The sequence below is a fragment of the Microtetraspora fusca genome (assembly GCF_001570365.1).
GTDB lineage: Bacteria > Actinomycetota > Actinomycetes > Streptosporangiales > Streptosporangiaceae > Microtetraspora > Microtetraspora fusca.
The window spans coordinates 399,276-455,492 of record NZ_BBYK01000039.1; the positions used below are offsets into that span (position 1 = coordinate 399,276).

The following is a 56,217-nucleotide window of genomic DNA, read 5'->3' on the forward strand; positions in this document are numbered from 1 at the left end:
CCCTCCCCACCTTCCCCGGACGGCAGCGATCGCCCGCAGCGCCCGTTTTCCACATTCCAACCGCGGTCGTCGGCCGGGGCGGCGCGAAAAAGAGGCCCGCTCGGATGAGCGGGCCTCTTCTCGTGCGTTACGCGATGCCGGACGGCGTCAGTTGCCGGACGGCGTCAGTTGCCGAACGGGTTGTCGCCGTCGGGCAGGTCGATGCCGCCGTCGTCACCGCCGCCGTTGTCCACCGGCGGCTCGGTGACCTGGTCGCTCGGTGTGTTGTTCGGCTGCGGTTGCTGCTGGTTGGGACCAGTGGAGACCGTCAGCGTGATCGTCGTGCCGGACTGGAGCTTGGCCCCGGCGCCCGGAGTCTGGTCGATCACGTTTCCTGCGGGAACGATGTCGCTCGCCCGCTTGGAGACGTTGACGGGGAAGCCCGCGCCTTCCAGCGTCGCTTTGGCGTCCTTGAGAGTGAGGCCGATCACGCTGGGGACCTCGATGGCCTCCTTCGGCAGGTAGAGCCGCACCGAGCTGTTCTTGGCGACCTCCTTGCCCGCCTTGGGACTGGTCTCGAAGACCTTGCCCTGCGGCTGGCTGGACGGCTTGTCCACCCTGCTGGCCTTGAGACCCAACGCGTCCAGCTCGGCCTTGGCCTCCTCGTACGTCTTGCCGACGAGGTCGGGGACCTCGACCAGCTCGGGCCCCTTGGAGACGGTGACGGTGACCGCCGAGTTCGGGGCGACCTCCGTGCCGCCGATCGGGTCGGTGCTGATCACCACGCCCTTCTCGACCTCGTCGCTGAACTCCTCCTTGAACGTGGGCTTGAGACCCTGGTCCCCCAGGGCCTTCTCGGCCGCCTGCTTGGTCTGGCCCACCACGGTCGCGACCTTGAGGGTTTCATCAGCGCCGGAGTTGGAGCTCAGGAACTTGTACCCGATGCCGACGAACGCGCCGATCACCAGCAGCGGGACCAGGATCCACGCGGCGGTCTTCAGCGCGGTGTTCCCGCTCTTGCTGCGCCTGCGGCCGTCGTACCGGCCGCCGTCGCGCTCCTCGGGCCCGTAGTCGTACTGCGGGATCGCCCGGGTGCCCTGTGCCGCGTTCATCTGGCCGCCCGCGCTGGTCATGGTGCGGGTGCGGTCGGCCGGGCCGTACGAGCCGTGGTTGGTGGCCATCGCCATCGTCTGCGGATCGACCGGCATGCCGGACATCACGCGCTGGATGTCCGCGCGCATCTCGGTCGCGCTCTGGTAGCGGTTGGCCGGGTCCTTGGCCATGGCCTTGAGGACGATCGCGTCGGCCCACTGGGGGATCTCGGGGTCGATCCCGGAGGGCGGGATCGGGTCCTCACGCACGTGCTGGTACGCGATCGCGACCGGCGAGTCGCCGGTGAAGGGCGGCTGCCCGGTCAGCAGCTCGTACAGCACGCAGCCGGTGGAGTAGATGTCGCTGCGGGCGTCCACACGCTCGCCGCGGGCCTGCTCCGGCGAAAGGTACTGCGCGGTGCCGATCACCTGGGCGGTCTGTGTCATGGTGGCCGCGGAGTCGGCCATCGCTCGGGCGATGCCGAAGTCCATGACCTTGACCTCGCCGCTGAGCGTCAACATGATGTTCGCCGGCTTGATGTCCCGGTGGACGATGCCACCGCGGTGGCTGTAGTCCAGCGCCCGCAGGATGCCGTCGATCAGCTCCATCGCCCGCTCGGGAAGCAGCCGCCGGTCCGCGCGCAGCAGGTCGCGCAGCGTCCGTCCGTCCACGAACTCCATCACGATGTACGGCACGGGCGTGCTGTCCATCATGTCCTCGCCCGTGTCGTACACGGCGATGATCGACGGGTGGTTCAGCGAGGCCGCCGACTGAGCCTCCCGGCGGAACCTCGCCTGGAAGGTGGGGTCCCTGGCAAGGTCCGAGCGGAGCGTCTTGATCGCGACAACACGGTCCAGCCGGAGATCCCGGGCGCGATACACCTCGGCCATGCCGCCACGCCCGACGACACCGTCGAGTTCATAGCGACCACCGAGAAGCCGAGGCTGAGTCATTTCCTGCACTGTCCCTTGCCGTTCATCTTGGGGTGCCGCCGGTGTCCATCATCGACCCCTTTTCGCATCACGTCTCCGTATTAGACGAGTTAGCGGGAGTTGGGGAGGGTGTGGAAGGTTGAATCTCACTTGGCGTCGGGGTGGGTGTGGGGGTGGGTGTCGGGGTTCTCTGCGGGGTGTGCGTCGGGGATGGCGTCGGCCTCCGAGTGGGCGAAGCCGACGTGCTAACGGTAGCCGACGCCGAAGGGGTCGGCCGGGTTGACGTCGGCCGCGGACGGGGTGGCGGCGCCGTCGGGACGACTGACCTGGGCGGACGCGGAGCGGGGCGTTGGACCGTCGGAGTCGGGTCGGTGACCAAGGTCGCGCCGCCCTCCGGCGGACGCGGTGTCTGCATGCCGCGTACCACGAGGGCGCCGAGGCCGACGGCCGCCGCGCACCCCGCCGTGGCGAAGACCACAGTCGTGACCCGGTTGCGACGGCGCCTCGCGGTGGCACGCCGCGGCGCCTGCGGCTCGGTGGCCGGGTGGGCCGGCCGTTCCGGACCGGCCGACCTGGCGGGTGGAGCCGGCCGAGAGGCCGGAGACGCGCTCATCGGCGGGGTCGCGGGGCCGCCACCGGAGGAGGCGCCGGAAGCCCTGCCCACCGCGAACCAGGCGGGGTCGGTCAGCGTCCCCAGCATGACGGTGTGCGCGCCGGTCAGCGACTCGCGTATCGCGACGGCCCGCTCGGCCAGTTCGCGCGTCCCGGCCGGGCGAGCCTGCGGGTCCTTCGCCAGCATGGCGAGGACCAGCTCGCGCACGGGCGCGGGCACCGAGGCGGGCAGCGGCGGCGGCGCGTCGTACAGGTGGTGCAGGGCGATCGCGACCTGGGTCTCGCCGTCGAAGGGCGGATGCCCGGCCAGGCACTCGTACGCGACGACGCCGAGGGAGTAGACGTCGGTGGCCGGGGTCAGCCGCTCGCCGGACGCCTGCTCAGGGCTGACGTACTGGGCGGTGCCGAGCACGACGCCGCTCTGGGTCACCGGGGCGGCTTCCAGAGCCCGTGCGATGCCGAAGTCGGTCACCTTGACGGTCCCGGCCTCGGTGACGAGCAGGTTGCCCGGTTTGATGTCGCGGTGGATGATCCCCGCCCGGTGCGCGGACTGCAGCGCCTTGGCCACCTGCCCGACCACGTCGAGCGTGATCTCCGGGCTGAGCGTGCCGTGGCGGCTCAGGATGCCGGACAGCGGCTCGCCCGACACCAGCTCCATGATGAGATAGGCGACCCCGTCGCTCTCGCCGTAGTCGAAGACCTGGGCGACCCCCGGGTCGGTCAGACCCGCGGTGATGCGCGCCTCGTTCCGGAACCGCTCACGGAAGGCCGGATCGGCGGCCATGTGCTGCCGCAGCAGCTTCACCGCCACCTCGCGGCCGAGAAGCTGGTCCGTGGCCTGCCACACCTCGCCCATGCCGCCCGCGGCGATGCGGGACGTCAGGCGATAACGGCCGCCTAGAACGGGGTTGCCCGATGTCACTGACCGAGCACCGCCTGCATGACGTCGTGCGCGATCGGGGCCGCGATGGCGCCACCGGTCGCGTCGTTGCCCGCGCTGCCGGACTCGACGAAGACCGCGACCGCGACCTTCGGGTCCTCGGCGGGGGCGAACGAGATGAACCACGCGTGCGACGGCTTGCCAGGGGCGGTCTCCGCGGTTCCGGTCTTGCCGGCGACCGTGGTGTTCGGCAGGGCGGCGGCCCGGCCGGTGCCGTTCCGCACCACATTGATCATCATCGTGGTGAGCTGGGCCGCGACCTCGGGGGTCACCGCCTCGCTCATCTCTTCGGGGCTGGTGGTGTCGATCTCGCCGCCGTCCGGGCCGGTGATCTTGTTGACCAGGTACGGCTTCATGACCGTGCCCCGGTTCGCGATGCCGGCCGCGACCATCGCCATCTGCAGCGGGGTCATCTGGTTGTCGCGCTGCCCGATGGCGGTCATGGCGAGGGCGGCCTTGCCATCGTCCTTACCGATGTCGCTCTTCGTGACGCTCAGTGGGATGCTCAGCGGGGTGCCGACGCCGAACTTCTCGGCCTGCTCCTTTAGCTTGTCGTACCCCATCTCCATCGCGACGTCGGCGAACGGCGTGTTGCAGGAGATCGTGTACGCGGCCAGCAGCGTCGCCCGGCCGCCGCAGGACTCGCCGTGGTAGTTCGGCAGCGAGATGTTCGTGCCGGGCAGCGGCAGCGCGTCCGGCGCGTTCACCATCGTGTTCACGTCACGCGACCGGTCGTCCATCAGGAACGCCGCCGACGTGACCGTCTTGAACGTCGAGCCCGGCGCGTACGTGAGGCCGATCGCCCGGTTGAGCAGCGGCTTGTTCGTCTTGTCCGCGTCGAGCTTGTTGTACGCCTTGTTGACCGAGTCCTTGTTGGCCACCGCCAGCGGGTTCGGGTCGTACGAGGGCACGGACACCATCGTCAGCACCGCGCCCGTCTTGGGGTCGAGGGCGACGACCGCGCCGCGCTTCCCGGTGTTCGCCAGGTCCTTGTACGCGACCTTCTGCGCCTTGGCGTTCAGCGTGAGGTCGACGTTGGCGCCCTTGTGCGGCTTGCCGCTGATCAGGTCGATGGCGCGGCGCACCACCAGGTCGGGGTGGCTGCCGTCGAGGTAGCGGCCCTCGGCCCCCTCGATGCCCGAGGAACTCTCCGGCGCGAAGTAGCCGACGACGTGCGCGAACGCCTTGCCCTCGGGATACTTCCGATCGAACCGGAACTTGGTGTCGCCGGTGTCCACGCTCTTGGCCAGGACGACCTTGCCGTTGTCCGAGGTGATCCACCCGCGGTCCACGGAGTACCGCGCGTAGAAGGAGCGCACGTTCCGGGAGTCCGTCCGCAGGTCCTCCGCCTTGACCGCGCCAAGGTAGGTCACGTTGGCCATGAGCAGGCCGAACATCAGAAAGCAGGCGACCGCGACGCGCTTGAGTGGGCTGTTCATCGCTGCATCACCTGAGTGAGTCCTTCGTCCTGGATCGCCTGCGGCGGGGGCTTGCGCGCCGCGTCTGACATGCGTACCAGCAGGGCGATAAGCATCCAGTTAGCGAGCAGGGCCGAACCGCCCGCCGACATGAAGGGGGTGACCAGGCCGGTCAGCGGGATCAGCCGGGTCACGCCGCCGACGATGATGAACACCTGCCAGGCCAGGATGAAGGACAGACCGCCCGCGAGAAGCTTGGAGAACGGGTCGCGGGCCGCGAGCGACGTGCGCAGGCCCCGCTCGACGATCAGCGCGTAGACCATGAGGAGCGCCATCAGGCCGGTGAGGCCCAGTTCCTCGCCCGTGGCGGTGAAGATGAAGTCGGAGAACGACAGCGGGATCGGATTCGGGTGTCCCTGGCCGAGCCCGGTGCCGAGGATGCCGCCGGAGCCGATCGCGAACAGCCCCTGCATGAGCTGGAAACTGGAGCCCTCGAAGAGGGCGGGGTCGTCCGCGTGCAGCCAGATGTTGAACCGGAGCTCGACGTGGCTGAAGATCTGCCCGGCCAGCACCGCGCCGCCGACGAACAGCAGGGCGCCGATGAGCACCCACGAGGTGCGCTGGGTCGCGATGTAGAGCATCGCGATGAAGGCGCCGAACAGCAGCAGCGAGCTGCCGAGGTCCTTCTGCATGACGAGGACGCCCAGGCTGACGGCCCACGTGATGAGGACGGGGCCGAGGTCGCGGGCGCGCGGCAGGTCGATGAAGAGCAGGCGGCGCCCGGCGAGGGCGAGCACGTCCCGCTTGGCGACGAGGTAGCCGGCGAAGAAGACGACCAGCGTGATCTTGGCGAACTCGGACGGCTGGATGGAGAAGGGGCCGATGCCCACCCAGATGCGGGCGCCGTTGATCTCCTTGCCGACGAACGGCAGCAGCGGGAGCAGCAGCAACGCGAGGCCGGCGAAGCCCGCCGTGTATGTGAGGCGCTGCAAGGCGCGATGGTCCTTCAACACGATCAATGTCGCGGAGAACATCACGACGCCGAGCGCCGTCCACATGAGCTGGGTGGTGGCCGAGGCTCCGGGCTGGCCGGCCTGCTCGATCCGGTAGATCATCACCAGACCGATGCCGTTGACCAGGGTCACCAGCGGGAGAAGCAGAGGGTCGGCCCACGGCGCCCACTTGGCGAGCACGAGATAGGCCGCGAGCATGAGCGCGCCCAGGCCGAGGCCGTAGGTCAGCATGCCGGCGGGGATCTGGCCGTCGATGCCGAGACCCACACCGGCGTACGCGCACATGACGACGACCACGGCGAAGGCGAGCATGGCGAGCTGCGCCCCGCGCCGCTTCGCGGTCATGGGGACGGGGGTGGCTTCCGCTGAACTCACTTACCGGATCCCGGGGACGGTGACGAGGACACGGTCGCCTGCGGCGGGGTCTCGCCGCTGAAATTCTTTATGGTCTTTATCCCGGCCGCGAGATCGTCGACCGGGATGCCGCTGCGTATCTGGTCCTGCTGGGCCGCGCTGAGCGAGGAGACCGGTACGTCGTCGGTGTAGGCGACCTTCTTGAAGGAAACAGGGCCCAGTTCCGCGTCGACGCCGCGGAAGACCACGAGCTGGTCTCCGTCGGCGCCGACGTAGTACTGGTCCTGAGTCCACTCATAGCCGAAATAGCCGCCGAGCCCGAGCACGGCGGCGACAACCACGAATGAGGTGACCCGAAAGGGCCAGACCCGACGTTTCTTGGCCCGGCGGCCGGAGGCCTGAGCCTCCGGCGCGGGGTTGTCGTCGAGGTCCTCGTCCACGATGACCGGTTGGGGCGCGGTCGCCGTGGAGGCCCGGCCGGGCGGGGTGTCCGGAGGGCCGCCCGATCGCAGCCGCCCGGAGCCCGCCGCCCCGACCACGGCCGCCGCGTACATCGGCGGCTGGACGTCGTCCACCTCGATCACGTCGGCGACCACGCAGGTGATGTTGTCCGGCCCGCCGCCCCTGTTGGCCAGGTCGATGAGCTGCCGGACGACGTCCTCGGGGTCGTCCACCGTGCTGAGGGTGTGGTGCAGGGTCTCGGCGCTGACCACCGCGGACAGGCCGTCCGAGCACAGCAGGTACCGGTCGCCCACCTGGGCCTCCCGGTCCTGCAGGTCGGGATCGACCTCTCCGCTGCCGTCGAGCGCGCGCAGCAGGATCGAGCGTTGCGGGTGGTTGGCGGCCTCTTCCAGCGTGATGCGGCCGTCGTCCACCAGCGACTGCACGAGCGTGTGGTCGTGGGTGATCTGATACAGCTCCTCGTTGCGCAGCATGTACGCACGGGAGTCACCGACATGGATCAGGGCGAACCTCGCGCCGCTCCAAAGCATCGCGGTCAGCGTGGTGCCCATGCCCTTGAGGCTCGGGTCCCGGGCGACCATCGCGTGCAGCTGACGGTTCGCCTCCCGGACCGCCGCGTCGATGTCGCTGAGCAGGTCACCCCCGAAGGCGTCCCTTGCGTGGTCGAGGGACGACATTGCGGCGATGGCGACCGAGCTGGCCACCTCGCCGTGTGCGTGCCCGCCCATGCCGTCGGCGACGGCCAGCAGGCGACCGCTCGCGTACGCCGAGTCCTCGTTTCCTTCGCGGAGGAGGCCGACGTCCGAGCGGGCGGCGTAGCGGAGTGCGATTGTCATTTGCGCAATTCGATGACGGTCTTGCCGATGCGGATCGGAACTCCGAGGGGCACCGGCGTCGGGCGGGTCACTTTGGAGCGGTCAAGGTACGTGCCGTTGGTCGAACCGAGGTCTTCCACGATCCACTGGCCGTCCTGTGGGAAGAGCCGGGCGTGCCGGCTCGAAGCGTAGTCGTCGCTCAGCACCAGCGTGGCGTCAGTCGCCCTGCCGATGGTGATCGGTGTCTCCGTGAGGTCGATGACGGTCCCTTGAAGGGGGCCACCCGTGACGACCATCTGACGTGGTTCCCCCCTCTTGGGTTTGGACACTGGTTTCGGGGCCTTGGCTGGTTTCCGTGCCGGCGCGGGAGCCGTACGCGGACCGAACAAGTCTGTCCGGATCACGCCGACCGCGGCAATCACAAAGAACCACAGCAGCGCCAGGAAGGCGAGCCGGATCAGCAGCAGCGTGAGCTCGGACATGGACCGTCTGTCTACCTCTAATCTCGCCGGAACACCAGGGTCGTGCGCCCCAATGTCACCCTCGTCCCGTCCTGCATCTCGATCCTGCGGATCGGCTGGCCGTTGACGAAGGTGCCGTTCGTGGACCCCAGATCGACAAGTACGACCTGCTGCCCTTCAACACGTAGTTCGGCATGATGCCGTGATACGCCCGGATCGACCAGTCGAAGATCACAATCGGTGCCGCGGCCGAGCAGCGTCACCGGAGTGGTCAGCTCGTACGAACGCTGGCCCTGCGGGTCGTCCTGGGTGGAAACGAGCAGCCGGGGGCGGCCGCCGAACATCCCCGAGCGCGCGGGAGGCGTGTCGCTGACCGGCTGACGGATCTCGTCCTGCTCCACCGTCGCGCCGCGGATGACGCCCGACCGGATCCTGAACAGCCCGACCGCGAGGTCGTCGGCGGTCTCGAAACGCACCCGGACAGGTCCTACGAATGAGTACCCCTGTTCCTTGGCGTACTCCCTGGCGAGGTTTGCCAGCTCGTGGCCGATGCTGTCGGCGTACACCTCCAGCCGCTCGCTGTCGGTCGTGGACAGCTCCACCACGAAGTCGTTCGGTACGAGCGTGCGACCCTGAGCGACGATCGCGGCCCGCTCGTCCATCTCTCGCTGGACGGCGCTGGCGACCTCGACCGGCTGAAGGTCAGACTTGAACGCCCGTGCAAAGGCCCCCTCAACCAAGCCTTCGAGCCTGCGCTCGAAGCGCTGAAGGACTCCCACCGGGTACCTCCCTTCCTCCATCGTCTAGAGGGATCGTATCCGGGTTCGGTAGTAGCGGCGGATACGTGCTAACCTTTCCAGGCACCCAGCGATGGGGCACCCGCTAGGGCAAGTGGCGGAATGGCAGACGCGCACGGTTCAGGTCCGTGTGTCCGAAAGGACGTGGGGGTTCAACTCCCCCCTTGCCCACCAACGACAGACCTTGGTCGGTCGGAAGCCGAGCTTCCCGCCCCAGGGTCTTTTCGTTTTTTCCGGGTTCCTGCGGTCCTCCGTGGCATGGTCGAGCCTCCTTTCGAATTCGCCGAGCCTGCCGGATGCGCATGATCGAATTCTCCGGAGTGCCGCTTTCGATCTGCTTGCAGGCGGATGATCAGCGTTCTTTGCTATCTGTCTCACCATGCGGTCGAAGATGTCTTGTTGATTGAGATAGTCCTTATGCTGCCGACATGGGGACTCCGAATCGCTGGACCATGCTGGGCCTCGGCGTGGCCGCCCAGGCGGCGGGCTGCGTGTTCATGTACGGCCTGCCGTTCCTTCTGCCGGCCTTCCAGGAGGAGAAGGGGCTGACGCTGGCCGAGGCGGGGCTGCTCGTGGGCGCTCCGAGTGCGGGCATGCTGTTCACGCTGATCGCCTGGGGCTGGGTCGCCGACCGGTACGGCGAGCGGCTCGCGATGACCGCCGGTCTCGGCCTGGCGGGCGGATTCCTCGTCGCCGCCGCGTTCGCCGCCCATCCCGGCGTGCTGGCGGCGCTGCTGGCGCTCGCCGGCGCGTCAGGGGCGTCGGCGAACGCGTCCAGCGGGCGGGTGGTCCTCGGCTGGTTCCCCAAGGAGCGGCGCGGCTTCGCCATGGGTTTGCGGCAGGCGGCGCAGCCGCTCGGCGTCGCGGTGGCCGGGCTCGTCACCCCCGCGGTGGCGCACGTCACCGCCGCGCTTCTCGTCATGGCCGCGATCTGCCTGGTCACGGCGGTCGCCGTCGGCCTGATGGTGGTGGACCCGCCCCGGCCGCCCGCGGCGCAGGGGACGCGCACCTCGTCGCCGTACACGGCGGCGGCCCTGTGGCGGGTACACGGCGCGAGCATGCTGCTCGTCGTCCCGCAGTTCGTGACGGCGGGGTTCGCCGTCACCTACCTGGTGTCCGAGCGGCACTGGGATCTTGGCACCGCGGCGAGGGTGGTGGCGCTGGCCCAGTTCGCCGGCGCGGCCGGGCGCCTCCTGTGCGGCCGCTGGTCGGATCTGGTCGGCAGCCGGGTGGGCCCGATGCGGCGGCTGGCTCTGGTCAACGGGGCGGCGATGATCCTCCTGGCGGGGGCCGTACAGGCCGGAAACGGCCTCAGTGCCGCTCTTCTGCTGGCCGCCCTGGTGATTTCGATGAGCGGCAACGGACTGGCCTTCACGGCCGTCTCAGAGCTCGCGGGGGCGTTCTGGGCCGGCCGCGCACTGGGCGCGCAGAACACCGCGCAGAACCTCGTCGCGGCCGCGACCCCGGGGGTGATGGGACTGTTCATCTCCGGTTCCGGGTTCGCGGCCGCCTTCGCCGTGGCGGGGGCGCTCGCCGTCGCCGCCGCCGCGGCGACGCCGTCAGGAGGTTAGGAGCTGGCCGATGAGGGCGGGCAGGCTGACCACCCCGACGATCATGCCGCTCTCGTCGGTCACCAGGCCGATCTGGGCATGGGCCTCCTGAAGAACGGCCACCGCGTCCGAGATGCTGGTGCTCGCGGTGAGCCGGGGAACGGGCGTGGCCAGCTCCTCGGGACGCCGTCCCGGCTGCATGAGCGTGTCGCGCACGTGCAGCACGCCCACGACGGACTCCGGCGAGACGACCAGCATCCGCAGGTCGCCGGTGGCCGCCACGGTGTCCCGTACGACCTGGTCGTCGGCGCCGGCGGGGACGGTGGCGGCGTGCTCGATCGGCACCATGAGCCGCTCCACCGGCTGCAGGTGGACGCGCAGCGCTCGGGTGAGCAGGTTGTGCTCGTCCCGGTCGAGCATGCCCATCCGGCCCGACTCGGCGACGAGCAGGGCGAGCTGGTGCGGCGTGCGGGTCGTCGCGAGCTCGTCCTTCGGGTGGACCTTGAACAGGCGGAGCAGCCCGTTGGTCATGCCGTTCAGCGCCGAGAGGACCGGGCGTACCAGCCACGCGAAGCCGCGGAACGGCAGTGCCAGGCCCATCGCCGCCTTCTCCGGGTGGGTGAGCGCCCAGGACTTGGGTGCCATCTCCCCCACGACCATGTGCAGGAAGGTCACCAGCGTGAGGGCGATCACGTACGCGACGGGCGTGCGCGCGGTCTCGGGCAGCAGGACGAGGACCGGTTCGAGCAGGTGCTCGATGGCAGGCTCGGCCACCATGCCGAGCCCGAGCGAGCACAGCGTGATGCCGAGCTGCGCACCGGCCAGCATGATCGAGAGTTCGCGCGCGCCGCGTACGGCCATGCGTGCGGTGACCTTGGTGAACCGGCCGCCGGAGGCGGCGAGTTCCTCAAGCCGGTGCCGCTTGGCCGACACGACCGCGAACTCGGCGGCGACGAAGAAGCCGTTGGCCGCGAGCAGGACGACGCCGAGGAGAATGGCCGCTATCTCGTTCACGCGGACCGATCCCCCTGAAGCAGGGCCGAGAACAGGCCGGGAGCGTAGTCCCTGTGGTGGCGACGGGTGGCGTGCTCCCTCTCAGGCTCCTCCTCCGCCTCGGGGAGAGCCTCGTCCTGGAGCGAGAGCCGCACCCAGCCGGGGACCCGGCGCTGCAGCGACAGGACGGTGATGGCGGCGAGCTTCTCGTCCGCCTCCGCGAAGGGGTCGGCGTCCTGCTCGACCGGGACGGTGACCTCGTCGCCCGGCTCGGTCATCCGGCCGAGGGACGCGAGGACCAGGCCGGCCACGGTCTCGTAGTCCTCGCTCTCGGGGAGCCGGACGCCCGTGGCGCGTTCGACCTCGTCGAGCCTGAGTGTGGCGGGCACATTCCAGGAGCCGTCCGTGTTGGGGATCACGCCGAGGGGTTCGGGGTCGTTCTCGTCCACCAGCTCGCCGACGAGTTCCTCGGCGAGGTCCTCGACGGTGACGATCCCGGCCAGGCCGCCGTACTCGTCGATGACGCACGCGAACCTGTCGTCCGCGGCGGCGCGCAGCCGCTGGAGCACCGCGGGCAGCGGCAGCGTCGCGGGCACGAGCACCGGCGCACGCATGATCGCGGTCACCGGGTCGTCGTCGGACACGCCGGCCTTGAGCAGCTCGGGGAGGCCGGTGACGCCCACGACGTCGTCGCCGTCGGCGCCGAGCACCGGGTAGCGCGAGTGGCCGTGGTCGCGTACGGCGTCGAGCAGGTCGCGGACGCGGCGGTCGGCGCGGAGCGAGATGACGCGCGGCCGCGGGACCATCACGTCCTCGGCCGTGCGGTCGCCGAAGGAGAGCGCCCGTTCGAGCAGCTCGGCCAGGCGGGGCGGCAGCTCGCCCGCGGCGGCGGACTCGGCCACGATGCGGGACAGCTCCTCGGGGGTGGCGCCGTGCTCCAGCTCCTCGACGGGCTCGATGCCGACGAGCCGTACGAGCCGGGCCGCGGCCGAGTCGAACAGGTGGATCACGGGGCCGGCGACCTTCAGATAGATCAGCGTGGGCCGGGCCAGGAACTTCGCGACGGTTTCCGGCCGGGCGATGCCAAGGTTCTTCGGCGCGAGCTCGCCGAGGATCATCTGGACGATCGTGGCGACGGTGATGCCCGCCGCCACGGACAGGCCGGGCACGACGGCGGCCGGGACACCCGCGTTCTGCAGGGGGTCGCGGATGACGTCGGAGATGGCCGGCTGGGCGATGAAGCCCACCAGAAGGGTGGTGACGGTGATCCCGAGCTGGGCGCCGGAGAGCATGAACGAGAGACGACCGGTCACCTCAAGAGCGCGCTGGGCGGCCGCGTCGTCTTTCTCCTCGCGGAGGACCGTCCGGTCCGCGGCGACGAACGCGAACTCCTGCGCGACGAAGAATCCGGTCAGAAGAGTGAGGACCAATACGGCCAGGAGGCCGAGGGCGATGCTCATCGGGCGCCTGCCCGGGGGCGGTAAGATCCCGTGCCTGAGCACGGGCAGGTACTCCACGAGTCCGAAGCGGACACGACCGTCCTTTCGTGTAGGGGTCTACCACCGTAACGGCTGAATGTGCCGGAGTGTTTCCCCCAATGCCTTTATTGAGCTCTTAGGGCTCTTCTGGGTACGTTCCAGGGGAAACCTTGGTGTCGTGCCCGCGCTCTCTTGGGTTTACGGCGTGGATTCCGGCAGTAACGCTGAGCGGCAGGGGGAGAAGACGTGGGCCAGGACGACGACCCGACAAGGGCCATCCGCACGCCCGGCGCCGCCCGGCCGCCCGTCCCCGGCATCCCGCCCGGCGGCCGTCCGGCGCAGCCCGTGGGAGGAGCGGGGACGCCGCCCGGCCAGGAGCGGGCGTCGTCGTCCGCCTCGCGCGGCCGCGTGTACGGCAAGCCGCGATCGGGAACGAGCCCGGTCCGCCCGCTGCACGGCGCCGGGGGCGACGGTGGCGGCGCGGGCGACCGCACGGTCGAGGGCCGCCCCAGGAAGCCCAGGCGGATCGGCCGGACCATCGTCATGGTCGTCGCGGGCCTGCTGGTGGTGCTCATCGTCGCCGCCGTAGCCGTGTATTTCATGATCAATTCCAAGCTGCGGCCGGTGGAGTCGCTGTCCGACTACTCGGGACGGCCCGCGGCCACGCCCGGCCAGGACTGGCTCCTCGTCGGCTCGGACAGCCGCGAGGGCCTGACCCGGGCGCAGCGCAAGAAGCTGGCCACCGGCAAGGCGGTCGGCAAGCGCACCGACACGATGATGCTGCTGCACATCCCCGAGGGGGACGGGCGGCCCACCCTGGTCAGCCTCCCCCGCGACTCGTACGTGCCGATCGAGGGGCACGGCAGCGACAAGCTCAACGCCGCGTACGCCTTCGGAGGGCCGGAGCTGCTCACCAAGACGGTCGAGCGGGTCACCGGCATCAGGATCGACCACTACATGGAGATCGGTTTCGGCGGGTTCGTCGGCGTCGTCGACGCGATCGGTGGCGTCAACATCTGCGTGAAGCAGAACATCGAGGACTCCAAGGCCGGCATCAACCTGAAGAAGGGCTGCCAGGACATGGACGGGGGCACCGCCCTGGGCTATGTCCGGACCCGGAAGACCGGCGCGATCCCGGACTTCGAGCGGACCCAGCGGCAGCGCCAGTTCTTCGCGGCCGTGGTGCAGAAGGCGGCGGCCCCCGGCACCCTCCTCAACCCGTTCAAGTCGGTGCCGCTGGGCCTGAGCGCCGCCGAGTCGGTGTCCGTCGACCCCGGGTCCGGCCTGTTCGACCTGCTGTCGGTCGGCCTCGCGATGAAGGACGGCCCGATCGCCACCGGCGTCCCGACCAGCGGGTTCCCCACGATCAACGGCGCCTCGGTCGTCAAGTGGGACACCGCGAAGGCCAACCGTCTCTTCGAGGCGCTGGCCCAGGACAAGCCCGCGCCGAAGGACACGATCACCAAGTAACCGCGGGCCCCGCGAGGGGCCCGAGACCGGCGTGAAGTCGCTGGGCGACGCGGGCGGTCAGCTGGTGGCGACCACGGTCGCGGCGACGGCTCCCGCGGTGACGGCGGCGTAAATGGACGCGATCGTCTTCCGCACCGCCGCGCCCGCCCACTCGCCCTCGGCGATCTCCTTGATCCGCTGCCGCGAGGCGTCGGGGAACGCCTTGCGGTCGAGCTTGGCCGCATGCAGCACGGCGATGAGGACCCCGGTGCGCTCGTCCGGAGTGGCGCCGTCGAGGACGCTCTGGACCCGGTGCCGGACCTCACGCTCCGGAGTGGGGTCGAGCTCGGGGTAGCGGGTCGAGGGGAAGATCCCGAGGATCTTCGTCTGCTCCTCGGACAGGACGCCACGCTCGGCGAGGCGGGACAGCAGGCGGCCCCGAAGCTTGCGGGAGTCGAGCTTGCCCACCCACCACTCGGGCCTGCGCTGCCTGGGCTCCCCGGCGATGCGGGCCAGGGCCGCGTCCAGCTCGGCGTCGCCCAGCGGACTGGCGTCCTTCGCCACGACGTCCTTGCCGTCGAGGTCGATGCGGTTGTTCACCGCCAGTTCGGCCAGTACGGCGCCGCCGATCGCCGCGTCCAGCTCGATCGAGCCGATCTGCGGCTTGCCGGTGTCCTCGCGGTAGGCGAGGAGCAGGATTTCCTCGGCGATCGTCATCATCACGTCTCGACCCTACGGGCCGGCCTGGCCGGACGCGCGGCCGGATATTCCGGACAGTGGGCCGGGCCCGGCGGCGGCCGGCCTCGCCGCGAATATGGGTAAGAATGACCACTTATGGGGATCTCTCAGGAACTGCACGTCATCGGTCGCCCGCTGCTGGAGGCCCAGCTCGCGCATCCCACCGTGCGCGGCATCGCCCGCGGCGACCTGCCCGAAGAGGTCTTCCGCTCGTGGCTGGAGCAGGACTACCTGTACCTCGTCGACTACGTCCGGGTTTTCTCCCGGCTGGCGTGGCAGGCCCCTGACGCCCACCTCGGCACGCTGGTCGATCTCGCGTACTCGACCTGGCACGAGGAGCTGGACCTGCACCGGTCGCTCTCCGCCGAGTTCGGCGCGGACCTGGGCGGCGCCCAGAAGGGGCCCGCCTGCGTCGCGTACACGGCGTTCCTGCTGGAGTCGGCCGCCGACTACGGCAACGGCCTGGCCGCGCTCTATCCGTGCATGTGGGGGTACTCGTCCCTGGGGCGGATCCTGGCGGAGAACCCGCCGGCCGAGCCGCGCTACAAGGCGTGGGTGGACACCTACGCCGACCCCGCCTTCGCCGCGCTCTCCGACCGCATCGCCCAGATGATCGACGACGTGCGTCCGGACCGCGCCGAGGAGTTCTTCCTTGAGGGGATGCGGCACGAGCTGGCCTTCTGGGACGTGCCGTAGCGTCTGTCCACAGCCTGTGGACGAATGGCGGGTGACGCCTGGGGGTGACCGGTAATGTGAGGTCATGCCGGAGCTTCCCGAGGTGGAGGCGCTCGCCGAGTTCCTCCGCGAGCGCGCCGTGGGCCGCGTGATCGCCGCTGTGGACGTGGTCGCCTTCCAGGCGTTGAAGACCGTCGACCCGCCGGTCACCGCGCTGGGCGGGCTGACCGTGACCGGGGTCGCCCGGCACGGCAAGTTCCTCGACCTCGACTGCGACGGCACGCATCTCGTCACGCACCTCGCCCGCGGCGGATGGCTGCGCTGGAGGGACGACCTCTCGGGCGCGAAGCCGGTCCGCCCAGGCAAGGGCCCGCTCGCGGTCCGGGTGCGGCTCGCCCCCGACGGCGACGGCGAGGCCCCCGGGTTCGAGCTCACCGAGGCGGGTACGCAGAAGCGGCTCGCGGTCTACGTGGTGCGCGATCCCGCCGACGTCCCCGGGATCGCGAGCCTGGGGCCCGACCCGCTGGCCGCCGACTTCACGCCCGAGGCGCTCGGGGCGATCGTGGATGGCAGCCGCACCCAGATCAAGGGGTTGCTCCGCGACCAGAAGGTGATCGCGGGCATCGGCAACGCGTACTCCGACGAGGTGCTGCACGTGGCCCGGATGTCGCCGTTCAAGATCGCGGGAACGCTGACGGAGGCGCAGGTGGCCGAGCTGCACGAGGCGATCGTGACCACGCTGCGCGACGCCGTCGAGAGGGCCAGGGGACTGGCCGCGAAAGACCTCAAGGCCGAGAAGAAGTCGGGTCTGCGCGTGCACGGGCGCACCGGCGAGAAGTGCGAGGTGTGCGGGGACACGATCAGAGAGGTGTCGTTCGCCGACTCCTCCCTGCAGTACTGCCCGACCTGTCAGACCGGCGGCAAGCCCCTCGCCGACCGCCGCCTGTCCAAACTGCTGAAGTAGCGACGCGGGGCCGCCGGGCGCGGAGAAGCCGGGGAGCGGGTCAGGGTTCTCCCTGATTTGTCACAGCGCCGTTCCGGGTGAAGATGGAGGCGTCCCGCAACCGCCGCGCGGGCGCGGGACACCAAGCGGGACAGACCATGGGGACGCGCCATGGGCGCACCGCGCGTGGCGCACCGACTGGGGACGGAATGGCGAGCACGAGTGTCATCGACGACTACGTGACCGGGCTGGGCCGTTCCCTGCGCGGCCCCCTGCGGGCCAAGCGTGACCTGCTCGCCGAGGCGCGCGACGGCCTGGTCGACGCCACCGAGGCGCTGGAGGCCGACGGCCTTCCCCGGCCGGACGCCGAGCGGCTGGCGGTCGAGGAGTTCGGCCCGATCGCCCAGATCGCTCCCGCGTACCAGGAGGAACTCGCGGTCGGGCAGGGACGCCGGACGGCGCTGCTGCTGTTCCTCGGCGTCCCCTTCATCGCGCTCGTGTGGAGCGTGATCTGGCGGGTCTTCCCGGTGGATCCCGTAACGGAGATGGCCCGGTGGCCGGGCTGGTTCCATCCGGTGTCCCGGATCGTTGACTACTCCCAGCTCGCCGTCGGCCTGCTCGCCGCGGCGGCGCTCCTCGTCTTCGGGCCGGCACGGCGTCGGCTCGCCCGGCCCTGGCTGGTGACCCGCGCGCTGGGCGTCCTCGTCTGGGTGGAGGTGCCCCTGGTGGGCGCGCTGTCGCTCATGCTGTCCATGTCGGCCTCGCTCGACGGCTTCTCGTCGTATCCGCCCGGCGTCGCGGCGACGCTGCTCAGTTGGACGTTCATGCTGTGGCAGCTCTACAGCGCGACCCGCTGCCTGATCTTCACGCCGCGCTCGACCGCCTGATCGCGGCCCGGCCGGTCATCGGGGGCGCGGCTCCAGGACGCTGCCGATCGCGGCGGTGAACTCGCGCCAGGCCGACCGCTCGCCGGCGAGAGCCGTACGGCCTGTGTCGGTGAGCCGGTACGTGCGGCGCTTGCGCCCGCCGACGGTCGCCCACTCGCCGGCGAGGTAGCCGGCGCGTTCCAGCCTCCGCAGCGCGGGATAGACGGTACCGGTCGGGACGGCGAGCGCTCCACCGCTGCGTTCCTGAAGCGCCTCGATGATCGCGTAGCCGTGCAGGGGCTCGTGTTCGAGCACGGAGAGCAGCAGGGCGTCCATGTGCCCATGGAGCGCGTTGGTGTTCACGGCCTCACCCTATTCCCTGATTCCCTGTGTCGTTCTTGTCATCCTACATGTAGTCTCTCTATATGTAGAGAGGCATAACCAAAGGGGTGAGAACATGGATGTGCTTGATCTGGCACGGGCGCAGTTCGCGGTGACGGGGGTCCTGCACTTCCTGTTCGTCGTGCTCACTCTGGGACTGGCCCCCCTTGTCGCGATCATGCAGACGCGCCACGTCATCACCGGAAAGCCGGTCTTGGAGCGGATGGCCCGCTTCTGGGGCCAGATCTACGTGATCAACTACGCGCTGGGCGTCTTCACCGGCCTCGTGATGGAGTTCCAGTTCGGGCTGAGCTGGAGCGGGCTCTCCCGGTACGCCGGAGACGTCTTCGGCGCGCCGCTCGCGGTCGAGACGATGGGCGCCTTCTTCCTGGAGTCCACCTTCCTCGGCCTGTGGATCTTCGGCTGGGGGCGGCTGCCCCGGTGGCTCCACCTGGCCTGCATCTGGCTGGTCACCCTGACGGCGTACGCGTCCGCGTACTGGGTCCTGGTCGCGAACTCGTTCCTGCAGAACCCGGCGGGGGCCGAGGTACGCGGCGACCACCTCGTGCTGACCGACTTCGGCGCGCTGCTCACCAACCCCACGCTGGTGTTCGCGCTTCCCCACGTGCTCGGCGCCGGGCTGTTCACCGGCAGCTCCGTCATCATCGGGGCCAGCGCGTACCAGCTCTTCCGCCGCACCCGCGAGTGGGAGTTCTTCGTCCGCTCGCTGCGGGTCGGCGTGGTGGGGGCGCTCGTCGGCATCCTGGTCACGGTGGGCTTCGGCTTCGCCCAGTTCGGCCCGGTCGGGCAGATCCAGCCGGGCAAGTTCCGGGGGGCGGCCGTCGGCACGTCGCTGGGATTCATGATCCTCATCGGCGAGCTGGCCTTGTTCGGTGTGCTGTTCGTCCTGACCCCGCTGCTCTTCCGCGACTGGCTGGCCCGCTGGCGGTGGATCCACCCGCTGCTCATGCTCGTGACCCCGATGCCGTTCATCGCGGCGATCCTCGGCTGGCTGGTCCGCGAGATCGGCCGACAGCCGTGGATCGTGTACGGCCGGTTGACCGTGAAGGACGCCATGTCGCCCGGGCTCACCCCCGGCATGATCACCGCGTCCTTCGTCGCCTTCACCGCCGTGCTCGGCCTGCTCGCCGTGATCGACTACGTGCTCATCGCCCGCACGGTACGGCGCGGCCCGGCCGCGGCGACCCTCGGCGCTCCCGGCCAGCCCGACCCCGCCGCGCCTTCTAGCCCCTGCCACCCCCAGGCCGCCTTCTAGGAGACCACGATGGACATCCTCTGGCTCGGCGTGTTCGCGCTGCTGCTGATCGGCTATTTCGCCCTGGAGGGCTTCGACATCGGCATCGGGATGCTGCTGCCCGTGCTGGGCCGTACGCGGGAGGAGCGCGACCGGCTGGTGGCGGGCATGGCGCCGTTCGTCCTGGCCGGCGAGGTGTGGCTGGTCGCGGTGGCGGGCGTGCTGTTCGGCGCGTTCCCGCACCTGGAGGGCGAGACGTTGTTCGCCCTGTATCCGCTGGTCGTCGGGCTGCTCGTGTCCTGGGTGATCCGCGACGCCGGGCTGTGGTTCCGGCGCAGGCTCGACGGCCGGGCCTGGCGGGCGTTCTGGGGCGGCGCGCTCTGCGCCGGCTCGTACGGGCTGGCCCTCACCTGGGGGCTGGCCCTGGCCGCCCTCGTCCAGGGCGGTCCGGTGCTCACCCCGCTCGGGGTGGGCTACGCGGCGGTGGTCGTCGGAGTGTTCGCGATCCACGGGCGCAGGTTCGCCGCGTGGCGGGCGGGTGGGCCGGGCCGTACCGGCCGGGCGCTGCTCGGCTCCGCGGCCTTGGCGGCGGTGCCGGTGGCGGTGCCGCTGGCCGTCGCCGCCCCGTGGCTGCTCGACCACGTGGCCCCGTCGGGCACGCTGCGCGTGCTCACGCTGGTGATCCTGCCGTGCGTGCCGGTCATGGTCGCGGCCCAGGTCTGGGTGTGGCGCGCCTTCGGCCGCCGCGCCCGGGCGGGCGTCGGTGCCCGTGTCCCGTCGTTCTTCTGACCGCTCGCAGGTTCTTGCCGTCGTGGCGAGCCCGTACATGGTGGCCGGATTCTGCCGGGAGCTCCCGGATGGCGGAGCGTGCCCTCCAACGCGGCACGGCTGGGAAAATGGACGGTATGACGTTCTCTGAGATCGACGTGAAATCCCTGCCGGACGGGGCGTACCTGCTCGACGTTCGCGAGCCGGGCGAATGGCGGGCCGGGCACGCGCCGGACGCGTGCCACATCCCCCTTGGCGAGTTGCAGGGCCGGGTCGGCGAGCTGCCGGACGGCCCGATCTATGTGATCTGCCGGGTCGGCGGTCGCTCCGCCCACGCGGCCGCCTGGCTCAACCACATCGGCCGCGAGGCCATCAACGTGGACGGCGGCATGCAGTCGTGGGCCGCCGCCGGCCTTCCCATGGTGAACGAGGACGGAGGGACGCCGTTCGTGGCCTGAGTTGTGCCGTGCTTATTGGCCGCGCCTTCGGCGCGGCGGGCTCGGGGCGCCGCCAACGGGTGGGCATTGGACATTTCGCCCATCAATGTCATAATCCGGGGCGACAACTCGATACCGCGGGAGCTCGGGCGTAACCGGGCTGAGAGGGCGGCTCCTTGAGAGGCGCGCCGCCGACCGCATGAACCTGTCCGGATAATGCCGGCGTAGGGAGCGTGTGATGGCGCCTGCCGTCTTCGACGATGTGGAAGCCCCCCTCACCCTCGAGGAGGAGGCTCCGAAAACCCTCGGAGTCCTCGACCAGGGCGCCTTCTGGGCCAACCTCGGCGTCAGCCTCCTCGGCTTCTCGGGGGCGCTGTTCCTCCTCGACCCGCTGGGCGGCAAGCCGCTGACCTTCACCGGGGCCATCGTGGCGGCGGTCGTCGGCAGCCTGATCGGCACCGCCATGGTCGGGCTCGCCGCCATCCCCGGGGCGCGCACCGGGCAGCCCGCGATGGTGCTGCTCAGGGGGCTGTTCGGCGCGCGACTGTCGTACGCGCCGACCGTGCTCAACATCGTCCAGCTCCTCGGGTGGGGGGCGTTCGAGCTCTGGGTGGTCGCCACCGGCGCCGAGGCGATCTTCGGCGACGCGGTGCCGTACGGGGTCTGGGTGGTCGCGGCCGGGGTGCTGACCATCGCGCTGACGATCCGCCCCCTCGGCGCGCTCCGGCTGCTCAGGCGGTACGTCACGGTCGGCGTGATCGTCTCGATGGTGTGGCTGTCGGTCGCGCTGTTCAGCCGCGGGCCGTCGCTGGGCGCGGGGTCGTGGGACGCGTTCGCGCCCGCCGTCGACTACGTGATCGCGCTGTCGGTCTCGTGGGTGCCGGTCGCGGCCGACTACGCCCGGCACTCGCGGTCGAGCTCGGGCGCCTTCGCCGGCATCGTCGGCGGCTACACCGTGGCCCAGGTGGCCTGTCTGGCGCTCGGCATCGCGGCCCTCGCCCTGGTCGGTAACGACGCCGAGAAGGTCTGGGAGCCGTTCGTCGCGGCGCCGCTCGGCGCCCTCTTCTTCGGCATCCTGGTGCTGCGCGAGGTGGACCAGTCGTTCGCCAACGTCTATTCCACGTCCGTCTCGATCCAGAACTTCGCGCCCCGCGTGGACCGGCGGATCATCTCGGTGGCGATCGGCGTCCTGACCATCGCCATCGCCCTCTTCGCCGACGTGAACTCGTACGGCGCGTTCCTCAGCGTGATCGGCGCGGTGTTCGTCCCGATGTTCGCCGTACTCGCCGTGGACTACTTCCTGCTCGGCGGGGCGGCGCGGTGGAACATGGCGCAGAACGCGCCGCTGCGCTGGCTGACCCTGCCCCCGTGGGTTCTCGGCTTCGCCGCGTACTGGATCGTCACGGTCACCCCGACGGTCGCGTGGTGGGACGGCATGTGGGCGCGGGTCCGGGACGCGGTCGGGTTCGTCCACCAGCCGTGGATGAACGCCGCGCTGGCCGCGTTCCTGGTGTCGGCCCTGACGATGCTCGCGGCCGGCCTGCTCGCCCGCCTGTCCGCCACCCGGTCCGTACGGCACGGCCGCTGAACGCCCGCCGGGGCTCCGGGCGGCATCCGCCCGGAGCCCCGGCACGATCGATCAGTCGCCGAACTCGTTCTGCACGCCAGGCGGGGTGAGAGCCGAGACGTAGTGGTGTGGCAGATGGTCGTCGATCGAGTGGACGGCGGGGAGCGACCGGGCGGCCGGGAACGCGCGGGCCACGAACGCCGGCGCGGTGATCGCGATGCCCAACAGGTGCGGCAACTGCCCGGCATGATGTCCGGCGATTCGCCACACGCCCGCCCGGCCCGGCAGGTGCGCCTCTGGACGGCGGAGCGCACCCGCCATGATGTTGTGGAAGTGCGGGATCTCGTAGCGGTACTCCCGGCCGAAGTGCCGGAAGGGTCCCGATGCCGCGGGCGGGAGGTGCGGAACGACGTCCCGGTCGAAGATGTAGCGGACGACGTTCTCGCGGAGGAAGTCGTCACGGTCGCACGCCTCGGCGAACCGCCTGTCGCCGATCATGGGTTGGCCGTACGTGTAGACGGCGCGCAGGCGGTCGCCGAGCGCCTCCCGGTACTTCTGCTCCCGCCGGATCATCACGCCCATGAGCGCGGCCATCGCGCCGCCGTGGCCGTGCCCGGTGATGTAGAGGGCCTCAAGCCGCCCGTCCACGCGCCCGAGGTCGATCCCCGGGGAGCCGTTCGGCCGCGAGGCGCGCACCGAGTGGCGGTCGGAGGCGCTCCGTAGGGCGTTCATGACCTCGTACCTGGTCGCCCGCACGTTGCGGTAGAAGCCCGCGTGGACGGTGGCCGACGGATGGCAGGCCCGGTACGCGATCCGTTCGGGCTCGCGGTCCGTTTCGGCCAGCCGGTGGGCGAAGTCGAGCGGTTCGTCGCCCCGGTAACAGAGAATGCCGACCCGGCCGCTCTTGCTCTGGACGAGAAAAGCGGTCGAATGAATTCCCATGGCGTCCACGGACGCCTGGACCATTCGGCACTGGTTGTCTTCCAGCCCCATTCTCGCCATGATCATCGAGACCGTCTCCGGTCCGGAATAGGCGTAGGCCGCGCACGTGGCCATGACGTGCGCGATTTCCGGGTCGGGGTGCTCGGCGGCGTGCAACAGCCGCTGTTCCAGATCCTTGTATACGGGGAATCCCGAGGTTTCCCGCGTGCCGTAGGGCCGCAGTTCCTCGTAGGTGGGGGCCTTCGCGTCGCGGGTCCACAGGCCGCCGATCTCCAGGGTGTCCCGCAGCCGCTCCTCCCATTCCAGGGAGCGGAAGTCGCCTGTCGCCCTGGACGCGGCGGGCATTTTCCCGGTGCTCGCCTGCTCGGCCGTGGAGGGAACCGACTTCTCCGCCTGGCGGGTATTCCGCGCGGTGTCCACATTCGCCATGCCGTACACCTTCCGGTCTTCCGGTGACGTGATTTCAGGCGGTGATTTCGACCAATTTCCCGGGTGCCATGAAAAACCGGAACGGCTTGTGCCGTCCCGCGTGGAGCGTGCCCGTGGGTCCCGCCTGCCCCTCACAATTTCCACGACAAAGCGGGACAAATCCCTGCAACTCGCAAACACATTTCCAGGTCAGGCGAGGGCGCCCTCCAGGCGGAGCAACTCCTCCTTCGCCGAGGGTCCTCCGGCGTACCCGCCGAGCACGCCGGGCGCCTCGATCGCGCGGTGGCAGGGGACGAGCAGGCACACCGGGTTCGCGACGAGCGCGTTGGCGATCGCGCGGAGCGCCTGCGGCCGCCCGATCCGCTCCGCGATGTCCCGATAAGTCGTGACATGTCCGTATGGCACAGCGGTCATCATCTGGACGACGGTCCGCCCGAACGCGGAGACGAGCTGGAGGTCCACGGGCGAGGAGAAGGTCCGCAGCCGTCCCCCGAAGTACGCGTCGAGCTCCCGGCGCACCGGATCGAGGCGGCGCGGATCGGGGCCGATGAACGAGCTGACGTCCCGGTGGATGCGGCCGTAGACGGCGTGCTCGTCCTCGTAGCTGCACGCCAGGACGCCGCGCCCGGTGGCGGCGAGCGTGAGGCGGCCCACGGGGGTGTCCACGGTGCCGAAGGCGACCTCGGGCGGGGACTCCCCCACGTATCCCCGCGCGGTCACTCGCAGCAGGGCTTCGAGGTCGGCTGTGGACATGCGCCCCACTTCCTCTCAGTGCGTATGCGAAGCGTATCGGATGCAAAACCTCAAGATCAGAGAGGGAAAGGGGGCACCATGGGGGAATGGGTGACGACAGGAGCGACTACGAGGACGGCATAGCGCGGGCTGCCGTCGCCAGCTCCCCCGACGCCATCGTGGCCCTGGACCGTGATCTCTCCGTCCTCGGATGGAACCCCGCGGCGGAGCGGCTGTTCGGCTGGACGGCGGAGGAGCTCATGGGCCGGCGGGCCCCGATCGTCCCGGCCGAGCTGATGGCCGAGCACAACGCCGTCATGGAGCGCGTACGCACCGGCGGCCAGGTGTCGCTGCGGACCAGGCGCTTCCATCGTGACGGCCGCCTCATGGAGGTCCGCGTCGACACCAACGCGCTGCGGAGCGACAACGGGACCCTGCTCGGATACGTCAGCGTCTACCACCTCGCCGAGGACGACGAGGCGGCGCGGGCGGCGCGCCGGGCCCGGCTGGTCCGGCGGCTGACCGACGTCGTCGCCGACATCAACGCCGCGCTCGACCTGCCGGTCGTGCTCGACCGGATCGCGGGCAGCCTCACCGAACTCACCGGCGCGGACGCCGGCGGCTTCGTGCTGATCGAGGGCGAGCGGCTGCGGCTCGTCAGCGGCCACCACATCCCGCCCGAGCTGCGCGGCGTCACCGCCGACCTGCACACCAGCCTGGTCGGCAAGCTGCTGCGCACCGGGAAGACGGTCCTGCTGGAGACCAGCCCCCAGGGCCTCCAGGACCTCGTCTGGGCCCGGCTTCCCGGGCTGCACACCGTCGCGGTCGGCATCGCCGCCGTCGGCGGCCGGCCGTACGGCGCGCTGTACGCGCTGTTCGCCAAGGGCAAGGCCGGGCACGTCGAGCTGGAGCTGCTTGAGCTGCTCGCCGGCCACGCGGGCATCGCGGTCGGCAACGCCGAGGCCTACCAGGAGGCGGTACGGCAGCGCGCGCACGAGCGGGCCGTCTTCGACGCGAGCGCGGACGGCATCGGCGTGCTGGACGAGGCCGGCCGGGTGATCCAGTGGAACCCCGCGGCGGCCGAGCTGACCGGCTTCCCGGCCGAGCGGGTGATCGGCGGCCCGCCGCCGTTCCCCCTGCCGGAGCCGGGCGAGAAGCTCACCATCCAGCTCGACTCCGGCCGCTGGCTGGACGTGCTGTGCGCCGCGATCCCGGAGACGGGCGAGGTCGTGGCCGACTTCCGCGACGTGACCAGGGCCAAGGAGCTGGAGGAGGCCAAGGACCTGTTCCTCGCCACCACCAGCCACGAGCTGCGCACGCCGATCACGATCGTGCACGGCTTCGCCAGCACGCTCGACGCCCGCTGGGACAACCTGTCCGACGCGGAGCGCCGTTCGGCCGTCCACACCATCGCCGAGCGGGCCAGGATGCTGGGCCGGCTCGTGGACCACCTGCTGCTCGGCGCCCGCACCGGGGCCGACGAGATGCGGATCAGGATCGAGACGTTCGACCTGGGTGAGCGGGTCCGCGCGGCCACCCTCGGCCTGCCCGTGCTGTCCGACCGGCACCGCGTCGAGGTGCGCATCCCGGACGACCTGCCCAAGGTCCACGGCGACTCGCTGGCCACCGACATCCTCCTCGGGCAGCTCCTGGAGAACGCGTTCAAGTACTCCCCAGACGGCGGCCTGATCCGGGTCGAGGCATGGGCGGAGGAGGGCCAAGTCGTCCTCGTGATCGACGACGAGGGAGTGGGCATCGCCCCCGCCGACCGGGAGCGGATCTTCGAACGGTTCGTACAGGCCGACAGCGGCAACCGCCGCAGGTTCGGCGGCGTGGGACTCGGGCTCTACATCGCGCGCAACCTGGCCCGCGCGCAGGGCGGGGACGTGACCGCTCACTCGCGGCCGGGCGGCGGCACCCGGATGCGTTTCGTCCTCAACGAGGCGGCCGCCGTGTCGCGCGGTGAGCGCCACATGATCTGATGTGTGCAAGCTGTGATGAAGGCGCGGTTTCTTGAGCCCCCGAATGGGGCATTTCGGTCCTACTGGGGTGTGTTGTCTCCTCGGGGGAGGGGGAAGGTGAGTCCGTCGAGCGTCGTGATGTTGCCGTACGCGCTGGCGAGCGTCGCCACCGCGCGTCGGCGTCTCAGCTCGGATCTGCTCGCTTCGGGGCTCTTCAGCGCGACCGTGGATGATGCCGTCCTGGTCGTGAGCGAGCTGCTGAGCAACGCGTTGCGTCACGCTCACCCGTTGCCATCAGGGCAGCTCAGGCTCGCCTGGACGTGCTCGGAAGGCCGTCTCGAGGTCGCGGTGAGCGACGGGGGAGCGACCACCGAACCGCGGGCGGGCCGCCCCACGCTCTCGTCGCTGGGCGGCCGCGGCCTTGGGATCGTCGAATACCTCGCCGAGCGGTGGGGTGTGCGCCACGAGGGCGAGACGACCACCGTGTGGGCGATCCTCGCGCTGCCGCAGCCTGTCCGAAACGGTCAGGAGCGAAAGCCCGAAATTCACGCCCTCCGAGGACGAGTCAGCGGGACATCTTTCCCACGAGCGTGATCGCCGCCACCACGAGGAAGGCGATGATCGCGAACATGAGCAGGAACTTCAGCGTGGCGAACAGCGCCGGGATGATGAACGCGAAGACCAGCCAGATGGCGAGAACGACACCCAGGACGGTCAGTACGGTACGGGCCATAGCCACAAGGTACGCGTTGCCGCCCGCCGCCGCGAAGATCTGGACGTTTCACGTGAATCACAACTGACGGCCGGGCCCGGCGACCGTGAGAATGGGCGCGTGACCGGAAGAACCGCCCGCATCCTGGTGGTCGACGACGACCCGATGGTGGCCGAGGTCGTCGCCCGCTTCCTGGAACGCGACGGGCACGTCGTGGAGTGCGCGGGCGACGGCGCCGAGGCGCTGGAGCGGGCGCTCGCCGACCCGCCCGGCCTGCTCGTCCTCGATCTCGCCCTGTCCGGCGCGGAGCGGCTCTGCGGGCGGCTCCGGGAGCACGACCGCGAGCGCGGCCGCGGCCCGACTCCGGTGATCATGCTCACCACTCTCGGCACCGAGATCGACCGCGTGGTCGGCCTGGAGACCGGCGCCGACGACTACGTGACGAAGCCGTTCAGCCCCCGGGAGCTCGCGCTGCGCGTCCAGGCCGTGCTGCGCCGTACCGGGGCGGTGGCGTCCCTCGGCACCGGTGTGCTCGCCGACGGCGACCTCGTCCTCGACGTCGGCGCCCATGAGGTACGGCTCGCGGGCAGGGAGATCGGCCTGACCGCGCGGGAGTTCGACCTGCTCGCCCACCTGCTGCGCAACCCCCGTCAGGTGTTCAGCAGGAGCGCGCTGCTCGACCAGGTGTGGGGCTGGTCCTTCGGGGACTCCTCGACCGTCACGGTGCACGTGCGCAGGCTGAGGGAGAAGATCGAGACCGACCCCGCCGAGCCGCGGCGCATCGTCACCGTGTGGGGCGTGGGCTACCGGTACGAGCCCGTCGGCTGAGACCTCGGGAGCCGGTCGGGAGCCGGTCGGGAGCCGGTCAGGAGAAAGCGTCGTACATCGCGCGGAACGTCGGGCAGGGCCACCGCCACATGCAGCTGCGGCAGCGCAGGATGGGGTTGGCGGTGTCGCTGGTGATGCCGCCCGCGTCCCTCGGCTGGTGGAGGTCGAGCAGCCGGATGCCCAGCTCGGACAGGCTCAGCAGTTCCTCGCGCGCGGTGGCGAGGAATTCGAGGTCCTCGCCGGCCAGCCGCGCCGTGACCGGCACGTACCCCTCGCGGTTGAGGAGCGCCTGGAGGCGTCCGGTGCCGTCGCGCCACGAGGTCGCCTTCTCCGTGCGGACCTGGATGGACTCCAGCCGCTCGCGCAGCAGCCGTCGCTGCGGGTCCTCGGGGGGTTCCATGCCTGCTGCGCCTGACACGCTCGTCCCTTCGCCCCAAGCCGGGTGTCGCTTTCCGTCAAGCTTCCCGCACCGCGCGTTTGTGTGAGGGGGGAATCGGGGACAAAGCGCGGGCGACTCTTCGGCTAGCCTGGGGGAACGTGACCCCAGGCCGGTACGGCGCTAGTGTGCGCGCTGTGGAGCTCAAAGTCGCGACGCAAACCCATGCTGGCCAGGCCGTAATGGCCATTGTCGGCGAAATCGACCTATATACCGCGCCTCGCCTGCAGGCGGAATTCACCCGCCTGCTGGAGACCGAGCCGGAGCGAGTGGTGATCGACATGTCGGGAGTGGAGTTCTGTGACTCCACCGGCATGAACGTGCTGCTCTCCGCGCTCAAGCGGCTGCGCGAGCGCGGCGGCATCCTCGAGGTGGCCTCACCTCGCCCCGCCGTACGGAAGATCCTCCAGGTCACCGGCCTGGACTCGGTCTTCACCGTCCATGAGACCGTCCCCGCGGAGGTGGCCGAATTTCTATGAGTGACCTGGTGGAGCGGCCTGCGGACACCGCGGTCGTCATCCCGGCCAAGGACGAGGCCGAGCGGATCGGCGCCACGGTCGCCGCGGCGATGCGGCTTCCGGGGGTCGATCTCGTCGTCGTCGTCGACGACGGCTCGACCGACGAGACCGGCCGGGTGGCCAAGGCCGCCGGAGCCCGTGTCGTACGGCACAGCCGGAACGCCGGCAAGGCCGCGGCCATGGAGAGCGGGGCCGAGGCCGTGCGCCTCCTGGACGAGGAGACGCCTCGGCACCTGCTGTTCCTGGACGCCGACCTGGGCGAGACCGCCCAGCAGGCCGCTCCCCTCATCGCGCCCGTCCGTTCCGGGACGGCCGACATGACCATCGCCGTCTTCGCCACCAGGGTGAAGCTCGGCGGCCACGGCATCGTGGTGCGGCTGGCCCGCGACGGCATCAAGCGGGCCACCGGTTTCGACGCGGCCCAGCCGCTCAACGGCCAGCGCTGCCTGACCCGGGCCGCGTTCGACGCGGCGCTTCCGCTCGCCCGCGGGTTCGGCGTGGAGACCGGACTGACGATCGACCTGATCCGCAAGGGGTTCCGGGTTCAGGAGGTCGAGGTCGAGATGGCGCACCGGGCCACCGGCGACGACTGGAGGTCCCAGCTCCACCGGGCCAAGCAGCTCAGGGACGTCGGCTGGGCCCTGGCCGCCAGGGAACCCGCCGTCATGAAGGGAACCGACGCCGTCCTCCGGACCATCCGGAACTGACCGGCCGCAGATCGGATCGGAGGCCGGAGCCCGCGGACGCGTCTCCCGGCTGACCGGCCGCGATTCGATCCGCTCGAAGCCGATCCCGGATTGTCCACAGCCGCGAGCCGACCTCTATGGGACCGGTCTGCGGCTGTGATGGAATTCGGGGGTGAATCGGGAGAGCGCCTGGTGGTCCGCCACGCTGGTCGCGCCGGTCTTCGTCGCCGGGGCGATCCTGCTGACGATCGTCGTCGCCGCGCTCGGCCCCTCGGCGATGGTCCCGCCGCTTCCGGGCCCCGGCGCGCAGCCGCCGTACTCTCTTGACCTGCGGCCCGACGGGCATCTCGTCGTGGCGCTCGCGGCGGTCGCCGTCGTGGCCGGCGCGATCGGGCTCGTCGCCGGGCTCCGCGGCCTTCGCCGCCGCGCCGCTCCCGACGTCCGCCGCACCCGCCTGCTGGTCGCGGCCGGGTGCCTGGCGGCGGGCGTGCTGGCGTTCCTACCGCCCGTAGGGTCGGCCGACCACCTGAACTACGCCGCGTACGGGCGGATCGCCGTTCTCGGCCTCGATCCGTACGTCACCGTGCCGTCGGCGGTGCCGTACGACCCGGTGGCCGGAGCGGTGGAGGAGTGGCGCAACACGCCGAGTGTGTACGGCCCGGTGGCGACGGGGGTGCAGGCCCTCGCGAGCTGGGTCGGCGGCGACTCGGTGCGGCTGACGGTCTTCGTGCTGGCCCTGGTCAACGCCGCCGCGTTCGTCGCCACCGCGCTGTTGCTGCACCGGGTCACCCGTGGCGACCCCGTACGGCAGCGCCGCGCCGCGCTGCTGTGGGCGGTGAACCCGCTCGTCGTCTACCAACTCGCCGCGGGGATGCACGTGGACACGCTGGCCGTGGCGTTCGTGGTCGCCGCCCTGGTCGTGGAGTCGGGGGTGCTCCTCGGACTCGGTATCGCGGTCAAGGTGACCGTCGGCCTGGTCGCGCTCGGGCCCGCCTGGCGACATCGGCGCGATCCGCGACGGCTGCTGCTGATCGCGGGCGCGGCCACGCTGACCGTGGCGGTGGCGTACTGGCTGGCCGGGCCACACGCGCTCGACCAGGTGCTGAACGCGAGCAAGTCGGTGTCGTTCGCCACCCCCTGGAAGTTGGCGCAGCGGGCGCTCCAGGCCGTGTTCGGCGACGGCGCCTACCGGGCCTGGATCCAGGCCGGGTCAATGATCCTCATGGTCGTGCTCGCCTGGCTGCTGCTCCGCGCCGGCGCGGCGGGCCGGACCGGGTCTCCCTCGGGCATGCCGGAGAGCGGCGCGGGCGAGGCTCGCCTGGTGGCGCTGGCCGTCGTGGTGGCCTGGCTGTTCGCCACGCCGTACGCGCTGCCGTGGTACGACGGGCTCGCCCTCGCGCTGCTGGCGATGGTCCCGGCGTCGGCGCTGGACTGGTTCGTGGTGGGACGGATGGCCCTGCTGTCGGCGGCCTATCTGCCGGCCAGGCAGCTCGACCAGCCGCCCGATCTGGGCTGGATGGTGACGGTCGTCAGGGCGCAGGTGGTGCCGTGGCTGCTGTTGGCGCTGACGGCCGCCCTGGTGTGGTGGGCGGCGCGAGCTGGAGCGCGCGCACGGACGCGGCGAGCGTGAGCGGCACCGCGACGGTGAGCGCCATGGCCGGGATCGCGATCCCCGAGTCGTTGATCAGGAAGCCGGTCATGGTGGCGGCCAGAGCGCCGAACAGCCCCGCACGCAGCGCCGGGGCCCTGCCGTAGGCGAGGGTGAGCGCCGGGGCGCCCCAGCGCGACGGGCGGGCCAGCACCAGGAACAGGAACGCGATCGCGACGACCGAGAGCAGGGTCAGCTCGGCGTTGCCGAGCGTGTTGAGCATCGCTCCGAGCTTGCGGCCGAGGACCTCGGGGCCCTCGCCGTCGGCGACCTGCTGGACGAACGCGCCCAGATGCGTCCGCCGGTCCGCCGGGCGGAGCCAGTCGAACAGCGCGATGGCCGCGATCAGCACGGCTCCCGCCGCGCCGATGGCGACCAGCCGGACGAACGACACCCGCAGCCCGTACAGCATGAGCGCGAAGATGGCGAACCCCACCACGAACGCGGGTACGCCGCCGAAGTCGGCCCCCCAGCCCGGCCAGCCGTCCGCCACGATCGCGAGCACCCCGTACGCGAGCAGGAGGAACCGCGGCCTGACGACGTGGGCGAGCCCGGCGAGGGCCAGGATCGTGCCCGTCGCGAAGATGGCGAAGGGCATGTTGCCGAAGCCGTAGAAGCGGCCACCGGTCACCGGCTCGTATCCGGTGACCGCGTTCACCTGGAGCGTCGAGCCCGTCATGACGTCGAGGAGGAGCGCGAGCGAGCTGACCGCGGCGACCACCGTCAGCGGCCCGGCCACGTGCCCGCGCCACGGCCCGGCGAACGCGAGTGCCGCGATGGCCCCGGCGAACCCGAGGATCGTCACGATCAGGGCGGGCATGGGGTACGCCATGTGCCACCACGGCACGAGCTGCGCCAGGAACGTCGAGATCGGGATCGCGCCGCTGATCACGGCCACTACCTGGGTGGTGGTCAGCATCCGCCGGCGCCGCCTGATCACGAAGGCGGCGAGGCCGTAGAACAGCACCTGGATGGCGACGAGCGCGATGAAGAACGGCTGCCTGACGTCCCTGAGCACCTGGGAGGCCAGGTCGGCGTCGGCCAGCTCCGCGACGATCTCGGCCGTGTCCTCGGGCGCGTCGCCGCCCCGCTGCCAGGCCCGGCCCACCACTCCCTGCGGCACGTCGAGCCCGACCGTCGTCAGGATGGTCGCGGTCAGGTCGGTGATCGTGACCAGGGCGTCCTGCCGGGTGGAGGTCGCGGTCAGGTATCCGCGTCCGTACGGCGAGGCGCCGATCGTCGCGGAGGTGCCGCCTGTGGCGTTCGGAGCGCCGCTCGCGATGGCGACATGCAGGTGCGGGTCGAGCGAGCCGACGCCCGAGTCGGCGAGACCGGCGACGAGGACGACGGAGCCGGAAGGGACGCGCCCGAGGATGTCGCCGACGGTCTGGTCGGCCGCCAGCACGGCCGCGTCGCGCGCCGTGCCGGTGAGATCGGAGGGTGTGGTGCCCGGGGGGCCCGCGGCGCGCCGCGCGGCGGCGGCCTCGGCGATCTCGCCCGCCTCCGTGAACACGGCGGTGTACGGGGTCAGGTCGGGCAGCTCGTTGAGTGTGGCTGCATATTTCTGGACTTTTCCGGATGCGTCGGCGGCACCCAGGGCCGCGCCCGGACCGATCGCGGCGACCTTCCCGCCCGCGTCGACGATCGTCTGCCCCAGCAGCCCGATCCGCCCGCCGTACGACTGGGTCCGCTGGTAGGCGGCGAACGCGTCCCAGCCGGGGATCGTCGCCGAACCGTCGGGGGCCGCCTGCGGGACCGGCGTGGCCGCGCAGTCGCTCCCCGCGGTCCCGGCCCGCTGGCCCGCCGAGACCGTCAGCCAGCCGCTGACGGGGCAGGTCACGTTGCGGCCGCTGGGTGGGATGACGCGGGAGGACAGCGAGGCGGAGCTCCCTTCGCCGGTCAGCCGCCACAGGTTGGGCGTACGCCGCCGGTCGAGGTCGCTCCAGAGCAGCCCGGGCACTCCGATGACCACCACCCGCCCGGAGGCTTCGGCCGTCGCGGCGTGGAGTGGGGCGGTCCGCGTGCGCGTCTCTCCCGAGGCGCGTGCCTCATCGGCGTGGGCCGGGGTGGGAAGCGCCAGGAGCAGCAGGCCCAGCAGGAGCGTGACCACCACGGCCACGAAGCGACGGAGGAAGCCGGACGGGACCTCAGATGCCTGCGGGGGCGGCGCCGTGCCCGTTCGGCCTGTGGACGAGCCGCTGAACCTTGTCCGGAACGTGGGGGAGAGTTCCGCCGGAAGCGGCGCCGCCGAGCCGGAGCCGTCCGGCGCGGCGGAAAACGCGAGCCGCGGGCGGCCGTGCGGTCGTGACCGGGAAAGGCCGATCCCGAATCGCGTCACATGCTCTCCTCACCTCGTCCGACCCGGCCGTCGCCGGGCTCACGGCCCGGTTGTCGCGTGGCTCGGTCGTGCCTGCCCCGCTGCCGCCTGGCCGCGCCTTGTCATCTGGCCCGGGCCGGCCGTTCCTGGCCGGGCCCGCCGCCGTCCGGATACCGCGTGCTCGGACCGGCCGCTCCCGGCCCGCCCGGCCTCGCCGTACGCGGCCCTCGGCGTACAGGCACCTCGGCGGCCCCGTCACCCTGCTCCGCAAACCATGGCGAAAGTCCACGGTAGCCTGCCTGGACATGAGGACAGGCGAGACGATCACCGCGAAACGGGCCCCGTGGGCCTGGGCGGCGGCCGCGCTGATCGTCGTCGGCGCCGCGATCCCGCTTGTCGCGTACTGGCTGACGAACCCCGCCGACCAGCGTCTCGTCGATCTGGACGTCTACCGCACGGGCGGGCAGAGCCTCCTGCTCGGCGTCCCGCTCTATGACGTGATCACGCCGGCTCCCCAACTGCTGCCGTTCACCTATCCGCCGGTCGCGGCCATGCTGGCGGTGCCGCTCGCCGCCGTCTCGTGGCCGGTCGCCCAATGGGTGTGGACGGTCGGCATCGTCGCCACCCTCGCGGCGACCGTCCGGTACGGCTTCCGCCCCGCGCTCTCGCCGCAGGCCGCGCGGCCGGGAGCCGAAGGCGACGCCGCGCCGGCCACCGCGCGGTGGCTCGGCCGGCCGGCGCGCTGGGCGGTGCCGCTCGCGTTCGCGGTCGTGGTGGTGGCGTGCCTCTACCTCATGCCGATCAGGGATCAGGTGCGGTTCGGCCAGGTCGATCTGTTCCTCGTGGCGTTGTGCCTGCTCGACTGCGTGGCGCGCCGTCCCTGGTGGCCGCGCGGGATGCTCATCGGGCTGGCCACCGCGGTAAAACTCACTCCCGGCGTTTTCCTTATCTATCTCGCTATAACGGGATTTTCGGGGCGAAAGCCGTACATGCGGGATGAGGGGCAGGGGCGGGCCTTTTTCATGGCGGTGTTCACCGCGGCGCTGCTCACCGTGATGCCGTTCCTGGTCATCCCCTCGGACGCCAAGGAGTTCTGGTTCTCGGCGCTGCTCGATCCTGGCCGCCTGGGCGCGAACGCGGCCACCACGAACCAGTCCATCCGGGGCATGCTGATCCGTCTCTACCTGCCCGACTCGGTCACCTCCGCGCTGTGGCTGGTCGCCGTCGCCGCCGTCGGCTGGTACGGCTTCCGCCAGGCCCGCCGCGCGTACCTCGACGGGGACCCGATGACGTCCGTGGCGCTGACCGGGCTGATGGCGGTGCTGCTCTCCCCCGTCGCGTGGATCCACCATCTCGCCTGGGTGGTCGTCGTCCTGGCGGCGCTCGTGGGGGCCGGGACCGACCGGGTCCGGCTGCTGGTCGCCGGAGGCGTCTGGCTTTTCTACGTGGTGCCCGTGCCCTGGTGGGGGGTGTCCCTCAAGGCGCTGGAGATCCCCGTCCTGAGCCCGGTGCTCGGCAAGATCGTGCAGAACGGGTTCGGGCTCGGGGCGCTCGTCCTGGTGTGGCTGCTCGGCTCCTGGCTCCCCCGGCGCCGTGCCCTGGCTGCGGCGGCGGTCTCCGAGGGTGGAGTGGTGGCCGATTCCCGGGGGTGACGGGCGAGGAGGTCGGTTGGCCTGCCTGAATTGCCTGGATTAAGGGGAATCTCGGTGTAGGCAGGTGTGACGGGTCGCTAACCTTGTGCTATGCCAAAGCTCGCGTACCTGGGGCCGGAGGGCACCTTCACCGAGGCCGCCGTGCGCGCCCTCGCGCCCGACGCCGAGCGCCTGCCCTGTGCGAACGTCGGAGCCGCGCTGGACGCGGTCCGCTCCGGGCAGGCCGACGGCGCCGTGGTCCCCCTGGAGAACTCGCTCGAAGGCGGCATCATCCAGACGCTGGACGAGCTCGCGTGGGGCGAGCCGCTCCTGATCATCGCGGAGTACCTGCTGCCGGTCGAGTTCTCGCTGCTCGTCCGCCCGGGCACCGAGCTGCGCCAGATCAAGCGGGTCACCACGCACCCCGCCGCCCACACCCAGTGCCGGGGCTTCATCGAGCGCGAGCTCTCCGGAGCGGTTGTCATCCCGGCATCCTCGACCGCCGCCGCCGCGCAGGAGGTGGCCAACCCCGAGTCTCCGTACGACGCGGCGATCAGCCCGGCGATCGCGGGCGAGGTGTACGGCCTGGAGGAGGCGGCGTCGAACATCGGCGACCGCAACGACACGGTGACCAGGTTCGTCCGGGTGGCTCCGCCCGGCCACGTCCCGGAGCCGACGGGCGCCGACCGCACCTCCATGGTGGCTTTCCTCAAGGAGGACCACGCCGGAGCGCTGCTGGAGATGCTGAGCGAGTTCGCCGTGCGCGGCGTGAACCTGACCCGGATCGAGTCCCGCCCGACCGGCCAGGGCATCGGCAGCTATTTCTTCCACTTCGACGCCGAGGGGCACGTCGCCGACGCCCGGGTGGGCGAGGCGCTCTCCGGCCTGCACCGGATCTGCAGCGACCTGCGCTTCCTCGGCAGCTATCCGCGGGCCGACCGGGTGGTCACGCAGATCAGGCCGGGCACGTCCGACGGCGACTTCAGCGAGGCGACCGACTGGCTCACCCGGATCCGTTCCGGACGGGTCTGAGGTCTGCCGGGCCGGCGCCCGCCCGATCACCTGGACGATCGGCGCGGGCCGTCCGGCATCACGGCGTCCCGCCGCGCCGCACCAGACAATCGGGGCGCACGCGGTAGCCGTCGCTCGGTAGCCTTTGTTTCGTGATTGACCTGCGTACCCTTCGTGAGGACCCAGACCGGCTCCGGGCGTCGCAGCGCGCCCGCGGTGAGGACGACTCGGTCGTCGACACGCTGCTCTCCCTTGACGAGCGCCGTCGAAGTGCACTGTCGGCCTTCGAGTCGCTGCGCGCTGAGCAGAAGTCCATCGGCAAGTCGGTGTCCAAGGCCTCCGGGGACGAGCGCCAGGCGCTGCTCGACCGCGCCAAGGACCTCGCCGCGCAGGTGAAGGCCGCCGAGGCCGACGCCGAGAAGGCGGCCGCCGAGTTCGACACGGTGATCGAGGGCGTCCCCAACATCGTGGACGAGGAGGCCCCGGCCGGCGGCGAGGACGACTACGTCGTGCTGGAGGAGGTCGGCGAGAAGCGCTCGTTCGACTTCACCCCCCGCGACCACCTGGAGCTGGGCGAGATGCTCGGCGCCATCGACATGGAGCGCGGCGCCAAGGTCTCCGGCGCGCGGTTCTTCTTCCTGACCGGAGTCGGCGCGCGGCTCCAGCTCGGCCTGCTCAACATGGCGATGCAGCAGGCGATCGAGACCGGCTTCACCCCGATGATCACTCCGGTGCTGGTCAGGCCCGAGTCGATGCAGGGCACCGGCTTCCACGTCGCCCACGACAAGGAGATCTACCGCCTGCCCGACGACGACCTCTACCTGGTCGGCACCTCCGAGGTGCCGCTGGCGGCCTACCACGGCGACGAGATCCTCGAGCGCGGCTCGCTGCCGCTGCGCTACGCCGGCTGGTCGTCGTGCTTCCGCCGCGAGGCCGGCTCGTACGGCAAGGACACCCGGGGCATCATCCGTGTCCACCAGTTCGACAAGGTCGAGATGTTCTCCTACTGCCGCCCGGAGGAGGCGCGCGAGGAGCACCAGCGCCTGCTCGCCTGGGAGAAGGAGATGCTGGCCAAGGTCGAGCTGCCGTACCGCGTGATCGACACGGCCGCGGGCGACCTCGGCACTTCGGCGGCGCGCAAGTTCGACTGCGAGGCGTGGATCCCGAGCCAGGGGCGCTACCGCGAGGTCACCTCGACGTCGAACTGCACCCAGTTCCAGGCGCGGCGCCTGCGCGTGCGGTATCGCGACGAGGACGGCAAGCCGCAGGCCGTCGCGACCCTGAACGGCACTCTGGCCACCACCCGCTGGATCGTCGCCATCCTGGAGACCCACCAGCAGGCGGACGGCTCCGTCGTGGTCCCCAAGGCGCTGCGCCCGTTCGTCGGGCTCGACGTCCTGGAGCCCGTCAAGTAACCGAAGGCCCAAGGAAGGCCCCGCCTCTCAGGTTCCAGTGATCGTTGCAACACCTGATCTATTCAGGAGTGGCAGTGGTCGAGATCCTGCCGGCGGGGCCTTCCCCTTTCTGGAGGATCCGTCTCGCGATCAGCCACCCGGGCGCCGCGGCGCCCAGGATCACGGCCAGCAGGACGGCCGTGCCGTACGTGTCGGGCAGGCCGGCGCTCCACCCCAGGAACGGCAGGTAGACCCCGGCGAAGGTGACCAGGGCGACGAGGGCGCTCCGCCCTCCCGCCCGTTCGGTGTGCTTCTGGTGGACCGCCCAGACCACCAGCACGCCCACGCCCCCCGCCAGGACCAGCAGGTAGCCCGCGAGCCAGGCCACCAAGCCGAAGGGCCACTCCAGGACGGGGGCCCCGACGAAGAGGAGCAGCCCGATCCACAGGAGGAGGCCCGCGATCCCGAAGGCCGCCCGGGCCCGCTCCAGGAAGCCGTCCCCGGCGAGGCCGACGAGCAGGACGGTGACCGCGATCAGCGCCGCGATCCACAGCTCGTCGTAGATCTGCTCCCCCGGGTCGATGAGGGGCGCGGCGTCCCGTGCCGAGAACCCGCCGTCGGCTGCGAAGCCCAAGCGCCGCCACAGGCCCGACGCGTCCCGTACCGCCACGCCGTCGGGGCCGTTGGCGACGACCACGATGTGTGCGCCCGCGCCGCCGGGTACGGCCTGCACCGCGAGCGCCCGGGAGGCGGCGAGATCGGTCGGCAGCCTCTGCGGGTCGGAGTTCCGGTAGGTCCGGTCCAGCCAGTGCCTCCGGCCGGAGGAGACGGCCCAGGACGTGGACCACGTGCTCCCGCCGTCGGCGGTCTCCTCGACCCCCAGCAGCCCCGGGCGGATCCGGTAGCAGTGCGCCTGCTCCCCCGGCACGCATGCGCTGCTCTGCGGCGCGTACGTCTGGTTCTCCGTCCACGGGTGCCAGGTCGCGCCGCCGTCGGTGGACGCCCTCGCCTGGACCTCCGTGACGTCGACGACGACCGCCGTGCCGCTGACGGCCACGGAGACGGCCGACGGCGCCGGCGGAGCGGCGGAGGTCGCGGTCACGGCGAAGACGGCCACCGGGACGACGAGGACGGCGCGCGGAAGCCGTACGGGAGGGCGCCGGGCGGCCCGCCGCCAGGCGAGCCAGGCGAGGCCGAGGGCGGGGAGCGCGATCAGGTCGGTCGGGTCGGCCACGACCCGCGACGGGATGAGGAGGGACCACAGCCACGACGCCGCCTCCGCCCCCGCGGCGGTGGCCTTCACCAGAGTGAAGAGCGTGCCGGTGAGTGCGATCGCGGCCGGGGCCGGGCAACGGAGGAGCAGCGCGGCCAGCGGCGGCGCCACGACCAGCCCGGCGACGTCGCTGAGCTTGCCGGTGACCGGGCCGGGCCACAGTCCCTTGAGAACGTGATCGTTGAGAAGGAGCACGGCCAGGGCCAGTACGGTGACCGGGTGGCCGAGCCACGCGAGCGCGTGGTCAGAGCTTCGCGTCGTCACGCCCGGTTCGATGCGGGGCCGGCGGCCCGGGTTGTCACGAACCGGTCCCGGCTGGGGGACGACTCGGTCATGCCGCGCACGCCGCGGTGCCTCAGCGCACTCTGATCCAGGCGTTGCCGATGAGGTCCTTCCTGGTGATCTCGTCCAGGTAGTCGCGGGTGCTGCCGCCGTAGTCGAGCGTCACCGGCCGCCAGTAGTGGCCGGAGCGGAACTTCCCGTAGTAACTGGTCTTGATCCACACATTGAACGACATGGTCAGCCGGGTGTGGTTGAGCGAACGGATCACGCAGTAGACGGCGTAGTTCCCGACCGAGTTGCGCTTCTGGGTGCCGCACTTGGCGCCCTTCGGCCTGGTCACGAACCGCACCTTGGACACGATGCGGCGCGGCAGGTCGGTCTGCAGGACGAGCGCCTCGTCGGTGAACTGGTCGGGGTGGGTGACCGTGTAGGTGATGCGGGCGGGCCGCCCCCTCCGGATCGCCGAGGGGTAGGTGACCTTCACCTTGGGCACCCGCCGTGCGGCCGTGTAGGCGGCGTGGGCGCCCGAGGAGGCCGTCGTGGCGTGTGCGGGTGCGGGGGACGCGAGAAACGCCGCCACGAGGCAGGTGGCGGCCGCGAGGACTCTGCGCATGATCGCTCTCTGCTGGGGGAGTGCCGATGAGCCGGTGCCCTCCCACCATCACAAGAGTGATTGCTTGCGGCAAGCCCCTTTTGCCCACTCGTCCGCGTGGCTCCGAGTCCGCCCGTGAAAGCGCGAAGGCGGGATCCGCAGGACGCGGACCCCGCCTTCAGCGGTGTTCAGAGATCAGAGCGCACGGACGTTGGACGCCTGCGGACCCTTCGGACCAGAGGTCACCTCGAACTCGACCCGCTGGCCGTCCTCGAGGTTGCGGTAGCCGCTGCCGGAGATCGCGGAGAAGTGGACGAAGACGTCCGGCTCCCCGCCGTCCGGTGCGATGAAGCCGAAGCCCTTCTCAGCGTTGAACCACTTGACGGTTCCCTGAGCCATTAATGCTCTCCCTAAGGAAGTGAATCTTGGGGCTCACACCTCGTGAACCCCGGTGTGTCGCACAGCTCCCCGGGTGGCTCATACAGTCAAGCTGGTTTTCGCTACGGGAACAGCTAATACAACGCCATCACATCTAACACTATGTCGCCGGTGGGTGTTCCACGTCCGGGGGAAGATTTCCTCCGTCTTCATCCCCGAGGACGGACGCGGGTGCAACAGCGGGCAAACTGGAGGCTGTTATGAGCAGCCCCCGCCTCGTCGCGACGGACCTGGACGGCACCGCACTGCGGGCCGACGGAACCGTCTCCGCCCGCACGGCCGCCGCCTTCGCCCTCGTGGAGGACTCCGGCGGCACGCTCGTCTTCGTCACCGGACGGCCGCCCCGCTGGATGCACAGCGTGGCGGGAGCCGTACGCCATCGGGGGCTGTCGATCTGCGCCAACGGTGCGCTCGTCTACGACCTGCACACCGAGCGGATCGTCGAGGCGCGCATGATCCACCCCGACGTCATCGACGAGTCCGTCCGCCGCCTGCGTGAGCACCTGCCGGAGCTGGTCTTCGCCGTCGAGTACGAGGGCGGCTACGCGCACGAGTCCGACTTCGCGGTGAACGGCGACGACCCCGCGTACGGGCGGCGGGCCGCGATGCGCGCGCTCACCGCGCAGCCGTGCGCCAAGCTGCTCGCCCACCACCCGACGATGGACCCGGACGAGCTCTATCGGCTGTCCGTGTCACTCGTGGGCGACCTGGTGACCCCGACGCACTCCAGCCGCCGCGCGCTGATCGAGATGAGCGCGCACGGCGTCACCAAGGCGTCGGCCCTCGCCGTGCTCGCCGCCGAGCTGGGGATCGAGGCGGGAGAGGTCGTCGCCTTCGGAGACATGCCGAACGACCTGCCCATGCTGGCCTGGGCCGGGACGTCGTACGCGGTGGCCAACGCCCATCCGGAGGTGCTGGCCGCCGTCGATCACGTGACGACGGCCAACGACGACGACGGGGTCGCCCGAATTTTGGAAGATCTTTACCGCCGGTGACCGCTCACGGCCTCCGGGTCTGCCGGCTGACCGAGCCGGGGGCCTACAGGTAGGGCCCCGAGGCGCGGTGGTGCTGCTGGTCCTCCTGACCCTGCGACATGCCGCCGGGCAGAGCGCGGCGCATCTGCTCAAGCTGCGCGCGCGCCGCCATCTGCTGGGCGAACAACGTGGTCTGGATGCCGTGGAAGAGTCCCTCAAGCCATCCGACGAGCTGCGCGTGGGCCACCCGGAGCTCCGCGTCCGAGGGCGGCGCGCCGTTGTCGTCGGTGAACGGCAGCGACAGCCGTTCGAGCTCGTCGACGAGCTCGGGTGCGAGACCGTCCTCCAGCTCCTTGATGGAGCTTTCATGGATGTCCTTGAGGCGCTTGCGGCTGGCCTCGTCAAGGGGAGCGGCGCGCACCTCTTCGAGGAGTTGGCGGATCATGCTTCCGATGCGCATGACCTTCGCCGGCTGCTCCACGAGGTCGGCGACGGAGCGCTCCTCGTGCTCGCCGTTCTCCCCCGCGACGGACAAGCCGTCGGGCCCCACGACCACGATCTGCGGCGTGCTCTCATCTGCGTTCATCGGCCGCTCATCACTCCTCGTCCGCGTCGGGCTCGGTCGGTACTCATGCGTTCAAACCTAGCTCACAGAAACAGGAGGATTTTGCCGATGTGCTCGCCCGCTTCCAGCAGGCGGTGCGCGTCCGCGGCGTCCCGCATCGGCACCCGCGCTTCGATCACCGGCCGGATCGCGCCCGCGCCGATCAGCGGCCAGACATCGCGCACGACTCCCGCGCAGATGGCGCCCTTCTCGTCGACCGGCCGGGCCCGCAGCCCCGCCGCCGAGACGGACGCGCGCTTGGCCAGCAGCTTCCCGAGGTCCAGCTCGCCGACCCGGCCGCCCTGCATGCCGATCACGACGAGGCGGCCGCCGACCGCCAGCGCGTCCAGGTTCTTCTGCAAGTACGCGGCGCCGATGATGTCGAGGATCACATCGGCCTTCTTGGTCGAGAAATCCTCTTCGTGGTAGTTCAGGGCCTCGTCCGCGCCGAGCTCCAGGCACCGCCGTACCTTCTCCGGGGAGCCGGCCGTCGCGATCACGCGGGAGCCGAACGCCTTGGCGAGCTGGATCGCCATCGTGCCGATGCCGCTCGTGCCGCCGTGGACCAGCAGCGTCTCGCCCCGGCGCAGGCGGGCGGTCATGAAGACGTTCGACCAGACGGTGCAGACGACCTCGGGCAGCCCCGCCGCGTCAACCAAGGACAGGCCCTCGGGGAGGGGCATGACCTGCTGCCAGGGAACCGCCACGCGCTCGGCGTACCCGCCGCCGGCGAGCAGCGCGCAGACCTCGTCGCCCGGCTTCATGCCCTCGACGTCGGCGCCGACCGCGACCACGGTGCCGGAGCACTCCAGGCCGGGGATCTCCGACGCGCCTTTCGGCGGGGGGTAGAACCCCTGGCGCTGGAGGACGTCCGCCCGGTTGACGGCGGATGCGGCCACGTCGATGAGCACCTCGCCCCGCGACGGCTCCGGATCGGGGACTTCCTGCCAGTCCAAAACCTCGGGTCCACCCGGTTCCGTAATTACGATCGCGCGCATGCGACCAAAGTAGCGGGGCCGCGAACTCGGCGGTTGCCCGCATTCGCTGGATAAGAGGGCGCTAATCTGCAATGTGTTTGCTGCCCCTTTAGCCCATCCCGAGGGGGAACACGGTGGCAAGACACGATCGTGAGGATCCCCACTCTCTCGAAGATCAGCTCGCCTGGCTCGACGCGATCAAGGAGATGCCCGACGAAGTGGACATCGCGGTCAGCGCGGTGACCTCGGCGTCCCTGGCCTCCGCGCCCGCGACCCCCGCCGGCCCTCCTGCGGGCTCCTTCACGGGGCCGACCGGCGAGCCGGAGGTGCCGTCACCGTACCCTCAGGACCCGTGGCGCTCGGTGCCGTCCGAGCCCGCTCCGCAGGGGCTGCTCCGCACCACTCCCGACCACGCGTACGGCGCCCCGGTGGCCGTCACCTCGGACGGGCCGGCGGAGACGGAGGCCGAGCCGGCCACGCCGCCGCTCTCGCCGAGCTTCCCCGGTACGCCGCCGGCCGAGCTGGGGCGCGGGCCGCTGTTCCCGGACTCCCCCGTCGACACCGACTCCTTCAACGTCGGCTCCTTCGGAACCTCGTACAAGGAGCACCACACGCAGCCGGTCCGGCTCCCGACGGGAGAGCACCGGCTGGACGACCTCCGGGCCGAGGAGCGCGACCTCGGCGGCCCGACTCAGACGTCGGCGGAAGAGCCTGTTCGCGGGTGGCTGGAGCCGGCGGTGCCGGTCGAGACCGACGGATCCTCGGGGACCTTGGGGACTCAGACGGCCGGAGGCTCCTCGTCCGCCGACTCGTCGGGATTTCCCAGCTCGGGCTTCCCGGGGCCCACGTTCTCCGCTCCCGCGCCGTCCGGAGACGAGGGCAGGCCGCCCTTCTCCGGCGACCTCGTCGGCGCGGTGACCGAGCGTTTCGCCGGTCCTGTCCCCGAGGAGGCTCCGGCCAAGGAGCAGCCGGACCAGCCGTTCGGCGGCTCGCTGCGCGAGGACCTCGCCTCCGCCCAGTCGTTCGACGCCTTCACGCGGGAGGAACGGCCCGCTCCCCAGCCGTTCGGGGGCGTACCGGCCGGGGACACACCGTTCGGGGGCTCCTTGCGCGAGGATCTGGCCCCCGGCAACTCGTCGTACGAGGACGCCGCCCCGTCCGTGGGTACGGCGCCGTCTTCGGGCGTCGTCTCGTCTTCGGGTGCCGTCTCGTCCTTGGGGAGCGTTTCGGCGGACGCCGCTCCGCCACGGGAGGAACCCCGCCAGGCGGACACCTCCCCCGAGAGCCAGGCGCCGGAGGAGCCGTACAAGGCCCGGCGCAGGCAGGCGCCGCAGGTCACCACGTTCGGCCCTTCGGGGCGTACGAGCGGGACGCGGGCGGCGGGCAGGCCGAGCGCGGACAGCCTGGACCCCGGCACCCTGCTCAAGGGACGCAGGACCGCTCCCACCCGGGGATGGCGCAGGTTCGTCTACAAGGCGTCCGGCGGCTGGATCAGGCCCGGCGAGGCCCCCGACGAGCGGCGGCGGCGCGAGCTGGCGGCGCGTGCCCGCACTCCCGTCGCCACCGGCCATCACCGCGTGGCCGTGCTCAGCCTGAAGGGAGGCGTCGGCAAGACCACCACGACGGTCGGCCTCGGAGCGACGCTCGCCCAGATCCGCGGCGACCGGGTGATCGCCGTGGACGCCAACCCCGACCGCGGGACGCTTTCGGACAAGGTCGAGCTGGAGACCTCCGCGACCGTACGCGACCTCCTCAACGAGCGGGCGCAGATCAAGCGGTACGTCGACATCCGGGCGTTCACGTCCCAGGGACCGTCCAGGCTGGAGATCCTGGCCTCCGACCGGGACCCCTCCGTGTCCGAGGCGTTCAGCGCGAGCGACTATCAGGCGGTGGCGCAGGTGCTGGAGAACTTCTACTCGATCTGCATCACCGACTGCGGGACCGGCCTGCTCCACTCGGCGATGTCGGGCGTCCTCGGCCTGGCCGACCAGCTCGTGCTGGTCAGCTCCCCCTCCGTGGACGGCGCCAGGGCCGCCTCGGCCACGCTCGACTGGCTGGAGGCGCACGACCACGAGGAGCTCGTCCGGGCCGCCACCGTGGTGCTGTGCAGCGTACGGCCGCGGTCGAAGTCCGCCGTGGACCTCGACCGGCTGGAATCGCACTTCGCCGCCCGCTGCCGCTCCGTCATCCGCGTGCCGTACGACCCGCACCTGGAGGAGGGCGCGGAGATCGACCTGGACCGGCTGCTGGAGCCGACCCGCGAGGCGTACCTGCGGCTCGCGGCCGCGGTGGGCGACGGCTTCGCCGGCCCGCAGGCCATGGCAGAGCGCAGGTTCTCGGAGATCCCCGATCAGATCTGACGTTATGCTCAGAGATCGTCTTTTGTCGCGGGCACGCAGCGCGTGGTGAGAGACTATGGTGATGTTCCGATGCCTTTGCGCGTCCGCGCGTCTGGCACCGGCCAGGAGAGCTCGCCTAGTGGACGATGGCGGCGGTCTTGAAAACCGCTAGGGGCTTGACGCTCCTCGTGGGTTCGAATCCCACGCTCTCCGCTCCCACCTCCGAAAACGGCGTCTGACCAGGTGTTCCGCCCTGGCCAGGCGCCGTTGATCGTTTCTGGCATGTGCAGCCATACGCCACTGAGAGCAGCCCTCGCCCGCTGTTCCCGGGATATATCCGGGATGGATCACGGCGCGTTTCCGCAGGTCGGGCAGGCAAAACGAAGAGGGCTACACACCGACATGACCGACGCCGAGTGGCAGGCCATCAAGCCGTTGATGCCCTGGTCAGCCTGGCTGACCGGCAACGGCGGACGCCCGGAGGAGTACGGCCGTCGCCTGATGTGGACGCCATCCGCTACGTGGTCGATAGCGGCTGTAAGTGGCGCAATCTGCCCGCCGATTTCCTACCGTGGCGCACCGTCCATGCGATCTTCACCCGCTGCTGGCAGGACGGAGACCTGCTCGCCGTGCACAATGACCTGCGCGAACACATTCCGCCAGGCCGAAGGACGCGAAGCCGAGCCCAGCGCCGGGATCGTCGACTCCCAGTCGCTGCGCGCGGCTGAGACCATGGGCGCCGCCAGCCGCGGATACGACGCCGGCAAGAAGGTCCAGGGCCGCAAACGCTCTTCCGCCCGGGGCGTGGACACCCGGTTTCATGCGGCCAGAGCCGCCACTATACCGAGCTGATCTTCGTGGACGGCTGGGGAGGCTCCCGGTCAGCGAGTGCCTTTCTCTCCAGTTCATGCTCCACCCGCCGCACGACGCCGACCGCATGCCCTTCCGCGATCACCACGGCGAGGAGTTCCTCTTCGTCCACGAGGGGCGGGCCGAACTCCTCTTCCCGTCCTACGCCGTCGCACTCGCGCCCGGCGACTCCGTCTACTTCAAGGCCACGACACCGCACAAGGTGCGATCGCTGAGCGAGACGCGGTCCTCCGTCCTGCTCCTCGTCTGCGCTGACGAGAACGCCCCCACACCCCTGCCTGCCCTGACCTGACCTCGCGTACGGAGCCGCTGGTGATCGGCGGGGGCGTAGTAGTGCTGTGTCTACCTAGGGACACCCGGGAACACCACCGAGCGTGCGGCAGGCTACGCCATCGCGACGACGAGGGGACGTCCATACGGTTGATCCGGATCAACCGCCGGGACCGCGGCCCGGCAGCGACATCATCCGGAGAGGACAACTTCTGTGCGTGAACGAACGATCGCCGTGGCCGTCGCCGTGGGGACGGCTCTGACGGTCGGGATATCGGCCACCGGCCCGGCGTCGGCGGGCGTCGCCAGCCGGGCCGGGACCGATGGGACCGACGGGACCGCCCGGTTCTACCGGCAACCGATCAGCTGGCACGGCTGCCGGTTGGGGCCGGACGACGAAACCGGCGGGGCGCTGGACGCGGCCGGCACGCGGTGTGCCACGGTCACCGTCCCGCTGGACTACGGCCGGCCGGACGGGCGGACCATCACCGTGGCGATATCGCGGATCAAGGCCACCGATCCCGGCCGCCGCCGCGGCGCCCTGCTCATCAATCCCGGCGGTCCCGGCGCCGTCGGACTGGACCAGGTGCTTCTCAAGGGGATGATGCCGGCCGTCGCGGAGCGCTACGACCTGATCGGGATGGATCCGCGCTTCGTGGGCCGCAGCACGCCGATCCGTTGCCAGTGGACGACCGACAGCTTCACGCGGTCGGCAGGTCCGAACCGGCGTACCTTCGATGAGAGCGCGGCCCTCATGAAGACGCTGGCGGCCGGATGCGCCCAAGGCGATCGCGACCTGCTGCCGCACGCCTCCACCCGCAACACCGCCCGCGACATGGACGTGATCCGTGCGGCCCTCGGCGAGCCGAGGCTGTCCTACCTCGGGTACTCGTACGGCACCTACCTCGGCGCCGTCTACCTGCAGATGTTCGGGGCGCGGGCGGACCGGGTCGTGCTGGACAGCGCGGCCGACCCCGACGTCTACGGCCCCAACCTGATCTCGCGGAACGCCCCGGCCCTCGCCGCCGCGCTGAAGCACTGGGCCGGCTGGGCCGCCGGTCACGACAGCAAGTACGGCCTGGGCGACACGACGGCCGCGGTCCTGTCCACCGTGGAGCGGATCGACCGGGCCGCCGCCCGGCGTCCCCTGCGGGTCGGCGCGTACCGGGTCGACGCCCACCTCGTCCCGTACCTGCTGTTCGTCCGCCTCTACGACGACAGCGCGGCGGCGTACGCCGGCCTCGCGGCGGAGACGCGGGCGCTGGCCGACGCCGCCCGCGGCGCCTCGGTCGTTCCTCCGCCGTCGCTGGAGAAGCTCCTCACCGGCCTGTTCACCGGCGCGGGCGAGGCCGAGGACCGGGCGGGAACCCCGATCGTCTGCGCCGACCGCGCCGCCTCCCGCGACCCGGCGACCTACTTCCGCGACATCCAGGCGCACCGGGCCAGCGAACCGCTGTTCGGGCCGATGACCCGCAACATCACCCCGTGCGCGTTCTGGCCGACCACGCCGGCGGAACCGGCCACCGAGATCCGCAACCACGTCCCGGCGCTGATCGTCGGCGCCGACGGCGACCCCGTGACTCCCTATCCGGGCCAGCGGGCCATGCACCGCGCGCTGGCCGGCTCGCGCATGATCACGCTCACCGGCGCCTTCCGCCATGGCGCCTACCTCGCGGCCGGCAACGCCTGCGTCAACGCCGCCGTCGACCGCTACCTGGTCGACGGCACCCTGCCCGGCACCGACATCGTCTGCGACACCTCCGGCGACACCGGCGAGTGACGGCTCAGCGCCGCTGCCCCGGGCGACCGGGACGGCGGCTCAGCGCCGCAGGTAGGTGAGGACGGCCAGCACCCGGCGGTGGCCGTCCTCGGCCGGCAGGTCCAGCTTCATGAAGATGTTGCCGATGTGCTTGGCGACCGCGGCGTCGCTGATGCCGAGGACGCGGGCGATCGACGGGTTGGAGCGGCCCTCGGCCATCTGCCCGAGCACCTCCCGCTCCCGTGGAGTGAGCCGGTCGAGTGGATCGGTGACCCGCTGCCGCGCCAGCAGCTGCCGGACCACGTCGGGGTCGATGACGGTCTCACCGGCCGCGACCCGGGTCACCGCGTCGGCGAAGTCGGAGATCTCCCCGACCCGGTCCTTGAGCAGATATCCGACGCCGGCCCGGCAGGTGGGCACGAGGAGCTCCGCGGCGTACGCGGTCGCGGCGTACTGCGAGAGCACCAGCACCGCCGTACCCGGATCGGCGGTCCGCAGCTCTACCGCCGCGTGCAGACCCTCATTGGTGTAGCCGGGCGGCATCCGCACATCGGTGATGACGAGGTCCGGACGGTGCGTACGGACGGCGGCCATCAGGGCGTCGGCGTCGCCGACGGCCGCAACGACGGTGTGGCCGAACCGCTCCAGCAGCCCGGCCAGGCCGGCGCGCATCAGCGTGGCGTCTTCGGCGAGCACTATTCGCAATGACACGGCAGTTCGATCCGCACGGTAGTGGGTCCCCCTTCCGGGCTGTCGATCACCAGGGTGCCATCCAGTACGGCGACCCGGTCGGCCAGGCCGCGCAGGCCGCTGCCCCGGGCCGGGTCGGCGCCGCCCTGGCCGTCGTCCCCGATCGCCACACGCAGGCGTCCGGACACGAACCCGCCGCTGACCGTGATCCGGCCGGCCCCGGCGTGCCTGACCGTGTTGGTCATCGCCTCGGAGACGACGAAGTACGCGGTGGACTCGACGGCGGCGGGCAGGCGCCGGTCCAGGGCGAGATCCAGCTCGACCGGGACCGGGCAGCGTTCGGCGAGCTCTCCGACGGCCGCCGCCAGCCCAAGGTCGGTCAGGATCTGGGGATGGATGCCGCGGATCAGCTCGCGGATCGCCGTCAACGCCTGCCGGGCCTGCCGGCGGGCGTCGCGGACGAGCTCGGCCATCCGCTGCTCCTGCCCGCCGAGCTCGGCTTCCATCAGGCCGAGATTCATGTTCAGCAGCACCAGGTGCTGCTGAGCGCCGTCGTGCAGGTCCCGCTCGATGCGGCGACGCTCGGCCTCGAACGCGTCGACCAGCCGCATCCGCGACGTCGAGAGTTCCTCGACCCGCAGGTTCAACTCGGCCTGTGTCGGGCTGAGCAGCCAGCGGGCGAACGCCGCCTGGCCCGCGGCGAGGAGGCACAGCGCGTAGACGGTGACGATCGTGACGGGCAGGGCGATCGCGGAGGCGAGCCATGCCTCGCCCATCGTGTCGACGACCGATCCGCCCAGCCGGATGTTCACCCGGCTCGTGATCCCGGCCGCGACGCACAGCGGAAGTGCCAGCAGGGTGACGCAGACGAACAGGACGAAGAGCCCGACGAGGTCGATGGCGAACAGGACGGACAGCAGGCAGACCGTGTAGCCCAGCTCCCGCCACGTCGCGCTCTCCATCAGCCGTCGACGCAACCAGGTGCCCACGCCGCCGGGGGAGGCGGCGTGCGGGCTTCGCACCGGAACCCGTTCGAGCAGGCCGAGGCGGCGCCGCTCCAACACCCCGATCGGCACCCCCGCGAGAACGAGCACCGGCGGGAACAGCAGCAGCGCCAGCATCGCCGGCCAGGCCGCCGAGGCGAGTACGACCGTACTGAGCAGATAGGCCAGACATCGCCACGGCCACCGGGACAGCAGGAACCTGAACGGGTTGCCGGCCACCGCCCGCCATACCGAACCGCTGTGCGTCATCCGGACCACCCTACGAGCGGCAGGCTCCCAGCGAACGGGCCCTCGGTGGAGTGCGGGTGGTAGACCTGGCGCTACCGCGGCCATGCCGGGGACGCCTCGGACGGACATGACAGCTGTCATGCGGAAGGGCTCAGACAGTCTCAATCGGAAGGTGGGTTTCCTCGCTGTCCCGCCGCGCCGGTCTCAGGCGATTGAGTTAGGTTGCGTCCACGGGCCTGGCGGCCCTGCGGTCCAGTCCACTTGGCACCGGATTGCGAGGGCGGGCCATCGGACGACAACGGCGTCTGACCAGCGGTTTCGCTACGGTCGGACGCTGTTGATCGTTTCCACTCATGTGCAGCCGTACGCCACCCTGAGCAGCCCTCGGCCGCTGTTCCCGGGATATATCCGGGATGGATCATGGCGTGTTTCCGCAGGTCGGCTAGCCCTTCGAGGCCGGCTTCCACTCCTGGGCGAGGAGCCCGAGCAGCACCTGGTCCAGGAACTCGCCCATCACCCAGGCCGAGGAGCGCAGCACGCCCTCGCGGACGAAGCCGTTGCGCTCGGCGGAGCGCAACATCGCAGCGTTGTCCGACAGCGTCTCGATCTGCAGTCGATGCAGGCCGCGCACGACGAAACCGTAGTGGCACAGCACCGCGACCACGTCGGTGCCGTAGCCCTTGCCGCGGGCCGACGGCAGCAGCCCCAGCCCGATGTGCGCGGACCGGTGGTGGGTGTCGATGCCCCACAGCGTCGCGGTGCCGATCAGCGTGCCGCCGTCCAGCTCCACCACGGAGAACGGGACGTGCCCTTGCTCCTTGTCGTCCACCACGAGCCGCGAGTCCTTCGAGCCGGGCGTGATCGGCCGCCACGGCCGGCTTTCAGCCCGCGAGCCGTTGACCACGTCGTCGTAGAGCTCGGTCCGCAGGATCGGGATGTCGTCCTCATGCCGGGCCCTGAGCCCGACTTTGCTGCCTTTTAGCACCCAAGCTTCCTATCCGGCCAGGCTGGTCGGCGGCAAACAAATTAGCGGGAGTTTCGCCCTGGATTCGGCCGAACAGCGGAGGTGCATGGGCCTGTTGATGCGGAGCGGCCATGCGCGGGAAGACCGAGTTGGGAGGGTTGGGAGCTACCGGCCAGGTTCGACGGTGCTGTGCGGTCAGCTCGGGTTTCCGGTCAGGCACCGTTCGCGATGCTCTCCTGTTTCGTGCGACTCCTTCGGGCAGGACTGTCGGAAGCCGCTGTTAGGTTGCTGCACGAGTTGAAACGGCCAGGTGATGGGGAGAGCGTCGATGTCAGGTGTGGCGTTGCGGGGTGTTGAGGACGGCGACCTGGATGCGCTGTTCCACCAGATGCGCGATCCCCAGTCGGTTCAGATGGCTGCCTTCACTTCCAAGGACCCCGACGATCGCCAAGCGTTCGATGCGCATATGTCGAAGCTGAGGACGTCCCCGGATGTCATCCTGCGTGCGGTGACCCGGGATGGTCACCTGGTCGGCAGCATCGGCAGCTTCGTCATCGACGGGGACACCGAGGTCACCTACTGGATCGACCGCGCGGCCTGGGGGCAGGGAGTCGCCAGCCACGCTCTCGCTCAGTTCCTTGAGCTCGTCCCCGTCCGCCCGCTGTATGCCCGTGCCGCCAGTGACAACCTCGGTTCGCTCAGGGTCCTGCAGAAGGCCGGTTTCACGATCATCGGCACCGAGACCTCGTACGCGCCCGCGCGAAACGCTGAAATCGAGGAAAGCATCCTGCGCCTGGGCTAGGCGAAACGAAGAGGCCCCGGGATGACCGGGACCCTCTGACGCTAGCTTGCGCCGTCATGTCTCCAAGGCGTCGTCTATCCGCCGGTTGGCGATCTCTGCGCCACCGTCGATGCACTTCGCATAGACCCTGAGCAACGCGTCCACGCCGTGCCCGGCGCGTTCGGCCACCTCTGGAGCGGCTACCCCGGCGTTGAGCCAGAGCGCAACGGCAGCGTGCCGGAGATCGTATGGCGGGGCCGCCAGTGGGGACACGGCCTGTTCCGGTGTGAGCGCCCTAATATCAGCCCGGTGCAGACCTGGCAGCCGGCGGAAGGGCAGGTGAGCATGTGATGGTGCACAGCTCGCGGCGGGATCGGGTGATCGCGGAGTGCGGTGCCAAGCCGGGATCGGTGGAGGACTACCCGTTCGGCGACGGTGTGGCGGTGTTCAAGGTCGCCGGCAAGATGTTCGCGCTGGTGCCGCTGGGGCCGTCCCCGGGCAGCGTCAGCCTCAAGTGTGACCCGGATCTCGCGATCGACCTGCGCCGGCAGTATGCCGCGATCACTGCGGGCTACCACCTCAACAAGCGGCACTGGAACACCGTCACGCTGGACGGCTCCGTGCCCGACGACGAACTTCTCGACCTGATCGATCATTCGTACGAGCTGGTCGTGGCCCGGCTACCCAGGGCCGAACGGGACAAGCTGAACACGTGACCGGTCGTCCGCGAGGACACATGTCTCCATCGGCGGAGTTCGGCCCGTACAACTTTGGACTACCAGCAAGACGAGGCGGATCGCGGGAACCGGAAGGTCTCCTGCCGCGTGCTTTTGCTATGAAGCCGGCGCGGTTCGGTCGCGAAACTTCACGGTGATCCGCTCGCGATATGGCAGGAGTGGGCCGATGACGTTCGCGGCCTCCCGGTACCAGTCGGTCACTTCATTCCAGAAGAAGCACCCGAGAAGACCACACGCCAACTGCTGAATTTTCTGCAGTAGTGCGGGATCGGAGCGACTGCTCGACGTGCCGGGGATTCATCGTTCATCCGCAACGACCAACTAAATGGACGTCATCGAACAGCACACACGAGAACCGCACAGGCTAGCGGCTCTGGGGTTGGGGCACGGTGGTGCGGCGGCGCCACGTCACCGCGAGGGGGAGGGCGACGATCGTGCCGGCCAGGCCGTACGTCGCGATCGCGGCCGGCGGGCCGGTGAGGTCGGCCAGCGGGCCGCTGAGCAGCACGCCGACGCCCTGCGCGGCGGTGAGCGCCGAGGCGGCCACGCCGACCGTCTGGCCGCGCCGTTCCGGCGGGGCGGCACGGACGAACTCCGCATTGGCGATCACCTGGTAAGCCGACAGGACGCCGGTCAGGAACCACGCGGCGGCGGAGACCGCCGTGCCCGGTCCGTACGCGCTGACCACGAGCGGCAGGCAGGAGACCACCGCCAGCGGTGCCAGCGCGGGCAACCCGGCCGACAGCCGGTTGACCAGATACATCCCCACCACGCTGCCGGCGGGGATGGCACACAGCAGGATGCCCGCCTCGACGGTCCCGCCGCCCAGGGCGCCCGCATACGGTACGGCCAGTCCCTCGGGAGCGATGGAGAAGGTGGCGAGGAGCGCGAACGCGAGCAGACCGCGCAGCCTCCGGTCCCTGACGATCAGACCGACGCCGGTCGCCATCTCGCCCAGTGAGACGACCCGGCCGGTGCGTGAGGCCGGCCGTTCCTTGACGCCTGTCGCCACCACCAGCGCGGCCAGGGCGAAGGAGAGAGCGTTGAGGCCCAGCGCCGCGTGTGGGCCGATGGCGGTGACGATCAGACCGCCCACCCCGAACCCGACCAGCATGGTGAGCTGCGAGGTCATCTGAGCGAGCGTGACCCCTGTGACGTAGAGCCGGGCGTCGAGCACGTCGGGCGTGGTGGCGATCCGCGCGGTCTTCTCCGGCGCGTCGATCAGCTGGACGGTGAAGAGGAGCACGCACAGGACCGGGAAGGGGACCTGCGGAACGGCCATGATCCCCACCAACAGCGCCCTGGCCACATCACAGGCGATCATCAGCCGCCGGCGCGGGAACCGATCGGCGAGGCCCCCGAGGAGTGGCCCGCCGATCAGCGAGGGGACGAACGTCAGCGCGTAGGTGAGGGTGGTCACCGTCGCGGACCCGGTCAGACCGTAGGCGTGCACGGCGAGCGCCACCCGGGCGAGTTGGTCTCCCGCCCGGGAGATCAGGCCGGAGAGCCACAGACTCCGGTACTCCGGCACGGCGAGCACGTCGCGGAACGTCGCGGAGCGCTCCCCTGTCGCGGCCATTCGCCTGTCCTTTCCTGAAGGCCGGGTGGCGCGGTGCGGTGCGCCACCCGGCCGGGACACGGGATCGTCGGTTCCAGCGCCGTCTTGGAGCGATCACCTTTTATGAAGGTTCACGGTTGCGCCGACAACTCGGGAACCGAGCGACTCGTCACGCCCGTTCGGATAGGGAGCGCCGTGTATCCGGCGCCGCTACATTCAGATGTCGTCCGGGGCCTGCCACACGATGTCCGGGGCGTTCCAGATGATGTCGGGGGCGTTCCAGATGACGTCCTTGCGCATGACCCATCACTCCTTCGCGATCTCGTTCGCTTCAGGTCACAGGATCAGACAACGCGGTATACGCGATGTATATCGATCTTGTGAATCCCACCCCTGCCGTATACGTTCTGCAGCGACGCCTCCGAAGCGCAGGGAGTCCGCCGTGGAGTTCGGAGTTCTCGGGCCGCTCACCGTGCGAAGCGACGGCGAGGCGATGCCCCTGACCTCCGGCAAGCAGCAGACCCTGCTCGCGGCGTTGCTCTGCCACGCCAACACCCCGGTCTCTCGGGCGCGCCTCATGGAGGCGCTGTGGGAGGAGCCGCCGGCGTCCGCCGTGGAGAACCTGCGCCTCTATGTACACCGGCTGCGCCGCGTACTCCGAGCGCCACAGCGCATCACCAGCCACGGCTCCGGCTACCTGCTGACCGTTCATCCCGGCGAGCTGGACGCGGACCGGTTCGGCGAGCTCGCCGCCGACGCGGGCCGGGCCCGGGAGGGCGGTGACCTGAACCGCGCGGGCGAGCTGCTGACGGAGGCGCTGGGGCTGTGGCGGGGGAAGGCGTACGACGACATCGCCCAGACCCCTCTGATCCGCGAGACCGCGGCCCGCCTGGAGGAGGAGCGCCTGCGCGCCGTCGAAGAGCGGGCCGACGTCGACCTCGCGCTCGGCCGGCACGCCGAAGTGGTGCCGGAACTGACCCTGCTGGTGGAGGAGCATCCGTATCGGGAGGTCCTGCGCCGCCACCTGATGCTCGCGCTCTATCGGTCCGGCCGGCAGAGCGAGGCGCTGGACGTCTTCCGCCGGACCCGCTCCCTGCTCATCGAGGAGCTGGGCATCGAACCGGGCCCCGAGCTGCGGTTGCTGCACGAGGCGATGCTGCGTGGCGACGAGGACCTCTTGTCACCGCCGCATCCGTCGTCGCCGCTCGTTCCCCGGGAACTCCCCGTCGACGTGTACGGATTCACCGGCCGGGTGGCTGCGATCGAGGCGCTCGACGAGATGCTGGCGGGTGATCGTGGGGGAACGGGCGCGCCGGTCGCCCTCGCGGTCATCGCCGGGCCCGCCGGCGTCGGCAAGACCGCCCTCGGGGTGCACTGGGCGCAGCGGATCACGCATCTGTTTCCAGACGGGCAGCTCTACCTGAACCTGCGCGGGTATTCCGCGGAGCCGCCGTTGCGTCCGCTGGAGGCGCTCACGGTGCTGTTGCGCGCGCTGGGCACGCCCCCACAGCGGATGCCGTCCGACACGGCACAGGCCGCGGCGCGCTACCGTTCGCTCATGGCGGGTCGGCGGATGCTCGTGTTGCTGGACAACGCGGCGTCCGCCGAACAGGTCCGGCCCCTGCTGCCGGGCGCCCTCGGTTGCTTCGTGGTCGTCACCAGCCGCGACCGCCTCAGCGGGCTGATCGCTCGGGAAGGAGCGCGGCGGATCACGCTCGACGTCCTCACGCCGGCGGAGGCCCGGGAACTGCTCGTCTCGTTCCTCGGCGGGCAGCGGATCGCGTCGGAGCCGGAGGCCGTGGCGGAAATCGCCGAACGGTGCGGGTGGCTGCCGTTGGCGTTGCGGATCGCGGCCGCCCGCCTTGCCGATCGCCCACTGCAGGGGATCGCGGACTACGCCGCGGAACTCGCCGAGGGCAACCCGCTTGCCGCGCTGCAGATCGCCGGAGACAGCGGCACAGCTGTACGCGCTGCCCTGGACGGGTCGTACGAGACGCTGTCGTCGGAGGAGCGACGAATGTTCCGACTCCTCGGCATCGCGCCTGGCATGGACTTCACCGTGGAGGCGGCCGCCGCCGCTTCGGACCGGAGCCTGGACCAGACGGTGCGGCTGCTCGATCGACTCTCGGCCGCGCATCTCCTCGAGGAGCGAGTGGCGGGCCGCTTCGCCTTCCACGACCTCGTCCGGCTGTACGCACAGGCCCAGGCGAACGCGGAGGACAGCGCCGAGGAGCGGGTGGTAGCCGTCCGGCGGGTCTACCGGTGGTACCTGTCGGCCGCGGACGGCGCGGCCGACCTGCTCTACTCGCATCTGCTGCGCATGCCTCCCCTTCCCGCGCCCTCCGTACAGTTCGAGGCGGCCCACGACGCCCGCAGATGGCTGGACGCCGAGTCGGTCAACCTGGTGGTCGCGACAGTTGAGGCGGCCGAAGGCGGCGCACCGCGCGAGGCATGGCATCTGGCCATGGCGCTGCGCGGCTACTTCTGGCTGTCCGGCGACGCGGACGCGGCCATGACCACGGCGGACGCGGGTGTCGCCGCCGCGCGGGCGGTCCAGGACCCGCGGGGTGAGGCCGGGGCCCGGCTCACCCTCGGCCAGACCCTCACCCGGCTCGGACGGGTCGAGGAGGCGTTCGGCCAGCTTGGTCAGGTCATCG

At 70.8% G+C, this 56,217-nt stretch carries 51 protein-coding genes, 2 tRNA genes, 1 pseudogene and 1 riboswitch (1 of these 55 cut by a window edge); of the genes and pseudogenes, 28 read left to right on the forward strand and 26 right to left on the reverse strand.

Going from position 1 to position 56,217, the window contains the following annotated elements; genetic code table 11:
* Positions 1-164: 164 nt before the first annotated feature.
* The 7 genes from pknB to AWQ68_RS04985 all read right to left on the reverse strand — a co-directional run bounded on the left by pknB (position 165) and on the right by AWQ68_RS04985 (position 8,857).
* Positions 165-2,024, reverse strand: coding sequence for a Stk1 family PASTA domain-containing Ser/Thr kinase (pknB, locus tag AWQ68_RS04955; RefSeq protein WP_066935248.1), 1,860 nt, complete (start codon positions 2,022-2,024; stop codon positions 165-167).
* 67 nt (positions 2,025-2,091) lie between these two features.
* Entirely contained in the window at positions 2,092-3,537 is a 1,446-nt protein-coding gene (locus AWQ68_RS04960) for a serine/threonine-protein kinase (protein WP_066935251.1), read from the reverse strand.
* On the reverse strand, positions 3,534-4,994 hold the full coding sequence (locus tag AWQ68_RS04965; RefSeq protein ID WP_066935254.1) for a peptidoglycan D,D-transpeptidase FtsI family protein: 1,461 nt from the start codon (positions 4,992-4,994) through the stop codon (positions 3,534-3,536). Before AWQ68_RS04965 ends, AWQ68_RS04960 begins: the two co-directional genes overlap by 4 nt.
* Entirely contained in the window at positions 4,991-6,331 is a 1,341-nt protein-coding gene (locus AWQ68_RS04970; protein ID WP_066935257.1) for an FtsW/RodA/SpoVE family cell cycle protein, read from the reverse strand. The genes AWQ68_RS04965 and AWQ68_RS04970 overlap by 4 nt, the downstream gene beginning before the upstream one ends.
* 26 nt (positions 6,332-6,357) lie before the next feature.
* Positions 6,358-7,638, reverse strand: a complete 1,281-nt coding sequence (locus AWQ68_RS04975) for a Stp1/IreP family PP2C-type Ser/Thr phosphatase (protein ID WP_066935260.1) — start codon at positions 7,636-7,638, stop codon at positions 6,358-6,360.
* Entirely contained in the window at positions 7,635-8,099 is a 465-nt protein-coding gene (locus AWQ68_RS04980; protein WP_066935263.1) for an FHA domain-containing protein FhaB/FipA, read from the reverse strand. The genes AWQ68_RS04975 and AWQ68_RS04980 overlap by 4 nt, the downstream gene beginning before the upstream one ends.
* A gap of 17 nt (positions 8,100-8,116) precedes the next feature.
* Positions 8,117-8,857, reverse strand: a complete 741-nt coding sequence (locus AWQ68_RS04985) for an FHA domain-containing protein (RefSeq protein ID WP_066935650.1) — start codon at positions 8,855-8,857, stop codon at positions 8,117-8,119.
* A 106-nt stretch (positions 8,858-8,963) separates the two neighbouring features.
* Here AWQ68_RS04985 and AWQ68_RS04990 point away from each other — a divergent pair.
* Positions 8,964-9,049 (forward strand) — tRNA-Leu (locus AWQ68_RS04990).
* Between the two features lie 254 nt (positions 9,050-9,303).
* Positions 9,304-10,446: an MFS transporter gene (locus AWQ68_RS04995; protein ID WP_066935266.1), complete on the forward strand. Its 1,143-nt coding sequence runs from the start codon at positions 9,304-9,306 to the stop codon at positions 10,444-10,446.
* On the opposite strand, the gene AWQ68_RS05000 is transcribed toward AWQ68_RS04995, so the two are convergent.
* On the reverse strand, positions 10,435-11,439 hold the full coding sequence (locus AWQ68_RS05000; protein ID WP_066935269.1) for a hemolysin family protein: 1,005 nt from the start codon (positions 11,437-11,439) through the stop codon (positions 10,435-10,437). The genes AWQ68_RS04995 and AWQ68_RS05000 overlap by 12 nt on opposite strands.
* Entirely contained in the window at positions 11,436-12,878 is a 1,443-nt protein-coding gene (locus tag AWQ68_RS05005; RefSeq protein ID WP_084463676.1) for a hemolysin family protein, read from the reverse strand. The genes AWQ68_RS05000 and AWQ68_RS05005 overlap by 4 nt, the downstream gene beginning before the upstream one ends.
* A 264-nt stretch (positions 12,879-13,142) precedes the next feature.
* On the opposite strand from AWQ68_RS05005, the gene AWQ68_RS05010 reads away from it, so the two are divergent.
* On the forward strand, positions 13,143-14,366 hold the full coding sequence (locus AWQ68_RS05010) for an LCP family protein (protein WP_245655743.1): 1,224 nt from the start codon (positions 13,143-13,145) through the stop codon (positions 14,364-14,366).
* A 57-nt stretch (positions 14,367-14,423) separates the two neighbouring features.
* On the opposite strand, the gene AWQ68_RS05015 is transcribed toward AWQ68_RS05010, so the two are convergent.
* A complete protein-coding gene (locus AWQ68_RS05015; protein ID WP_245655759.1) occupies positions 14,424-15,065 on the reverse strand; it encodes a GOLPH3/VPS74 family protein in 642 nt (213 codons plus the stop codon).
* A gap of 114 nt (positions 15,066-15,179) precedes the next feature.
* On the opposite strand from AWQ68_RS05015, the gene AWQ68_RS05020 reads away from it, so the two are divergent.
* The 3 genes from AWQ68_RS05020 to AWQ68_RS05030 all read left to right on the forward strand — a co-directional run bounded on the left by AWQ68_RS05020 (position 15,180) and on the right by AWQ68_RS05030 (position 17,588).
* Positions 15,180-15,779 (forward strand): TenA family protein, encoded by a 600-nt coding sequence (locus AWQ68_RS05020; RefSeq protein WP_066935273.1) that lies wholly within the window; start codon positions 15,180-15,182, stop codon positions 15,777-15,779.
* A 64-nt stretch (positions 15,780-15,843) separates the two neighbouring features.
* On the forward strand, positions 15,844-16,722 hold the full coding sequence (locus tag AWQ68_RS05025) for an Fpg/Nei family DNA glycosylase (RefSeq protein ID WP_066935276.1): 879 nt from the start codon (positions 15,844-15,846) through the stop codon (positions 16,720-16,722).
* Positions 16,723-16,910: 188 nt separating this feature from the next.
* Positions 16,911-17,588 carry a permease prefix domain 1-containing protein gene (locus AWQ68_RS05030; protein WP_066935279.1) on the forward strand — a complete coding sequence of 226 codons (678 nt, stop codon included), beginning with the start codon at positions 16,911-16,913 and terminating at the stop codon, positions 17,586-17,588.
* A gap of 15 nt (positions 17,589-17,603) precedes the next feature.
* Here AWQ68_RS05030 and AWQ68_RS05035 read toward each other — a convergent pair whose 3' ends face one another.
* Entirely contained in the window at positions 17,604-17,930 is a 327-nt protein-coding gene (locus tag AWQ68_RS05035; RefSeq protein WP_157544917.1) for a helix-turn-helix transcriptional regulator, read from the reverse strand.
* 94 nt (positions 17,931-18,024) lie between these two features.
* Between AWQ68_RS05035 and AWQ68_RS05040 the strand changes: the two genes are divergently transcribed.
* From AWQ68_RS05040 to AWQ68_RS05055, 4 genes are all read left to right on the forward strand, one after another.
* Positions 18,025-19,224 (forward strand): cytochrome ubiquinol oxidase subunit I, encoded by a 1,200-nt coding sequence (locus AWQ68_RS05040; protein WP_066935282.1) that lies wholly within the window; start codon positions 18,025-18,027, stop codon positions 19,222-19,224.
* 9 nt (positions 19,225-19,233) lie between these two features.
* Entirely contained in the window at positions 19,234-19,992 is a 759-nt protein-coding gene (locus tag AWQ68_RS05045; RefSeq protein ID WP_066935285.1) for a cytochrome d ubiquinol oxidase subunit II, read from the forward strand.
* 107 nt (positions 19,993-20,099) lie between these two features.
* Positions 20,100-20,429: a rhodanese-like domain-containing protein gene (locus AWQ68_RS05050; RefSeq protein WP_066935287.1), complete on the forward strand. Its 330-nt coding sequence runs from the start codon at positions 20,100-20,102 to the stop codon at positions 20,427-20,429.
* Positions 20,430-20,535: 106 nt separating this feature from the next.
* A riboswitch (TPP riboswitch) is annotated at positions 20,536-20,657 on the forward strand.
* Complete coding sequence (locus tag AWQ68_RS05055; protein WP_066935290.1) at positions 20,647-21,996, forward strand: purine-cytosine permease family protein; 1,350 nt, start codon at positions 20,647-20,649, stop codon at positions 21,994-21,996. It overlaps the preceding riboswitch by 11 nt.
* A gap of 51 nt (positions 21,997-22,047) precedes the next feature.
* Here AWQ68_RS05055 and AWQ68_RS05060 read toward each other — a convergent pair whose 3' ends face one another.
* The gene (locus AWQ68_RS05060) at positions 22,048-23,346 is read right to left on the reverse strand and encodes a lipase family protein (protein ID WP_157544919.1); all 1,299 of its coding nucleotides are present in this window, start codon (positions 23,344-23,346) and stop codon (positions 22,048-22,050) included.
* A 189-nt stretch (positions 23,347-23,535) separates the two neighbouring features.
* Positions 23,536-24,099 carry a methylated-DNA--[protein]-cysteine S-methyltransferase gene (locus tag AWQ68_RS05065; protein WP_066935296.1) on the reverse strand — a complete coding sequence of 188 codons (564 nt, stop codon included), beginning with the start codon at positions 24,097-24,099 and terminating at the stop codon, positions 23,536-23,538.
* A gap of 86 nt (positions 24,100-24,185) precedes the next feature.
* Between AWQ68_RS05065 and AWQ68_RS05070 the strand changes: the two genes are divergently transcribed.
* Both AWQ68_RS05070 and AWQ68_RS05075 read left to right on the forward strand, forming a co-directional pair.
* On the forward strand, positions 24,186-26,060 hold the full coding sequence (locus AWQ68_RS05070; RefSeq protein WP_066935299.1) for a PAS domain S-box protein: 1,875 nt from the start codon (positions 24,186-24,188) through the stop codon (positions 26,058-26,060).
* Between the two features lie 96 nt (positions 26,061-26,156).
* On the forward strand, positions 26,157-26,633 hold the full coding sequence (locus AWQ68_RS05075; protein WP_245655744.1) for an ATP-binding protein: 477 nt from the start codon (positions 26,157-26,159) through the stop codon (positions 26,631-26,633).
* Here AWQ68_RS05075 and AWQ68_RS43410 read toward each other — a convergent pair.
* Positions 26,605-26,772, reverse strand: coding sequence for a hypothetical protein (locus tag AWQ68_RS43410; RefSeq protein ID WP_169808856.1), 168 nt, complete (start codon positions 26,770-26,772; stop codon positions 26,605-26,607). The genes AWQ68_RS05075 and AWQ68_RS43410 overlap by 29 nt on opposite strands.
* A gap of 99 nt (positions 26,773-26,871) precedes the next feature.
* Here AWQ68_RS43410 and AWQ68_RS05080 point away from each other — a divergent pair, with 99 nt between their 5' ends.
* Entirely contained in the window at positions 26,872-27,579 is a 708-nt protein-coding gene (locus AWQ68_RS05080) for a response regulator transcription factor (protein ID WP_157544921.1), read from the forward strand.
* Between the two features lie 37 nt (positions 27,580-27,616).
* On the opposite strand, the gene AWQ68_RS05085 is transcribed toward AWQ68_RS05080, so the two are convergent.
* On the reverse strand, positions 27,617-27,979 hold the full coding sequence (locus tag AWQ68_RS05085; RefSeq protein ID WP_066935302.1) for a hypothetical protein: 363 nt from the start codon (positions 27,977-27,979) through the stop codon (positions 27,617-27,619).
* Positions 27,980-28,152: 173 nt separating this feature from the next.
* Between AWQ68_RS05085 and AWQ68_RS05090 the strand changes: the two genes are divergently transcribed.
* The 3 genes from AWQ68_RS05090 (at position 28,153) to mptB (ending at position 30,849) form a co-directional block, all read left to right on the forward strand.
* A complete protein-coding gene (locus AWQ68_RS05090) occupies positions 28,153-28,494 on the forward strand; it encodes an STAS domain-containing protein (protein ID WP_084463651.1) in 342 nt (113 codons plus the stop codon).
* Positions 28,491-29,240 (forward strand): glycosyltransferase family 2 protein, encoded by a 750-nt coding sequence (locus AWQ68_RS05095; RefSeq protein ID WP_066935304.1) that lies wholly within the window; start codon positions 28,491-28,493, stop codon positions 29,238-29,240. Before AWQ68_RS05090 ends, AWQ68_RS05095 begins: the two co-directional genes overlap by 4 nt.
* A 151-nt stretch (positions 29,241-29,391) precedes the next feature.
* Positions 29,392-30,849, forward strand: a complete 1,458-nt coding sequence (mptB, locus tag AWQ68_RS42065; protein ID WP_245655745.1) for a polyprenol phosphomannose-dependent alpha 1,6 mannosyltransferase MptB — start codon at positions 29,392-29,394, stop codon at positions 30,847-30,849.
* Here mptB and AWQ68_RS05110 read toward each other — a convergent pair.
* Positions 30,749-32,980 carry an alkaline phosphatase family protein gene (locus AWQ68_RS05110; RefSeq protein ID WP_157544923.1) on the reverse strand — a complete coding sequence of 744 codons (2,232 nt, stop codon included), beginning with the start codon at positions 32,978-32,980 and terminating at the stop codon, positions 30,749-30,751. The two genes, mptB and AWQ68_RS05110, sit on opposite strands and share 101 nt — an antisense overlap.
* Positions 32,981-33,489: 509 nt before the next feature.
* On the opposite strand from AWQ68_RS05110, the gene AWQ68_RS05115 reads away from it, so the two are divergent.
* The 3 genes from AWQ68_RS05115 to serS all read left to right on the forward strand — a co-directional run bounded on the left by AWQ68_RS05115 (position 33,490) and on the right by serS (position 37,241).
* Entirely contained in the window at positions 33,490-34,836 is a 1,347-nt protein-coding gene (locus AWQ68_RS05115; protein ID WP_066935316.1) for a glycosyltransferase 87 family protein, read from the forward strand.
* 90 nt (positions 34,837-34,926) lie between these two features.
* The gene (pheA, locus tag AWQ68_RS05120) at positions 34,927-35,847 is read left to right on the forward strand and encodes a prephenate dehydratase (RefSeq protein WP_066935318.1); all 921 of its coding nucleotides are present in this window, start codon (positions 34,927-34,929) and stop codon (positions 35,845-35,847) included.
* Between the two features lie 131 nt (positions 35,848-35,978).
* A complete protein-coding gene (serS, locus tag AWQ68_RS05125; protein WP_066935321.1) occupies positions 35,979-37,241 on the forward strand; it encodes a serine--tRNA ligase in 1,263 nt (420 codons plus the stop codon).
* A 58-nt stretch (positions 37,242-37,299) separates the two neighbouring features.
* Here serS and AWQ68_RS05130 read toward each other — a convergent pair whose 3' ends face one another.
* From AWQ68_RS05130 to AWQ68_RS05140, 3 genes are all read right to left on the reverse strand, one after another.
* Complete coding sequence (locus AWQ68_RS05130; RefSeq protein WP_066935324.1) at positions 37,300-38,757, reverse strand: hypothetical protein; 1,458 nt, start codon at positions 38,755-38,757, stop codon at positions 37,300-37,302.
* A gap of 91 nt (positions 38,758-38,848) precedes the next feature.
* Positions 38,849-39,388 carry a hypothetical protein gene (locus tag AWQ68_RS05135; RefSeq protein WP_066935327.1) on the reverse strand — a complete coding sequence of 180 codons (540 nt, stop codon included), beginning with the start codon at positions 39,386-39,388 and terminating at the stop codon, positions 38,849-38,851.
* A 174-nt stretch (positions 39,389-39,562) separates the two neighbouring features.
* Positions 39,563-39,766, reverse strand: coding sequence for a cold-shock protein (locus AWQ68_RS05140; protein ID WP_061255882.1), 204 nt, complete (start codon positions 39,764-39,766; stop codon positions 39,563-39,565).
* A 239-nt stretch (positions 39,767-40,005) separates the two neighbouring features.
* Here AWQ68_RS05140 and AWQ68_RS05145 point away from each other — a divergent pair, with 239 nt between their 5' ends.
* Positions 40,006-40,800, forward strand: coding sequence for an HAD family hydrolase (locus AWQ68_RS05145; protein WP_066935330.1), 795 nt, complete (start codon positions 40,006-40,008; stop codon positions 40,798-40,800).
* A 43-nt stretch (positions 40,801-40,843) separates the two neighbouring features.
* Here the strand turns inward: AWQ68_RS05145 and AWQ68_RS05150 are convergent, their stop codons facing one another.
* On the reverse strand, positions 40,844-41,365 hold the full coding sequence (locus tag AWQ68_RS05150; RefSeq protein ID WP_066935333.1) for a bacterial proteasome activator family protein: 522 nt from the start codon (positions 41,363-41,365) through the stop codon (positions 40,844-40,846).
* Between the two features lie 62 nt (positions 41,366-41,427).
* Positions 41,428-42,381, reverse strand: coding sequence for an NAD(P)H-quinone oxidoreductase (locus tag AWQ68_RS05155; protein ID WP_066935336.1), 954 nt, complete (start codon positions 42,379-42,381; stop codon positions 41,428-41,430).
* 113 nt (positions 42,382-42,494) lie between these two features.
* Between AWQ68_RS05155 and AWQ68_RS45610 the strand changes: the two genes are divergently transcribed.
* From AWQ68_RS45610 to AWQ68_RS05180, 5 genes are all read left to right on the forward strand, one after another.
* Positions 42,495-44,720 (forward strand): MinD/ParA family ATP-binding protein, encoded by a 2,226-nt coding sequence (locus tag AWQ68_RS45610; protein ID WP_281217591.1) that lies wholly within the window; start codon positions 42,495-42,497, stop codon positions 44,718-44,720.
* Between the two features lie 104 nt (positions 44,721-44,824).
* A tRNA-Ser gene (locus AWQ68_RS05165) sits at positions 44,825-44,912 on the forward strand.
* A 308-nt stretch (positions 44,913-45,220) separates the two neighbouring features.
* On the forward strand, positions 45,221-45,427 hold the full coding sequence (locus AWQ68_RS46080) for a transposase (protein ID WP_373281498.1): 207 nt from the start codon (positions 45,221-45,223) through the stop codon (positions 45,425-45,427).
* Between the two features lie 179 nt (positions 45,428-45,606).
* Complete coding sequence (locus AWQ68_RS05175; RefSeq protein ID WP_066935341.1) at positions 45,607-45,861, forward strand: cupin domain-containing protein; 255 nt, start codon at positions 45,607-45,609, stop codon at positions 45,859-45,861.
* A 192-nt stretch (positions 45,862-46,053) separates the two neighbouring features.
* Complete coding sequence (locus tag AWQ68_RS05180) at positions 46,054-47,619, forward strand: alpha/beta hydrolase (RefSeq protein ID WP_084463655.1); 1,566 nt, start codon at positions 46,054-46,056, stop codon at positions 47,617-47,619.
* Positions 47,620-47,658: 39 nt separating this feature from the next.
* Here AWQ68_RS05180 and AWQ68_RS05185 read toward each other — a convergent pair whose 3' ends face one another.
* From AWQ68_RS05185 to AWQ68_RS05195, 3 genes are all read right to left on the reverse strand, one after another.
* Positions 47,659-48,270: a LuxR C-terminal-related transcriptional regulator gene (locus AWQ68_RS05185; RefSeq protein WP_066935676.1), complete on the reverse strand. Its 612-nt coding sequence runs from the start codon at positions 48,268-48,270 to the stop codon at positions 47,659-47,661.
* Between the two features lie 23 nt (positions 48,271-48,293).
* Positions 48,294-49,541 (reverse strand): sensor histidine kinase, encoded by a 1,248-nt coding sequence (locus tag AWQ68_RS05190; protein WP_066935673.1) that lies wholly within the window; start codon positions 49,539-49,541, stop codon positions 48,294-48,296.
* 421 nt (positions 49,542-49,962) lie between these two features.
* Positions 49,963-50,505 (reverse strand): GNAT family N-acetyltransferase, encoded by a 543-nt coding sequence (locus AWQ68_RS05195; RefSeq protein ID WP_066935346.1) that lies wholly within the window; start codon positions 50,503-50,505, stop codon positions 49,963-49,965.
* 307 nt (positions 50,506-50,812) lie between these two features.
* On the opposite strand from AWQ68_RS05195, the gene AWQ68_RS05200 reads away from it, so the two are divergent.
* The gene (locus AWQ68_RS05200; RefSeq protein ID WP_066935680.1) at positions 50,813-51,286 is read left to right on the forward strand and encodes a GNAT family N-acetyltransferase; all 474 of its coding nucleotides are present in this window, start codon (positions 50,813-50,815) and stop codon (positions 51,284-51,286) included.
* Positions 51,287-51,340: 54 nt separating this feature from the next.
* Here the strand turns inward: AWQ68_RS05200 and AWQ68_RS44630 are convergent.
* Positions 51,341-51,559: pseudogene (locus AWQ68_RS44630) on the reverse strand (tyrosine-type recombinase/integrase); the annotation flags it as partial.
* 56 nt (positions 51,560-51,615) lie between these two features.
* On the opposite strand from AWQ68_RS44630, the gene AWQ68_RS05210 reads away from it, so the two are divergent.
* On the forward strand, positions 51,616-51,981 hold the full coding sequence (locus tag AWQ68_RS05210) for an MmcQ/YjbR family DNA-binding protein (protein ID WP_066935351.1): 366 nt from the start codon (positions 51,616-51,618) through the stop codon (positions 51,979-51,981).
* Between the two features lie 385 nt (positions 51,982-52,366).
* Here the strand turns inward: AWQ68_RS05210 and AWQ68_RS05215 are convergent, their stop codons facing one another.
* A complete protein-coding gene (locus AWQ68_RS05215; protein ID WP_066935354.1) occupies positions 52,367-53,581 on the reverse strand; it encodes an MFS transporter in 1,215 nt (404 codons plus the stop codon).
* A gap of 421 nt (positions 53,582-54,002) precedes the next feature.
* On the opposite strand from AWQ68_RS05215, the gene AWQ68_RS05220 reads away from it, so the two are divergent.
* Positions 54,003-56,217, forward strand: partial view of an AfsR/SARP family transcriptional regulator gene (locus AWQ68_RS05220; RefSeq protein WP_066935357.1) — the 5' portion only. Its footprint extends 1,022 nt past the window's final position; only the first 2,215 of its 3,237 coding nucleotides appear in the window; the start codon lies at positions 54,003-54,005; the stop codon falls past the right edge of the window.

Excerpts from the sequence above, each read along its gene's own strand:
- AWQ68_RS05210 (WP_066935351.1), top strand. The coding sequence starts at position 51,616 with ATGGTGCACAGCTCGCGGCGGGATCGGGTGATCGCGGAGTGCGGTGCC.
- AWQ68_RS04995 (WP_066935266.1), top strand. The coding sequence starts at position 9,304 with ATGGGGACTCCGAATCGCTGGACCATGCTGGGCCTCGGCGTGGCCGCC.
- AWQ68_RS05020 (WP_066935273.1), top strand. The coding sequence starts at position 15,180 with ATGGGGATCTCTCAGGAACTGCACGTCATCGGTCGCCCGCTGCTGGAG.
- AWQ68_RS05015 (WP_245655759.1), bottom strand. The coding sequence starts at position 15,065 with ATGATGACGATCGCCGAGGAAATCCTGCTCCTCGCCTACCGCGAGGAC.
- AWQ68_RS05040 (WP_066935282.1), top strand. The coding sequence starts at position 18,025 with ATGGATGTGCTTGATCTGGCACGGGCGCAGTTCGCGGTGACGGGGGTC.
- AWQ68_RS05200 (WP_066935680.1), top strand. The coding sequence starts at position 50,813 with ATGTCAGGTGTGGCGTTGCGGGGTGTTGAGGACGGCGACCTGGATGCG.
- AWQ68_RS05150 (WP_066935333.1), bottom strand. The coding sequence starts at position 41,365 with ATGAACGCAGATGAGAGCACGCCGCAGATCGTGGTCGTGGGGCCCGAC.
- AWQ68_RS05115 (WP_066935316.1), top strand. The coding sequence starts at position 33,490 with ATGAGGACAGGCGAGACGATCACCGCGAAACGGGCCCCGTGGGCCTGG.
- pknB (WP_066935248.1), bottom strand. The coding sequence starts at position 2,024 with ATGACTCAGCCTCGGCTTCTCGGTGGTCGCTATGAACTCGACGGTGTC.
- AWQ68_RS05055 (WP_066935290.1), top strand. The coding sequence starts at position 20,647 with ATGGCGCCTGCCGTCTTCGACGATGTGGAAGCCCCCCTCACCCTCGAG.
- AWQ68_RS05030 (WP_066935279.1), top strand. The coding sequence starts at position 16,911 with ATGGCGAGCACGAGTGTCATCGACGACTACGTGACCGGGCTGGGCCGT.
- AWQ68_RS05175 (WP_066935341.1), top strand. The coding sequence starts at position 45,607 with ATGCTCCACCCGCCGCACGACGCCGACCGCATGCCCTTCCGCGATCAC.
- AWQ68_RS05145 (WP_066935330.1), top strand. The coding sequence starts at position 40,006 with ATGAGCAGCCCCCGCCTCGTCGCGACGGACCTGGACGGCACCGCACTG.
- AWQ68_RS05190 (WP_066935673.1), bottom strand. The coding sequence starts at position 49,541 with ATGACGCACAGCGGTTCGGTATGGCGGGCGGTGGCCGGCAACCCGTTC.
- AWQ68_RS04965 (WP_066935254.1), bottom strand. The coding sequence starts at position 4,994 with ATGAACAGCCCACTCAAGCGCGTCGCGGTCGCCTGCTTTCTGATGTTC.
- AWQ68_RS05060 (WP_157544919.1), bottom strand. The coding sequence starts at position 23,346 with ATGGCGAATGTGGACACCGCGCGGAATACCCGCCAGGCGGAGAAGTCG.
- AWQ68_RS05135 (WP_066935327.1), bottom strand. The coding sequence starts at position 39,388 with ATGCGCAGAGTCCTCGCGGCCGCCACCTGCCTCGTGGCGGCGTTTCTC.
- AWQ68_RS04975 (WP_066935260.1), bottom strand. The coding sequence starts at position 7,638 with ATGACAATCGCACTCCGCTACGCCGCCCGCTCGGACGTCGGCCTCCTC.
- AWQ68_RS05045 (WP_066935285.1), top strand. The coding sequence starts at position 19,234 with ATGGACATCCTCTGGCTCGGCGTGTTCGCGCTGCTGCTGATCGGCTAT.
- AWQ68_RS05095 (WP_066935304.1), top strand. The coding sequence starts at position 28,491 with ATGAGTGACCTGGTGGAGCGGCCTGCGGACACCGCGGTCGTCATCCCG.
- AWQ68_RS05085 (WP_066935302.1), bottom strand. The coding sequence starts at position 27,979 with ATGGAACCCCCCGAGGACCCGCAGCGACGGCTGCTGCGCGAGCGGCTG.
- AWQ68_RS05185 (WP_066935676.1), bottom strand. The coding sequence starts at position 48,270 with ATGCGCGCCGGCCTGGCCGGGCTGCTGGAGCGGTTCGGCCACACCGTC.
- pheA (WP_066935318.1), top strand. The coding sequence starts at position 34,927 with ATGCCAAAGCTCGCGTACCTGGGGCCGGAGGGCACCTTCACCGAGGCC.
- AWQ68_RS05050 (WP_066935287.1), top strand. The coding sequence starts at position 20,100 with ATGGACGGTATGACGTTCTCTGAGATCGACGTGAAATCCCTGCCGGAC.
- AWQ68_RS05070 (WP_066935299.1), top strand. The coding sequence starts at position 24,186 with ATGGGTGACGACAGGAGCGACTACGAGGACGGCATAGCGCGGGCTGCC.
- AWQ68_RS05155 (WP_066935336.1), bottom strand. The coding sequence starts at position 42,381 with ATGCGCGCGATCGTAATTACGGAACCGGGTGGACCCGAGGTTTTGGAC.
- AWQ68_RS05065 (WP_066935296.1), bottom strand. The coding sequence starts at position 24,099 with ATGTCCACAGCCGACCTCGAAGCCCTGCTGCGAGTGACCGCGCGGGGA.
- AWQ68_RS04970 (WP_066935257.1), bottom strand. The coding sequence starts at position 6,331 with ATGACCGCGAAGCGGCGCGGGGCGCAGCTCGCCATGCTCGCCTTCGCC.
- AWQ68_RS05215 (WP_066935354.1), bottom strand. The coding sequence starts at position 53,581 with ATGGCCGCGACAGGGGAGCGCTCCGCGACGTTCCGCGACGTGCTCGCC.
- AWQ68_RS05005 (WP_084463676.1), bottom strand. The coding sequence starts at position 12,878 with ATGAGCATCGCCCTCGGCCTCCTGGCCGTATTGGTCCTCACTCTTCTG.
- AWQ68_RS43410 (WP_169808856.1), bottom strand. The coding sequence starts at position 26,772 with ATGGCCCGTACCGTACTGACCGTCCTGGGTGTCGTTCTCGCCATCTGG.
- AWQ68_RS05140 (WP_061255882.1), bottom strand. The coding sequence starts at position 39,766 with ATGGCTCAGGGAACCGTCAAGTGGTTCAACGCTGAGAAGGGCTTCGGC.
- AWQ68_RS04980 (WP_066935263.1), bottom strand. The coding sequence starts at position 8,099 with ATGTCCGAGCTCACGCTGCTGCTGATCCGGCTCGCCTTCCTGGCGCTG.
- AWQ68_RS05025 (WP_066935276.1), top strand. The coding sequence starts at position 15,844 with ATGCCGGAGCTTCCCGAGGTGGAGGCGCTCGCCGAGTTCCTCCGCGAG.